56 protein-coding genes and 1 pseudogene (1 of these 57 running past the window's edge) are annotated in these 56,709 nt (G+C 47.5%); 43 read left to right on the plus strand and 14 right to left on the minus strand.

Annotated features, from left to right (window positions below):
* The first annotated feature begins 33 nt into the window (after window positions 1–33).
* From HMPREF9370_RS12445 to HMPREF9370_RS03580, 3 genes are all read left to right on the plus strand, one after another.
* Entirely contained in the window at window positions 34–156 is a 123-nt protein-coding gene (locus HMPREF9370_RS12445; RefSeq protein WP_009115952.1) for a hypothetical protein, read from the plus strand.
* A gap of 50 nt (window positions 157–206) precedes the next feature.
* Window positions 207–458: a hypothetical protein gene (locus HMPREF9370_RS03575; protein WP_218915446.1), complete on the plus strand. Its 252-nt coding sequence runs from the start codon at window positions 207–209 to the stop codon at window positions 456–458.
* A gap of 64 nt (window positions 459–522) precedes the next feature.
* Window positions 523–1,164 (plus strand): hypothetical protein, encoded by a 642-nt coding sequence (locus HMPREF9370_RS03580; protein ID WP_009115954.1) that lies wholly within the window; start codon window positions 523–525, stop codon window positions 1,162–1,164.
* 222 nt (window positions 1,165–1,386) lie between these two features.
* Here the strand turns inward: HMPREF9370_RS03580 and HMPREF9370_RS03585 are convergent, their stop codons facing one another.
* From HMPREF9370_RS03585 to yjgA, 3 genes are all read right to left on the minus strand, one after another.
* Complete coding sequence (locus HMPREF9370_RS03585) at window positions 1,387–1,590, minus strand: hypothetical protein (protein WP_009115955.1); 204 nt, start codon at window positions 1,588–1,590, stop codon at window positions 1,387–1,389.
* Window positions 1,591–1,749: 159 nt separating this feature from the next.
* A complete protein-coding gene (locus tag HMPREF9370_RS03590; protein ID WP_009115956.1) occupies window positions 1,750–2,217 on the minus strand; it encodes a DUF2750 domain-containing protein in 468 nt (155 codons plus the stop codon).
* A gap of 10 nt (window positions 2,218–2,227) precedes the next feature.
* Entirely contained in the window at window positions 2,228–2,758 is a 531-nt protein-coding gene (gene yjgA, locus HMPREF9370_RS03595) for a ribosome biogenesis factor YjgA (RefSeq protein ID WP_009115957.1), read from the minus strand.
* Window positions 2,759–2,870: 112 nt separating this feature from the next.
* On the opposite strand from yjgA, the gene pmbA reads away from it, so the two are divergent.
* On the plus strand, window positions 2,871–4,199 hold the full coding sequence (pmbA, locus tag HMPREF9370_RS03600; protein WP_009115958.1) for a metalloprotease PmbA: 1,329 nt from the start codon (window positions 2,871–2,873) through the stop codon (window positions 4,197–4,199).
* A gap of 241 nt (window positions 4,200–4,440) precedes the next feature.
* Here pmbA and HMPREF9370_RS03605 read toward each other — a convergent pair whose 3' ends face one another.
* From HMPREF9370_RS03605 to bioC, 3 genes are read right to left on the minus strand one after another with little or no spacing between them, the layout of a single operon-like run.
* Window positions 4,441–4,920, minus strand: a complete 480-nt coding sequence (locus tag HMPREF9370_RS03605) for a DUF2247 family protein (protein ID WP_009115959.1) — start codon at window positions 4,918–4,920, stop codon at window positions 4,441–4,443.
* Between the two features lie 49 nt (window positions 4,921–4,969).
* On the minus strand, window positions 4,970–5,620 hold the full coding sequence (gene bioD, locus HMPREF9370_RS03610; RefSeq protein WP_009115960.1) for a dethiobiotin synthase: 651 nt from the start codon (window positions 5,618–5,620) through the stop codon (window positions 4,970–4,972).
* Window positions 5,617–6,366 (minus strand): malonyl-ACP O-methyltransferase BioC, encoded by a 750-nt coding sequence (gene bioC, locus HMPREF9370_RS03615; protein WP_009115961.1) that lies wholly within the window; start codon window positions 6,364–6,366, stop codon window positions 5,617–5,619. The genes bioD and bioC overlap by 4 nt, the downstream gene beginning before the upstream one ends.
* Window positions 6,367–6,506: 140 nt before the next feature.
* Between bioC and HMPREF9370_RS03620 the strand changes: the two genes are divergently transcribed.
* From HMPREF9370_RS03620 to HMPREF9370_RS03650, 7 genes are all read left to right on the plus strand, one after another.
* Window positions 6,507–7,025, plus strand: coding sequence for a shikimate kinase (locus HMPREF9370_RS03620; protein ID WP_009115962.1), 519 nt, complete (start codon window positions 6,507–6,509; stop codon window positions 7,023–7,025).
* A 6-nt stretch (window positions 7,026–7,031) separates the two neighbouring features.
* Entirely contained in the window at window positions 7,032–8,102 is a 1,071-nt protein-coding gene (gene aroB, locus HMPREF9370_RS03625) for a 3-dehydroquinate synthase (RefSeq protein ID WP_009115963.1), read from the plus strand.
* Between the two features lie 153 nt (window positions 8,103–8,255).
* A complete protein-coding gene (gene rpsP / locus HMPREF9370_RS03630; RefSeq protein ID WP_009115964.1) occupies window positions 8,256–8,504 on the plus strand; it encodes a 30S ribosomal protein S16 in 249 nt (82 codons plus the stop codon).
* A gap of 22 nt (window positions 8,505–8,526) precedes the next feature.
* On the plus strand, window positions 8,527–9,036 hold the full coding sequence (rimM, locus tag HMPREF9370_RS03635; RefSeq protein WP_009115965.1) for a ribosome maturation factor RimM: 510 nt from the start codon (window positions 8,527–8,529) through the stop codon (window positions 9,034–9,036).
* Entirely contained in the window at window positions 9,036–9,788 is a 753-nt protein-coding gene (gene trmD, locus HMPREF9370_RS03640) for a tRNA (guanosine(37)-N1)-methyltransferase TrmD (protein ID WP_009115966.1), read from the plus strand. The genes rimM and trmD overlap by 1 nt, the downstream gene beginning before the upstream one ends.
* Before the next feature lie 13 nt (window positions 9,789–9,801).
* On the plus strand, window positions 9,802–10,167 hold the full coding sequence (gene rplS / locus HMPREF9370_RS03645; protein WP_009115967.1) for a 50S ribosomal protein L19: 366 nt from the start codon (window positions 9,802–9,804) through the stop codon (window positions 10,165–10,167).
* Window positions 10,168–10,501: 334 nt separating this feature from the next.
* Window positions 10,502–11,305 carry a carbon-nitrogen hydrolase family protein gene (locus tag HMPREF9370_RS03650; RefSeq protein ID WP_009115968.1) on the plus strand — a complete coding sequence of 268 codons (804 nt, stop codon included), beginning with the start codon at window positions 10,502–10,504 and terminating at the stop codon, window positions 11,303–11,305.
* A 55-nt stretch (window positions 11,306–11,360) separates the two neighbouring features.
* Here the strand turns inward: HMPREF9370_RS03650 and HMPREF9370_RS03655 are convergent, their stop codons facing one another.
* Window positions 11,361–12,761: a hypothetical protein gene (locus HMPREF9370_RS03655; protein WP_009115969.1), complete on the minus strand. Its 1,401-nt coding sequence runs from the start codon at window positions 12,759–12,761 to the stop codon at window positions 11,361–11,363.
* Between the two features lie 435 nt (window positions 12,762–13,196).
* Here HMPREF9370_RS03655 and HMPREF9370_RS03660 point away from each other — a divergent pair, with 435 nt between their 5' ends.
* From HMPREF9370_RS03660 to hisF, 13 genes are all read left to right on the plus strand, one after another.
* On the plus strand, window positions 13,197–14,795 hold the full coding sequence (locus HMPREF9370_RS03660) for a peptide chain release factor 3 (protein ID WP_009115970.1): 1,599 nt from the start codon (window positions 13,197–13,199) through the stop codon (window positions 14,793–14,795).
* Between the two features lie 376 nt (window positions 14,796–15,171).
* Window positions 15,172–15,837, plus strand: a complete 666-nt coding sequence (locus HMPREF9370_RS11590) for a cysteine hydrolase family protein (protein WP_009115972.1) — start codon at window positions 15,172–15,174, stop codon at window positions 15,835–15,837.
* A 266-nt stretch (window positions 15,838–16,103) separates the two neighbouring features.
* Window positions 16,104–17,567: a cytochrome c oxidase accessory protein CcoG gene (gene ccoG, locus HMPREF9370_RS03670; protein WP_009115973.1), complete on the plus strand. Its 1,464-nt coding sequence runs from the start codon at window positions 16,104–16,106 to the stop codon at window positions 17,565–17,567.
* A gap of 2 nt (window positions 17,568–17,569) precedes the next feature.
* Window positions 17,570–18,115 (plus strand): FixH family protein, encoded by a 546-nt coding sequence (locus tag HMPREF9370_RS03675; RefSeq protein ID WP_009115974.1) that lies wholly within the window; start codon window positions 17,570–17,572, stop codon window positions 18,113–18,115.
* Between the two features lie 241 nt (window positions 18,116–18,356).
* A complete protein-coding gene (locus tag HMPREF9370_RS03680) occupies window positions 18,357–20,636 on the plus strand; it encodes an NADP-dependent malic enzyme (RefSeq protein WP_009115975.1) in 2,280 nt (759 codons plus the stop codon).
* Window positions 20,637–20,759: 123 nt separating this feature from the next.
* On the plus strand, window positions 20,760–21,158 hold the full coding sequence (locus HMPREF9370_RS03685; protein ID WP_009115976.1) for an HIT family protein: 399 nt from the start codon (window positions 20,760–20,762) through the stop codon (window positions 21,156–21,158).
* Window positions 21,159–21,179: 21 nt separating this feature from the next.
* Window positions 21,180–22,370, plus strand: coding sequence for an LD-carboxypeptidase (locus HMPREF9370_RS03690; protein ID WP_009115977.1), 1,191 nt, complete (start codon window positions 21,180–21,182; stop codon window positions 22,368–22,370).
* A gap of 323 nt (window positions 22,371–22,693) precedes the next feature.
* Window positions 22,694–23,773, plus strand: coding sequence for a histidinol-phosphate transaminase (gene hisC, locus HMPREF9370_RS03695; RefSeq protein WP_040666853.1), 1,080 nt, complete (start codon window positions 22,694–22,696; stop codon window positions 23,771–23,773).
* Between the two features lie 19 nt (window positions 23,774–23,792).
* Complete coding sequence (gene hisB / locus HMPREF9370_RS03700; protein ID WP_009115980.1) at window positions 23,793–24,689, plus strand: imidazoleglycerol-phosphate dehydratase HisB; 897 nt, start codon at window positions 23,793–23,795, stop codon at window positions 24,687–24,689.
* A gap of 114 nt (window positions 24,690–24,803) precedes the next feature.
* Complete coding sequence (gene hisH / locus HMPREF9370_RS03705; protein WP_009115981.1) at window positions 24,804–25,448, plus strand: imidazole glycerol phosphate synthase subunit HisH; 645 nt, start codon at window positions 24,804–24,806, stop codon at window positions 25,446–25,448.
* Window positions 25,449–25,603: 155 nt separating this feature from the next.
* Window positions 25,604–26,344, plus strand: coding sequence for a 1-(5-phosphoribosyl)-5-[(5-phosphoribosylamino)methylideneamino]imidazole-4-carboxamide isomerase (gene hisA, locus HMPREF9370_RS03710; RefSeq protein WP_009115982.1), 741 nt, complete (start codon window positions 25,604–25,606; stop codon window positions 26,342–26,344).
* 122 nt (window positions 26,345–26,466) lie between these two features.
* Window positions 26,467–26,784 (plus strand): hypothetical protein, encoded by a 318-nt coding sequence (locus HMPREF9370_RS03715; protein WP_009115983.1) that lies wholly within the window; start codon window positions 26,467–26,469, stop codon window positions 26,782–26,784.
* A gap of 72 nt (window positions 26,785–26,856) precedes the next feature.
* Complete coding sequence (gene hisF / locus HMPREF9370_RS03720) at window positions 26,857–27,624, plus strand: imidazole glycerol phosphate synthase subunit HisF (protein ID WP_009115984.1); 768 nt, start codon at window positions 26,857–26,859, stop codon at window positions 27,622–27,624.
* Window positions 27,625–28,014: 390 nt separating this feature from the next.
* On the opposite strand, the gene HMPREF9370_RS03725 is transcribed toward hisF, so the two are convergent.
* Complete coding sequence (locus HMPREF9370_RS03725) at window positions 28,015–28,371, minus strand: energy transducer TonB (RefSeq protein ID WP_009115985.1); 357 nt, start codon at window positions 28,369–28,371, stop codon at window positions 28,015–28,017.
* A 777-nt stretch (window positions 28,372–29,148) separates the two neighbouring features.
* On the opposite strand from HMPREF9370_RS03725, the gene HMPREF9370_RS03730 reads away from it, so the two are divergent.
* The 3 genes from HMPREF9370_RS03730 to HMPREF9370_RS03740 all read left to right on the plus strand — a co-directional run bounded on the left by HMPREF9370_RS03730 (window position 29,149) and on the right by HMPREF9370_RS03740 (window position 33,373).
* Window positions 29,149–31,323, plus strand: a complete 2,175-nt coding sequence (locus HMPREF9370_RS03730; RefSeq protein ID WP_009115987.1) for a malate synthase G — start codon at window positions 29,149–29,151, stop codon at window positions 31,321–31,323.
* Between the two features lie 140 nt (window positions 31,324–31,463).
* Complete coding sequence (locus HMPREF9370_RS03735; RefSeq protein ID WP_009115988.1) at window positions 31,464–32,606, plus strand: THUMP domain-containing class I SAM-dependent RNA methyltransferase; 1,143 nt, start codon at window positions 31,464–31,466, stop codon at window positions 32,604–32,606.
* A gap of 23 nt (window positions 32,607–32,629) precedes the next feature.
* Window positions 32,630–33,373: a pseudouridine synthase gene (locus HMPREF9370_RS03740; protein WP_009115989.1), complete on the plus strand. Its 744-nt coding sequence runs from the start codon at window positions 32,630–32,632 to the stop codon at window positions 33,371–33,373.
* 146 nt (window positions 33,374–33,519) lie between these two features.
* Here the strand turns inward: HMPREF9370_RS03740 and grxB are convergent, their stop codons facing one another.
* On the minus strand, window positions 33,520–34,164 hold the full coding sequence (gene grxB, locus HMPREF9370_RS03745) for a glutaredoxin 2 (RefSeq protein ID WP_009115990.1): 645 nt from the start codon (window positions 34,162–34,164) through the stop codon (window positions 33,520–33,522).
* A gap of 485 nt (window positions 34,165–34,649) precedes the next feature.
* On the opposite strand from grxB, the gene HMPREF9370_RS03750 reads away from it, so the two are divergent.
* Window positions 34,650–35,006 carry a hypothetical protein gene (locus tag HMPREF9370_RS03750; RefSeq protein WP_009115991.1) on the plus strand — a complete coding sequence of 119 codons (357 nt, stop codon included), beginning with the start codon at window positions 34,650–34,652 and terminating at the stop codon, window positions 35,004–35,006.
* A 50-nt stretch (window positions 35,007–35,056) separates the two neighbouring features.
* Here HMPREF9370_RS03750 and HMPREF9370_RS12450 read toward each other — a convergent pair whose 3' ends face one another.
* Entirely contained in the window at window positions 35,057–35,182 is a 126-nt protein-coding gene (locus HMPREF9370_RS12450; protein WP_009115992.1) for a hypothetical protein, read from the minus strand.
* Between the two features lie 90 nt (window positions 35,183–35,272).
* Between HMPREF9370_RS12450 and HMPREF9370_RS03755 the strand changes: the two genes are divergently transcribed.
* Window positions 35,273–37,483 carry a RelA/SpoT family protein gene (locus tag HMPREF9370_RS03755; RefSeq protein ID WP_009115993.1) on the plus strand — a complete coding sequence of 737 codons (2,211 nt, stop codon included), beginning with the start codon at window positions 35,273–35,275 and terminating at the stop codon, window positions 37,481–37,483.
* Between the two features lie 97 nt (window positions 37,484–37,580).
* On the opposite strand, the gene trxB is transcribed toward HMPREF9370_RS03755, so the two are convergent.
* The 3 genes from trxB to typA form a co-directional block, all read right to left on the minus strand.
* Window positions 37,581–38,534, minus strand: a complete 954-nt coding sequence (gene trxB, locus HMPREF9370_RS03760) for a thioredoxin-disulfide reductase (RefSeq protein WP_009115994.1) — start codon at window positions 38,532–38,534, stop codon at window positions 37,581–37,583.
* 80 nt (window positions 38,535–38,614) lie between these two features.
* Window positions 38,615–39,184, minus strand: coding sequence for a membrane protein (locus HMPREF9370_RS03765; RefSeq protein WP_009115995.1), 570 nt, complete (start codon window positions 39,182–39,184; stop codon window positions 38,615–38,617).
* A 165-nt stretch (window positions 39,185–39,349) separates the two neighbouring features.
* Window positions 39,350–41,161, minus strand: coding sequence for a translational GTPase TypA (typA, locus tag HMPREF9370_RS03770; protein ID WP_009115997.1), 1,812 nt, complete (start codon window positions 41,159–41,161; stop codon window positions 39,350–39,352).
* A gap of 345 nt (window positions 41,162–41,506) precedes the next feature.
* On the opposite strand from typA, the gene bfr (HMPREF9370_RS03775) reads away from it, so the two are divergent.
* The 10 genes and pseudogenes from bfr (HMPREF9370_RS03775) (at window position 41,507) to HMPREF9370_RS03815 (ending at window position 53,138) form a co-directional block, all read left to right on the plus strand.
* Complete coding sequence (gene bfr, locus HMPREF9370_RS03775; RefSeq protein ID WP_040666854.1) at window positions 41,507–41,971, plus strand: bacterioferritin; 465 nt, start codon at window positions 41,507–41,509, stop codon at window positions 41,969–41,971.
* 27 nt (window positions 41,972–41,998) lie between these two features.
* Entirely contained in the window at window positions 41,999–42,472 is a 474-nt protein-coding gene (gene bfr, locus HMPREF9370_RS03780) for a bacterioferritin (protein WP_040666856.1), read from the plus strand.
* Window positions 42,473–42,694: 222 nt separating this feature from the next.
* The gene (locus HMPREF9370_RS03785; protein WP_009116000.1) at window positions 42,695–43,252 is read left to right on the plus strand and encodes a nitroreductase family protein; all 558 of its coding nucleotides are present in this window, start codon (window positions 42,695–42,697) and stop codon (window positions 43,250–43,252) included.
* 144 nt (window positions 43,253–43,396) lie between these two features.
* On the plus strand, window positions 43,397–43,666 hold the full coding sequence (locus tag HMPREF9370_RS03790; RefSeq protein WP_009116001.1) for a type B 50S ribosomal protein L31: 270 nt from the start codon (window positions 43,397–43,399) through the stop codon (window positions 43,664–43,666).
* A gap of 4 nt (window positions 43,667–43,670) precedes the next feature.
* Entirely contained in the window at window positions 43,671–43,796 is a 126-nt protein-coding gene (gene ykgO, locus HMPREF9370_RS03795) for a type B 50S ribosomal protein L36 (RefSeq protein WP_009116002.1), read from the plus strand.
* Between the two features lie 220 nt (window positions 43,797–44,016).
* Window positions 44,017–46,590, plus strand: a complete 2,574-nt coding sequence (gene clpB, locus HMPREF9370_RS03800; RefSeq protein WP_009116003.1) for an ATP-dependent chaperone ClpB — start codon at window positions 44,017–44,019, stop codon at window positions 46,588–46,590.
* Between the two features lie 104 nt (window positions 46,591–46,694).
* A complete protein-coding gene (locus tag HMPREF9370_RS03805; RefSeq protein ID WP_009116004.1) occupies window positions 46,695–51,179 on the plus strand; it encodes a DEAD/DEAH box helicase in 4,485 nt (1,494 codons plus the stop codon).
* Window positions 51,098–51,316, plus strand: a pseudogene (locus tag HMPREF9370_RS12600) (type ISP restriction/modification enzyme); the annotation flags it as partial. The gene HMPREF9370_RS03805 and the pseudogene HMPREF9370_RS12600, both read left to right, overlap by 82 nt.
* Window positions 51,316–52,104 carry a type ISP restriction/modification enzyme gene (locus tag HMPREF9370_RS11975; RefSeq protein ID WP_009116005.1) on the plus strand — a complete coding sequence of 263 codons (789 nt, stop codon included), beginning with the start codon at window positions 51,316–51,318 and terminating at the stop codon, window positions 52,102–52,104. The pseudogene HMPREF9370_RS12600 and the gene HMPREF9370_RS11975, both read left to right, overlap by 1 nt.
* Window positions 52,086–53,138, plus strand: a complete 1,053-nt coding sequence (locus HMPREF9370_RS03815) for an NADP(H)-dependent aldo-keto reductase (protein ID WP_009116006.1) — start codon at window positions 52,086–52,088, stop codon at window positions 53,136–53,138. Before HMPREF9370_RS11975 ends, HMPREF9370_RS03815 begins: the two co-directional genes overlap by 19 nt.
* A gap of 175 nt (window positions 53,139–53,313) precedes the next feature.
* Here HMPREF9370_RS03815 and HMPREF9370_RS03820 read toward each other — a convergent pair whose 3' ends face one another.
* A complete protein-coding gene (locus HMPREF9370_RS03820; RefSeq protein ID WP_040666858.1) occupies window positions 53,314–53,997 on the minus strand; it encodes an SIR2 family NAD-dependent protein deacylase in 684 nt (227 codons plus the stop codon).
* Window positions 53,998–54,149: 152 nt separating this feature from the next.
* On the opposite strand from HMPREF9370_RS03820, the gene HMPREF9370_RS03825 reads away from it, so the two are divergent.
* The 4 genes from HMPREF9370_RS03825 to HMPREF9370_RS03840 form a co-directional block, all read left to right on the plus strand.
* Window positions 54,150–54,335: a hypothetical protein gene (locus HMPREF9370_RS03825; RefSeq protein ID WP_009116009.1), complete on the plus strand. Its 186-nt coding sequence runs from the start codon at window positions 54,150–54,152 to the stop codon at window positions 54,333–54,335.
* Window positions 54,332–54,901 carry a L,D-transpeptidase family protein gene (locus tag HMPREF9370_RS03830; RefSeq protein ID WP_009116010.1) on the plus strand — a complete coding sequence of 190 codons (570 nt, stop codon included), beginning with the start codon at window positions 54,332–54,334 and terminating at the stop codon, window positions 54,899–54,901. The genes HMPREF9370_RS03825 and HMPREF9370_RS03830 overlap by 4 nt, the downstream gene beginning before the upstream one ends.
* A 96-nt stretch (window positions 54,902–54,997) precedes the next feature.
* On the plus strand, window positions 54,998–55,807 hold the full coding sequence (locus HMPREF9370_RS03835) for a Cof-type HAD-IIB family hydrolase (RefSeq protein WP_009116011.1): 810 nt from the start codon (window positions 54,998–55,000) through the stop codon (window positions 55,805–55,807).
* A 300-nt stretch (window positions 55,808–56,107) separates the two neighbouring features.
* Window positions 56,108–56,709: the beginning of an aldehyde dehydrogenase family protein gene (locus HMPREF9370_RS03840; RefSeq protein ID WP_040666859.1), read on the plus strand. It continues 883 nt past the right edge of the window; only the first 602 of its 1,485 coding nucleotides appear in the window; it begins with the start codon at window positions 56,108–56,110; the stop codon falls past the right edge of the window.

Below are 56,709 nucleotides of genomic sequence, written 5' to 3' on the forward strand. Positions count from 1 at the left end.
CATGCAAATTAAGTGGATTAACTATATTCAACGATGCGCGGCCAGAATTCGGGGCGGGTGCGGCTGAAGAAGGCTTTGGCATGGATTAAGGCTGAGGCAGAGCGCTTGCAGGTAGAGGCGGACGCCGAAGAGGCCGAAATCGAAAAAAAGCCGTAGCTTGGTATGAATGGCAGACAGGTAGACATGACACGCAAAAATCTAAAAACGTGTATGCCTACCTGAATATGGCGCAGCCGGAAAAGCCCGAGTATTCGTATTTGGCCGACTGGCTGGTTTTTGCTTATTTCCAAATAGGCAGGAGCCGCAGATACGAACAGGGCATTCCTCTGCCCTTATCCTTGCGCGATGTGAACGATTTTGCGGAATGCGAAACCGTGCCGGTAAGCAGAAAGCTGTTTAACCGCGTGATATTTGCCATTGACGATGTTGCGCTTAACGCCGCCCGGAAGAAAAGTTGACCGAAATATGCAATAAGCCCTTTTTGTTGTATGATGTGTTTTTTTGTCAACAAATGGATTAAAAATGAAAAGAATTGTTGTTTTGTCGGCTGCGCTGCTTTTGGCAGGGTGTTCGGAATCTGATACAAAAGAGAGCTTTTCAGATGAGAAAAAGGCAAGTCAAGAAACGGCAATTTCCAAAGCAAAAATAAGTCCTGATGCTTTGAGTGAATACCCTAAAAAGGGATTTCCTAAATTATGGAAAAAATGGGGGAAAGATGGAATTGCTCGTATCATAGAAAATGACAAGTTGGCGATTGAACAAGCCGCCAAGTTCGGTAAGTGCGACGTAGTAGAGGCAGCAGCGTATTCTGACAGAAGCGTTTACCCTAATAAAATCGTGAGTTTCGTCGATTGCGCCAACGGAGAGCGGTTTTATTACGAGGGAGGCGCAGATGAAAATCGTGCTGTCCCTCAATCTGCAAAAATGATTAGGGAAGTCGATGCAATGATGAAATGCCGAGAAATGGTCAAACCATTGCTAAAAAATTCTTCTTCATTTGATATGAATCTCAGCGACGGTAGATTTTTTGCAGATAGAACAAGCGGAAATGCATCATATGTTATGTCATTTTCGTCAAAGAATGATTTCGGGGCTGAGGTTGACAATGAGGTTAAATGCTCTTTCCCAGCTGATAACGCCCCTGAAATTGAAGTTATTAGATAAAATATTTGATATTTTATGCCTTGAATGTCAATTTTAAATCCCACCAATCGGTGGGATTTAATTTTTTCGAGTTTTTCAAAATGAGAAAATCTCACTTTGCTTTATGGCAGTGGGCAATGCGGTGCAGAGGATCACGAACACGGCGCGGTTGGTACGGAGATTACGCAGTTCGTACCAGGCAATCAGTGCGGTAATTAATGTGGCGGCTGGCCATTTGCCTGTTCAGTGCAGGGCAATGGCAAGATAAGTGGGCAGGCTGTCTCGGGTGTGATGATGAACGGTCAGCATCAGTGGCTGTTCAAAGGCAAAACGCTCATGTGCTAAGAGATGCTCGCCGATTTCTCCGGCAATCAGTAAGGGAATGAACGTGCCGGGAAAAAGTATCAACGGGCGGCAAGGTGAGGGAATGTATTTTTTCAGGCTCATGGAAATGGATGGTGTGTTTGGATGAGTCCAGTGTTGCTGAGTGGTTTAGTTATCGTTTCTTATGCGGCCATTTTATCGAATCGGCCTGAAATTAAGCCTGTCTGAAAATATTGGTTGTTTTCAGACAGGCATTATTTTTTGGTATCTTGCCCAAGGCATTTAGTTTAACAAGGGCTGCCCGGCTGCCATGCGCTCCCATTCCAAGCGGTAGGTAACCAGCTCTTCATAGTCGGGAATGTCGAGCGTGATGCCACGCTTTTGGGCTGCGTCCATTAAGTCGCCCAGAAGTTCGATGGGTTCTATTTCAAGGCCGTATAAACCGGCATCGAATTCCACGCCGGCCAAGCATTCGTCTTCATCCATATTAATCAGCCAGGTGCGCATGAATTCTGCCAGCGGCACGGCTTCAATCTGGTAAACGCTCCATTCTTCGCTTTGGCAGGCCTGTGCGGCTTCGGCTGACGACCAATAACACAAAACCGCAATCGGTTCGCCGTCGGCACCGTTGTATTCGGTGGAAGGGCATTCGGCCACGCCGTTTTCGTCGGCAAGCGTGTAAACGGTTTGGGTGTCGAGCAAAGTGTCGATAAAACGCTGGTATTCGGAATCTTCAAATGCTGTATACATAGCGGAACCTTTATTCTTCAGCTTCTTCGGCTAAGTTGTTTACGCCGCTGCTACCCGACATCACGGCTTTAATTTCTTGATACAAGGCGCGGAAGTTTTTCGGCGGTTTGCCCAGCTCTTTTTCTTTGCGTGTGTTGCGGATTAAAGTGCGCAAAGCGGCAACATCGGCATGCGGGTATTCGGATACAAACACGGTGAGAGCGTTATCGTTTTCCAGCAATCGCTCACGCATTTGCTCAATGCGCTGTAAAAAGGCATTGTGTGCGGTGTTTTCACCTTTGAGCTTGGCGAGAAATTCGCGTATCGGTGCAGGATCGGTTTCGCGCATCAGGCGGCCGATGTATTGGGTTTGGCGTTTGAGTGCGCCGTTGGAAGTGATTTTTTTGTATTCGCGCACCGCTTCGTACAAATCTTCGGGCAGGTCGATTTTTTTCAGGGTTTCGGCGGAAAGGCGGGTTAATTCCATGCCCAAATCCTGCAATTCGTCCATACGCTTTTTCATTTGCGTTTTGCTGATGCGCTCTTCTTGTTGTTCACTCATGTTTCATACTCGATTTAAGGATTTCCGCATTCTAACATAGCCATAGACTATTTCTTCAACGGCAGCTGCTGAAAAGGGTTAAAATAACCTTAGTTTTCAAATAGGAAAAAATATGTTTCACCACTCTTCAGAAGAAATGGGCCGTTTGTGTGCGCAGGTGCTGGATTTAGCCAAGCAGAAAGGGGCTACGGCGGCAGAGGCGGATTTGAGCGAATCGCTGGGGCAGAGCGTGCAGGTGCGTTTGCAGCAGATCGAACAGATTGAATATCAACAAGATAAATCGCTTGATCTTACAGTGTATGTGGGGCAGCGCAAGGGCCGTGCCAGTACTGCGGATTTTTCTCCAACTGCCCTGGCAGAAACCGTGCAGTCAGCCATTGATATTGCTAAATACACGGCAGAAGACGATTGCGCGGGTTTGGCTGATGCGGAATTGATAGCAAACCAGTTCGGTGATTTGGATAAATACCATGAGTGGAACTTGAGCAGTGAAGATGCGGTGGCACTGGCGATGCGTTGCGAAGCGGCGGCTTTAGATGCCGATAAGCGCATTCAGAATTCCGAAGGTGCGGGCGTGCAGACTTACCATTATCAGTTTGTGTACGGCAATACGCACGGCTTTTTGCAGCACCAGCGAGGCACGCGCCACAGTATTTCGTGCAGTGTGGTTGCTGCGGACGAGTCGGGTATGCAGCGTGATTATTGGTATGACACGGCGCGTTCGGCGGCGGGTTTGGCCGGTGTCGAATCAATCGGCGGCACCGCCGCAGAGCGCACCGTGCGCCGCTTGGGTGCAAAGAGTGTGCCGACCGGCAATTACCCCGTGTTGTTTGACACAACGATTGCCTCAAGCTTGATCGGGCATCTGGTCGGCGGTTTGAGCGGCGGTTCGCTTTACCGCCAAAGCAGCTTTTTAACCGACAGCCTGGGTAAACAGATTTTTTCCGATTTTATCAATTTGCGCGAAGAACCGCATATTCCGCAAGGATGGAGCAGCACTTATTTCGATGCCGACGGTGTGGCGACCAAGCCGCGTTTTGTGGTTGAGCAAGGTATGGTGCAAGGCTATTTTCTGAATAGTTATAGCGCGCGTAAGCTGGGTTTGCAAACCACGGCCAATGCCGGCGGCGCACACAACTTGATTCTGGCACCAACACATGCCGATCAGGCGGCGCTGTTGAAAGAAATGGGCACGGGGCTGTTGGTTACCGAGCTGATGGGGCAGGGCGTGAATATGCTGACCGGCGATTATTCGCGCGGTGCGGCAGGTTTTTGGGTGGAAAACGGCGTGATTGCTTATCCGGTGGAAGAAATCACCATCGCTTCGCGCTTGCAGGATATGTTTATGAACATTGTCGGCGTGGCTGATGATGCTTTGCGCCGCTCCAGCCATAAAGTGGGTTCGCTGTTGGTGGAAGAGATGACGGTAGCCGGGGCTTGAGTTTTGAACATGCTTGAAAAGCTGACGATGCCTGTCTGAAACAGTTTTCAGACAGGCATTATTTAAGTAAGCGTAACGTGATATTCGGGCCGGCTCTAAGTATCTTGAGCTTCAGTAACGTTGGAAGGTACTCGGGGCAAGCATGAGTATGATGGGTATAGTATTTTTATTATGGATTCAAATAGTGCATATGTACATAGCAAACACATGCTACTTACCGGCAAAGGAATTTTCACACAGACTACACTTGTTTATCTTCTAAATATTTAGCCCAATTATTATAGATTCTTTGGATGTAGTCTTCTTTACTTTGTAATAAGAATTCGTCTCCTCCATTATCATGTATAGACATATATCTAACAAATGATTCAATTTCCTCTGGGTAATCAAAATCTGCATAAATTTTTTCTACTTCCTCTAAAGGATCATCGAAACTATCTTTGGATTCATATACTTTTTTTAAAATGATATATAACCACTTTCCCTTATCATAATCGTCATAGTTAAAGTTTGGAGATAATCTTTCTAAGATGATACCTACTTTAAAAGCATTACATTTGGTTAAAAAAGCTAATTCGTCAATAAGGTCATTTTCAGGAAAATTCTTTAAGTTGGCTTTAGCAAAATTTACTATATCATGCCATCCTAGGTATTGATTATGATATCCAAACTTAATGTCATCCCAAGACAACCCAATTAAGTCGTTAGTTAAATAGTCCATTATAAAATTACCTCTTAGGTTTTTTATGGGATGCCTGTCTGAACACTTTTCAGACAGGCATTGTCAGCTTTTCAAGCATCTGCCATTCGGTTTGCGGAAAATGCGTGCGGATATAGTTTTGTAAAAAGCGCTCGGTTTCGGTGTTGATGGCCGGGTCGTATTCGGGGTGGCGGTTGTAGATAATCCGATGCAGGGGCAGGTTGCGTTGGGCGACGGCGTGTATGCTGAGCAGGGTGTGGTTGATGCTGCCCAGCTTGCCCGATGTAACCAGAACGATGGGGTAGCGGTGTTGGGCGGCGTAGTCGAGGATGGTGGTATCGCGGGTAAGCGGCACCATCAGGCCGCCTGCGCCTTCAAGCAATACGGTGTCATAGTGTTGCAACAAGGTGGCGGTGGCTTGCAGGATGCGGTTGGGGTCGATTACCGTGTTTTCTCGTTCGGCGGCCATATGCGGTGAGCATGGGTAGGGGAACACGTAGGGCGCGGTGGTGCCGTTTAAATCGTGTTCGGTTAGGGGCACGCCCTGCAATTTCCGGTGGGTAAGAATGTCTTGAGCGATTCCGGTATTGCCTGTCTGAACCATTTTTTGCGTGATTACGGAAAGGCCTTGTGCGGCAAGCTCTTGGGCGTAGCGGGCGGTGGCAACGGTTTTTCCGACGTCGGTATCGATGCCGCTGATAAGGAAAATGCGTTGGGTCATGGTGTGTTAAGCGGTTTTTGCGCCACAATGTAAAGCGGCGTGTAGGTGAGCGGGTAGCGGCCGTCAGTTGCGTAGCGGTTGCGGTATGCTTCGGCAAAATGCTGCATGCGGGATTTTGTCCACATTTGTTTTTGCGTCGCGGTTACGCCGGTGTATTTCAAATGCTGCAACACGGCCAGAGGGCTGTCGAAATGTAAAGTAAGGCTTTCGGATTCGGTATGGCAAACGTGAAAACCGCAGTTCAGCAGCAGTCGGCGCCATTCCTGTTCGGTTGGGTAATCCAAGCCAGCTCCGGTAAGGGATTTGATTTGAAAAAGGTTTTCGGGTGTGAACGTGCTGAAGGCGAGTATGCCGCCGGTGTTCAGACAGGCATTGAGTTTGCGAAGCAAAGCAGCAGGTTCGGCAAGCCATTGGAAAGTGGAAGAAGAGGTAATTAAATCGTATTGCGTGTTTAAAGCCAGCGTTTCGATATCGCCGCCTAAAAAACGGTGGGCGCTCACCCACGCTTCGCACGCCGTAGATAGATCGTTGACATGCCATTCTCGCACGGGCAGGTTGCTTTGCAGCAAGTCGGAATAAATGCCCGAGCCGCAGCCGATTTCCAGCGCACACGCCGCTTCGCCGGAGAACTGCTGCTTCAGCAGAGTAAGCAGCTTTCCGGCGATTTGGGTTTGTGCCGGCGCATTTTGCGCGTAAGAGGGCAGCGCGCGGGTAAAGCGGCGGGCGATATCTGTTTTACAGAGCATGGCAAAGAGTACGCAAAAATCAGGGATTGTAGCAGATTTGTATTTGTCGCAAGCCCGGGGCTTGGTAGAATTAGGAAAGCCGGCTTCAGACAGGCATTTCCATCGCCGCTTCAGGCGGATTTTCAGTTACAATCAAGCCCATGAACACATCAAAAAAAAATCTATTTCTTATCGGCCTGATGGGTGCGGGCAAAACCACAATAGGCAGGCGGCTATCCCAAGAATTGGGGCAGCCTTTTTACGATAGCGACCATGTTATCTGTGAAAAAACCGGTGTGTCTATTCCCACTATTTTCGAGTTGGAAGGAGAAGAAGGGTTCCGCACAAGGGAAGCTTGCGTAATCAACGAATTAACCGGCAAAAAAGGTATTATTCTGGCCACAGGCGGCGGCGCGGTGCTGCGTGAGGAAAACCGCCGCTGCCTGCAAGAGCGCGGATTGGTTGTTTATCTGCATGCCAGCCCGGAAGTTTTGCTCAAGCGCACCCGTTGCGATAAAAACCGCCCGCTGCTGCAAGTGGACAATCCCCTGGAAAAGCTGCAGGAGCTTTACGAAGCCCGTGATCCCGTTTACCGCGAAGCCGCAGCGGCTGTGGTGGAGGCAGGCGAAGGAAGTTGCCGCAAAACCATTGAAACCATATTGAACCTGATTCAAGAGTAACCCTACATGCAAACGCTCACAGTCAACACCCCGTCGCACAGTTATCCTATCTTTATAGGCAAAGATCTATTAAGCCAAATAGAAATATTGCGCCCTTATATCAAGCAAAAAGCCGCAGTTATTACCAATGAAACCATTGCGCCGCTTTATTTGGAAGCCATGCAAAAAGGTCTGGATAGTTTGGGTGTGGATCACTTTTCCATCATCCTGCCGGACGGTGAAGAACATAAAAACTGGCAGACGCTCAACCTGATTTTCGACGGTTTGCTCCAAAACAGGGCAGAGCGGCAAACCACGTTAATCGCATTGGGCGGAGGAGTAATCGGCGATATGGTCGGTTTTGCCGCTGCGGTGTACCAACGCGGCGCACCTTTTATCCAAGTGCCCACCACTTTGCTGAGTCAAGTGGACTCTTCTGTGGGCGGAAAAACGGCGGTTAATCACCCGTTGGGCAAAAATATGATCGGCGCATTTTACCAGCCGCAAGCCGTATTGGCCGATTTATCTACTTTGGCCACGTTGCCGCCGCGCGAATTTTCTGCAGGCATCGCCGAAGTGATTAAATATGCTTTGCTGGGAGATGCCGATTTTCTCGTTTGGCTGGAAAACAATATCGACGATTTGATGCGGCAAAAAGAAGAGGCGTTAAGTTATGCCGTTTACCATTGCTGCAAGATGAAAGCCCAAATCGTGGCGGCTGACGAAAAAGAGCAAGGTATACGCGCATGGCTTAATCTCGGCCACACATTCGGCCATGCCATTGAAGCGGAAATGGGGTATGGCGTATGGCTGCACGGAGAAGCCGTTGCCGTAGGTACTGTGCTGGCATGCCGTTTGTCGCAGGAGCTGGGCAAATTGACTGAAGCAGATACTCAGCGTGTTATCCGTTTGCTTGCAAAAGCAGGGCTGCCCACCGAAGCGCCGGAATTTAGTTTCGAGCGCTGGATCGAACATATGCAGCACGATAAAAAAGTCAGCGGCGGAACCATGCGTTTTATCAGTTTGAACCGATTGGGCGAGGCCTGTATTACTCCGATCAACGATATGGAAATCTTGCGCCGTGTGCTGGGCGGTTGATGTTGCTTGAAATCAGTGTAAATCCGACACTTATACATCTTGGCAAGCTGGAAAAATGAAACTGATACAACAAACACTTGCATTAAAACGCCAAACTATCCTAAAATTAGCGGTTTCCCATATATTCTATTTTTCTCCAAGGAATTTTTAAACATGGTAGTTATCCGTTTAGCCCGTGGCGGCTCTAAAAAACGCCCTTTTTACAGCATTATCGTAGCAGACAGCCGCAGCCGTCGCGACGGCCGTTTCATTGAACGCGTTGGTTTCTATAACCCTGTTGCCAATGAAAAACAAGAGCGTGTTCGTTTGAATGCTGAGCGTTTGAATCACTGGGTAAGCCAAGGCGCGCAAGTGAGCGAAGCAGTAGCCAAATTGGTTAAAGAACAAAAAGCTGCCGCTTAAGTTTCAATAAAGCAAATACACCATGAACGATTCTCGGCAATGGGTAGCTATGGGCTACATTAAAGGTGCGTTCGGTATTAAAGGCTGGGTTAAAGTAGCTGCCAATACCGAATATCCTGATAGCCTGTTGGATTATGCCGAGTGGCGCTTGGTTAAAGACGGCCAAATCAATAATGTTGCCGTAGAAAGCGGAAAGCTGGTCGGCGGCGAGCTTCAAGTGAAATTTGAAGGAGTTGACGACCGCGACATCGCACATGCCCTTCGCGGCTATACGATTGAAATTCCCCGCGAAGAATTTGCTCCGGTTGAAGAAGATGAATACTACTGGGCTGATTTGGTGGGTATGGAAGTATTCAACCGTGACGGCGTTTCATTAGGCAAAGTTGAAAACCTGATGGAAACAGGTGCACATGATGTTTTGATGGTTAACGGCAGTCACGGAAAGAAGCTGATACCGTTTGTGTCGCACTATATCGACCGCGTTGATTTCGAAACACAATCCATTACGGTAGATTGGGGCTTGGATTATTAATGAAAATCCAAGCCATTACCCTGTTTCCGGAGATGTTTGAGAGCATCACGCAATACGGCGTAACTTCCCGCGCCCTTAAGCAGGGATTGTGGCAGTTTGATAGCATTAACCCGCGCCGGTTTGCCGATAACAAACTGGGTTATATCGATGACCGTCCTTTTGGCGGCGGGCCTGGAATGATTATGATGGCGCCGCCATTGCAGGCAGCTATTGATGCGGCAAAGGAAAATCTTGCCGGTAATCAGACTGTTGTGATTTATTTAAGCCCGCAAGGTATGCCGCTGACGCATCAAAAAGTGGCAGAATTCGCTCAGATGAGCGATTTGATTTTGCTTTGTGGGCGTTATGAAGGTGTGGATGAACGCATATTATCGACAAGCGTCGATCAAGAAATCAGCATAGGTGATTTTGTAGTGTCAGGCGGCGAGTTGCCGGCCATGATGCTGATGGACGCGGTGCTGCGCCTGATACCCGGCGTGTTGGGCGACAGTCAGTCGGCGGAGCAGGATTCTTTTGCAGATGGTCTGTTGGACTGCCCGCACTACACACGCCCTTTGGAATTTCGAGGTATGGCTATTCCTGAAGTGTTACGCTCGGGAAACCATGGTTTGATAGCGAAGTGGCGGTTAAAACAATCGCTGCAACGTACTTTACTGCGCCGACCGGATTTGCTGGAAAAGCGCAATTTAATCCCAGAGGAAATCCGACTCTTACAGGAAATTGAAGAAGAGCAACGGACAATCCAATCATAATTAAGGAAATGAAATGAACCTGATTGAACAATTAGAGCAAGAAGAAATTGCTCGTTTAAACAAAGATATCCCTGAGTTTGCTCCGGGTGACACCGTTGTGGTATGGGCGCGCGTGGTAGAGGGTAACCGTACCCGTTTGCAAGCTTATGAAGGTGTGGTGATTTCACGCCGCAACCGTGGTTTAAACAGCAACTTCATCGTGCGTAAAATTTCCAGCGGTGAAGGTGTGGAGCGTACTTTCCCACTGTATTCTCCGCGTCTTGAGAAAATCGAAGTGAAACGCCGTGGTGATGTGCGCCGTGCTAAGCTGTACTATCTGCGTGGCTTGACTGGTAAAGCGGCACGTATTAAAGAAAAATTACCTGCGCGTAAAGGCTAAAATCAAATATTGCCTTAGGATAAATATAAAACCTCTTAAGCGAAACCGGCTTTATCAAGCTGGTGGCTTGAGAGGTTTTTTTGTTTTAAGTTGGGTGTTTTGAGATTGTGTTTATATAATTAAAACGCTTACATAGTAATAGTTCCGTTATGATGGATGGGGTTTGAGCCTAGGTATGGCCGGATTATAGTAATGCCTGTTTGAAAAGTCTTGTGGACCTGTTTTCAGACAACCTTTGTGTATGGTTACGGTGATGACTCAACGATAAAACATTGCTGATATCTAATGGCTTCAGTTATTATCAAGTTACTTCGGTATTGAATAAGGATTAAATATGAATAATATCAAAGTGGCAGCCATTCAAATGGTTTCTTCTACACATCCGGATGAAAACCTTGAAACTATGAAAAATTTGGTGCGGAGCGCTGCCAAATTGCAAGCGGACTGGGTGTTGTTGCCGGAGTATTGGCCGCTTATGGGTAAACAGGATGCTGATAAGTTAACGGTGGCGGAGCCTTTAGGTTGCGGGCCGTTTCAGCAGGCTTTGAGTGAGTTGGCGCATGAGTGTGGTGTGGTTTTATTTGGTGGTACGGTGCCTTTGAAGAGCCGTGAGTTGGATAAGGTTTTAAATACCATGTTGGTGTTTGATGCGGATGGCGGGCGCTTGAGCTGCTACGACAAAATGCATTTGTTCGGTTATTCGGGGTTGGGCGAGCGTTATGCCGAAGCTGATACGATTTTGGCAGGCCAGTCGGTGCCCAGCTTGCGGGTTGACGGCTGGGGTGTAGCTCAGGGGGTATGTTATGACATTCGATTCCCTGAGTTTTTTCGTGCGCAATTGCCTTTTGATGTGTTGATGCTGCCGGCTGCGTTTACTTATACAACCGGTTTGGCTCATTGGGAATTGTTGCTGCGCGCACGAGCCGTGGAAAACCAGTGTTATGTTGTGGCGGCTGCTCAAGGTGGTTTTCATGAGAATGGGAGGAAAACGTTTGGTCATACGATGATTGTTGACCCTTGGGGTGAGGTGTTAAATGTCTTGGGCGAAGGTGAGGGCATTGTTACGGCAGAGTTGGATGTGGCGCGATTAAAGAGTGTCCGCGCGCGTTTGCCGGCTTTATCGCACAAGATGCTTTAAGCTGTTGTTGATCAAATGCCTGTCTGAAACATTTCATTTCAGACAGGCATTTGGTTTATGGGCTGGATAATGCAACCGGTATGCTCATGGGTGCTTGATGGCGGGTGTAATAGAGGGGGAAGGTAATGTGGTGTGTTTCCGTATCCCACCGTAGCTGTCGGGACGGGCTGCTATGGCGGGCTAAAATGGAATTGAATGCAGCTTGCCTTTGGTGCGCCGGCAACCGGTACAAATCCAAGCCGGCCTGGAAAGCACGCAATAGCATTTGGGTATCTTGCAGGCGGTTTTGATAGTCGGAAAAATCAACAAGGGCTGAGCCGAAGAAACGGCAGCCGAGTACATTGCTTTTGCATGACCAGCTATGATAGCTGATTGCTTCAGGCATTGAGACGGGGCCGGTGTCTTGCTTCAAAGACTGCAAAGCAGATGAGCGGCAGAAAGGTGCGTAGGATGTGGCAAGAATGGCTTCATTGTGTTCCGTGTTGAACACCGGCAACGTCATGGCTTGGAGAGCCAACGGCCAAAAGGGTTCGTTATCGTCAAGCAGCAGAAACCATGAGTTCTTTGGTTTGGTAATAAGCTCAAGGCGGATATTGAAAGAGGAATTTGCTCCTATTTGCCGATTCAGGTTGCGGATCGAACGGAATTCTTTTTTTATTGAACCGCAAATGTTATGTTCGTTTTGTGTGAACGGCATGAGCGCTTGAGTGCATGTTTCGGGCAGGTGCGTTGCCCATTCGGGCTTCTCCGAAAGCATGTGCGCAACCAAACGGGTGTTACCGGAAACTAAAACATCGCCCATCATGGCGTAGATGAGTTCTTGTTGCTTCTGGATCAAGGTTTTGCCTAATTTGATTTGGCGGCAGGCGCGTTGCAGAGCCTGTTTGGGTTGGTTGTCTGCCCATTCTACGGCAGCAGCGGCGCGTCCGTAGGAAAGTAGGTTGAGTTGGGGCAGGCGCTGTTTGAACGGGGATAAACCATCGCCGGGCGGATGGTCGAGATACAGATTTTCATAATCTGCAAGCGCGTCGATATTGCGGATAAGGTCGCGGTATCGATAAAGAGCTTGCTTGTATTCGGGAAGCTTGGCTTTGATTTCAGACAGGCATTCGGCTGCGTTAGGAGCGCAGCGCATTTCTTCATTTTGGGGCAGGAGCAGTGCCAATGCCTGTAATTCTTGCGGTATTTCAGCGTCGGTATTGTGCAGGGCTTCTTGGTATTTTTTCATTAAGCCGGTGCGTTCGGCTTCGGAGCCCGTTTGGTAGGGCAAGAGCCATAATGCGGCGTAGCCGTTATTCGGATGTTTGGATGGTTCCGTGTTTTCCGAAGCCAGAAGTTGCAGATCGGCTTGTGCGGCTTGGATCTCGCGGTGTTTGAGATAGGCGGGCAGTAGATAGAAAATGCCGGCAATAAGGGAAATAACGGTAAGGGTAATGAGTATGCGGATTCGTTTCATGATGTGGAAATACAGTCAATCAATTTAACTTTTACTGCGGTGTTGTTGCAGTTTGACTGACTGTGGATAAATATTATGGATATAAATGTTATGGGCGGATTTTATCCGAAAGCCGGCGGTTTGCACGAACTATAGACAAAGTGTGCGGTTTTTCGCCGCAGCGGATCAGCCGGTAAGCTTTATCTACTATCGCTGTATTGTGGCTTGGAACATGCCTGTCTGAAAATTTTCAGACAGGCATTGGTTTGGGTTCTACATTGAATGAAAACGTGTTTTTTAGTACAATCGCGCATCTTTAATGTGATGCAGGTGCGGTAAATCCGCTGCCTGATTAAGCTGTGAAACCTAATCATTCGACAGCCTTGCCGAATATCCCGGCCTTGTGCTCGTGCTGTGATTAGGTTTTTTCGCTAGACGCTGTTTTGAGAATAAAAAATGTCGAATATTCCTTCAGAAGTGCGCCGCCGCCGCACGTTTGCCATTATTTCCCACCCGGATGCGGGTAAAACCACCTTGACCGAAAAGCTGCTGCTGTTTTCAGGGGCCATTCAAAGCGCCGGTACGGTGAAAGGCAAGAAAACCGGTAAGTTTGCCACTTCCGACTGGATGGAAATCGAGAAGCAGCGCGGTATTTCGGTGGCGTCTTCAGTGATGCAGTTTGAATATAAAGACCATACCGTAAACCTGCTCGACACCCCCGGCCACCAAGATTTCTCGGAAGACACTTACCGCGTGCTCACCGCTGTTGACAGCGCGTTGATGGTGATTGATGCGGCCAAAGGTGTGGAAGCGCAAACCATCAAGCTTTTGAACGTCTGCCGCCTGCGCAATACGCCGATTGTTACCTTCATGAACAAATACGACCGTGAAGTGCGCGATTCGCTTGAGCTTTTGGATGAAGTGGAGAGCATCCTGAAAATCCGCTGCGCGCCGGTAACCTGGCCGATAGGTATGGGTAAAAATTTCAAGGGTGTGTACCACATTCTGAATGACGAAGTGTATTTGTTTGATGCGGGCGGGGAAAAGCTGCCGCATGAATTCGAGATTATCGAAGGCATTGATAACCCGCGCTTGGATGAGCTGTTTCCGTTGGAAATGGAAAACCTGCGTGCCGAGATCGAATTGGTTCAGGCTGCATCAAACGAATTTAACCTTGAAGAATTTTTGGCCGGCGAGTTGACCCCCGTGTTTTTCGGTTCGGCCATCAATAATTTCGGTATTCAGGAAATTCTCAATTCGCTGATTGATTGGGCACCTGCGCCGAAAGGCAGGGATGCTACTGTGCGTGTGGTTGAGCCGTCTGAAGAAAAGTTTTCCGGTTTCGTGTTTAAAATCCAAGCCAATATGGATCCGAAACACCGCGACCGTATTGCCTTTTTACGCGTGTGCTCCGGCAAATTCGAGCGCGGCATGAAAATGAAACATCTGCGTATCAACCGGGATATTGCCGCTTCCAGCGTGGTTACGTTTATGTCGCACGACCGTGAGTTGGTGGAAGAAGCCTATGCCGGCGACATCATCGGCATTCCCAACCACGGCAATATTCAAATCGGCGACAGCTTTTCCGAGGGCGAACAGTTGGCATTTACCGGTATTCCGTTTTTTGCGCCGGAGCTGTTTCGCAGTGTGCGTATTAAAAACCCGCTGAAAATCAAACAACTGCAAAAAGGCTTGCAGCAGCTTGGAGAAGAGGGCGCGGTGCAGGTGTTTAAACCGCATTCCGGCGGTGATTTGATTCTGGGTGCGGTGGGTGTGTTGCAGTTTGAAGTGGTTACATCACGTTTGGCTGCCGAATACGGTGTGGAAGCGGTGTTTGATAATGTCGGCATTTGGTCGGCGCGCTGGGTGTCTTGCGACGACAAGAAAAAGTTGGCCGAGTTTGAAAAAGTGAATGCTGTTAATTTGTCAATCGATGCCGGCGGTAATCTGGCCTACCTCGCACCTAATCGCGTAAATTTGAATTTAACGCAGGAGCGTTGGCCGGATATCGTGTTCCATGAAACCCGTGAACACGCGGTTAATTTAAACGGGTAAAAGCGGTTTAAGCAATAATATTTAATGCCTGTCTGAAGTTTATTCAGACAGGCATTTTATTGGTTAAAATCTTTTGAATGGCGCTTGTCAAGTTATGATAAGTTAAACCAATCAAGAGTGTTGTGAAAAAGTTGAAAAAATCAAATAATCGGGTGTTATTTTGGATAAGCGTTAATTTAAATGATAAATAGATAATTTTGTTATAAATCATGGCGATATGGTTTCGAATGTCTATAGTAAAGCAAGTTGTTTGATTTATTACAAGGAAAATGTTAAAAAAAAGATTGGAAAATACCGATTGTCTGATTAGAATGCCATTTATCTTTAGTTACATTATGTTTAAGCACTGGTAAATATTTTCAGGCAACTTTCAATCATGAAAACCATTTCTATCGATTTCCAACCGCAGCGCAGCTTTCTTGGGCATTCCAGAAGAGCTGCTGTTGCTCATATGGGAGAAATGGTTGCCGAATTGAATAAAAATGCCTTGTTTGCGGAGCAACGTATATTAGTGAGAAGCCAGCCTGATTTTTCTTTGAACCATGTTGAAGAACAGCGTAAATCACCTTTTGCCAGTGCAGGTTTCGTGGATGTGATTAATGCGATGGAAGGCAGTGAGCTGTTACAGGGCATGCCGTCTGAAAGCCGTTACCATAAGATTTTCTCAGTTAATTGCACGAATGATGCACATCAAAGCCTTTGCTTTCATGATAAGGAAGAGTTGAAAAGCACCGGTCTGATTGAGTGGTTGCTGGAACAAGAGGCCTCTACACTGATTATCGGCGGCACAGCAACAGACCGCAGCTTGAAAGAAACTGTGAAGCAGCTGCGCTTTTTTGGTAACTGGGATATTGTTGTAAATCTGGCTGCTTGTCGTGGGTTTGATGCGGAAGATACATTGTGTGCCATCAATGAAATGCGCAGGGTGGGTGTGCGCACCATCACCAACTCTATGGAGTTGCTCAGCAAGCTGATGCCTGAGGGATCAAAATCCGAGGAGTTTGCTAAAATCAATCATGCGTTGAAATTTGCCAGAATCTGATTACTTATCTATAGTAATTTGAATATGCCTGTCTGAAAAGTTTAAATGATTCAGACAGGCATATTTATTATGATGATGTTTTTGGAAAAAGTGTACTGCCAGCTTTCTTCGTTATAGATATAGTTCTATAATAACCAAGTCAGTGGTCGCATGATGGAAATTTATTAATAAAAAATTTCTTTTGTTGCTGATTTGAATTAAAAATTAATAATAAACATTAGATTATAATCATTTCATTATAAATTTAATATTTTAAGGAACACAGTATGTCTGAGCAAGCTAACCAACAGCCGGACAAGCCGAAACCAACTTCATCCAAACAAGCCGGAAAAGAGCAGGTCATTAATCTTTATCAGGGTAGCAAGCGAATCCATCCTAAATTAGCGAAAGGCCGTTTCGCTAATTGGCGCGTGGTTGCAATTTTTGCAACACAGTTTGTGTTTTATGTTTTGCCCTGGCTTAACTTCAATGGTCGGCAAGCGGTATTGTTTGATATTCCCGACAGGCATTTTTATATTTTCGGTTTGTCTTTAGGAACCGGCGATTTAATTTATCTTTCAGGCCTTTTGATCGTGTCGGCATTCGGTCTGTTTTGGTGGACAACCATTGCAGGACGGTTGTGGTGCGGCTATGCTTGCCCGCAAACGGTTTATACCGAAGTGATGTTGTGGATAGACCATTTGGTTGAGGGCGACCGTAATAAACGTTTGAAGCTGGAAAAATCGCCTTGGAATTTCACAAAAATCCGTATTAAAGCTACCAAATACCTGCTGATTTTCGCCGTGTGTGCATGGACGGGTATTTCATTTGCGGGTTGGTTTACGCCGATACGCGAATTTGTGCCGAATATTTTCAACGGCACGGCTAACGCCGCGCCCATGATTGCGGCCGCATTTTACGGCTTCATGACTTGGCTGATGGCGCATATGATGCGGGAACAAGTGTGTAAATATATGTGTCCGTATGCACGTTTCCAGAGCGCCATGTTCGACCCGGATACTTTGATTATTTCTTACGATGAAGAGCGCGGCGAACCGCGTGGCGCACGTAAGAAAAACATGAGCAAAGAAGAAAGCGGCTTGGGCGATTGCATCAATTGCACCATGTGTGTGCAGGTTTGCCCGGTTGGCATCGATATCCGGGATGGCTTGCAGTATGAATGTATCGGTTGTGCGGCGTGTATTGATGCGTGCGATGAGATTATGGATAAAATGAATTATCCGCGCGGCCTAATTCGATATACTACTGAAGCTGCACTCAAGCACCAATATCCTGAAGCGCAAATCAAAAAGCGCCTGCTCAGGCCTCGAGTGGTGGGGTATGGTTTGTTTTTATTGGCGGCAGTGTCGGCATTGCTGTTTGGTCTGTCTACACGTGACAGCCTGAAAGTCGACATCATTAAAGACCGGGGTGTGATGGTTCGTGAAAATAAACAAGGCCGTTTGGAAAATGCGTATAATCTGAGGGTTGTGAATTATGGCGAAGAAGAACAGATAGTCACGGCAACGGTAAAAGGCTTTGACGATATCGTGTTGACTGGTTTGCCGGAAGAAGGCTTGCGCGTACCGCCAAGTGAAACGCTGACTGTGCCGGTGCAGGTTGCTACTTACCCGGAATATGCCGATAAAGGTACGCACCCGATTGAATTCACTTTCAAATATAGAAAAGCGGCAGAAACACCTGAAGTAGCCGCGGAGTTGATAGAAAAATCCTCATTTGTCGGAGAATAAACGTGAATGAACCGAAGCAATCCAAGGTTTGGTACAAAGAACCGTGGCCTTGGATTCTGATGGCAGGTCCCGCCATTGTGGTGGTAGCGGCGATTACCACTTTCTTTATTGCCAAAACCAATAATTCGGATTTGGTGATTGATGATTATTATAAAGACGGTAAATACATTAACCTGCAAATCGAACGTGATCGGGAAGCGCAGAAGCGTAATATTCAGGCTCAAGTGTTGATCAGCCCTTCGAATGATGCGGCTAAAGTGTTTATCAGTGGTGATTTTAATCCGAAAGAACCGATTAATATTTTGTTCATGCATCCGGCACGGCAAGCAGATGACCAAACAGTTAAGCTTCAGGCGGGTTCTGGGGGATTATCCGGTGACAAGCACGAATATAATGCTGTATTTAAGCCGCTTCCTCCTGCCAAGCATTGGTATGTGCGCGTTGAGGATGTTGGAGGTAAATGGCGTGTGGAAAATAAATGGCAGGTGAATAAAGGCAATGCATTAACGCTTTCTCCTATGGAAAAGCTGCCGGAGGCAGGCGGTTGAAGATGTTAGCGTGCCACCATAAAGCTTTGCCATGCTGTTCAAGTTGCTAACAGAGATGCCTGTCTGAAAACTTTTCAGACAGGCATTTTTGAATGATGTAAAGATTATGCAAAAAAGCCATTAAAGCTAAATTTGGCGCACGCAGCAAAAGCCTTAGCTTTAAACAGCCTCCCGTGTTAACATTACGGTAACATCAAATTACATTCCGTTGGAAAAATACGATATTAGGATTGAAAGTACCATGGACGATTTAATCAAAGAAGCAGCCCTTCATTTCCACGAACACCCGTTTCCGGGCAAAATTCAAGTAGCGCCGACCAAGCCTTTGGCTACCCAGTATGATCTTTCGCTGGCGTATTCGCCAGGCGTAGCCGCGCCTTGTATGGAAATCTATAATGACCCGCTCGCCTCATATAAATACACGGCACGAGGCAATTTGGTTGCAGTTATTTCCAATGGTACGGCTGTTTTAGGCTTAGGCAATATCGGTGCGCTAGCCGGTAAACCCGTGATGGAAGGTAAGGGGGTATTGTTTAAGAAGTTTGCGGGTATTGACGTTTTTGATATTGAGGTAAATGAAACAGACCCTGATAAATTGGTTGAAATTATCGCTTCTTTAGAGCCGACATTCGGCGGCATTAATTTGGAAGATATTAAAGCACCAGAATGTTTCTATATCGAGAAAAAACTGCGTGAACGTTGTAATATCCCTGTATTCCACGATGATCAGCACGGCACGGCCATCATCACTGCGGCGGCAGTAATTAACGGCTTACGTGTGGTGGGCAAAGACATTGCTGATGTGAGCTTGGTGTGTTCCGGAGCCGGTGCGGCGGCGATTGCCTGCTTGGATTTGTTGGTTGCGCTGGGTATGAAAACCGAAAACATCACGGTTTGCGATTCAAAAGGTGTTATTTACCAAACCCGAGAAGACCGTGAACGCATGGATGAATCCAAAATCCGTTATGCCATCGCAGATAACGGCCAGCGAGTGTTGGCCGATGCAGTTGCGGGTAAAGATATCTTCTTAGGTCTCTCAGGCCCGAATCTCTTAAGTGTTGAGATGCTTAAGACTATGAATGACAAGCCGATCGTGCTGGCTTTGGCGAACCCGCAGCCTGAAATTTGGCCGCCTGAAGCCAAAGCTGCGCGCCCCGATGTGGTAATCGGTACGGGCCGTTCGGATTTCCCCAACCAAGTGAACAATGTATTGTGTTTCCCGTTCATTTTCCGCGGCGCGCTGGATGTGGGTGCAACCACCATCAACGAAGAAATGAAGCTGGCATGTGTACGCGCGATTGCCGATTTGGCGATGGCGGAGTCGAGTGCGGAAGTGGCCGGAGCGTATGAAGATGCTGACCTGACTTTCGGCCCGGAGTATCTGATTCCGAAACCGTTCGACCCGCGTCTGATTGCGAAAATCGCGCCGGCTGTGGCGCAGGCGGCAATGGATTCCGGCGTGGCAACCCGTCCGATTACCGACATGGATGCCTATGTTGAGAAGCTGAACCAGTTCGTTTATAAAACCAGCTTGTTTATGCGCCCGATATTTAATCAAGCGCGCAAACAGATTAAGCGCATTGTGCTGACCGAGGGCGAAGACGAGCGTATTTTGCACGCTGCGCAGCAAGTGGTTTCGCAAAAACTGGCTTTCCCGATTTTGGTGGGGCAGCGCAAAGTGATCGAAGAGCGTTTGCAGTCGCAAGGCTTGACCATTCAGCCGGGGCGTGATTTCGAGCTGATTGATATTGATGATAATCCACGCTTTGAAGCAAGCTGGAAAGAATATTACCGCTTGCGCCAGCGCAAGGGCGTTACCGAAGAAATGGCACGCCGCCGTGTTCGAGCCAACAGCACGTTGATCGGCGCATTGATGGTGCGCTTGGGTCATGCCGACGGTATGTTGTGCGGCACAATGGGGCGTTTTTACGATCATTTTGCTATTTTTGAGGAAGTGATTGGTTACAATAATCCTGAAAAACATGCGTTTGCCATGAATGCGTTGATTTCCAATAAAGGCAACTTCTTTATTGCGGACACTTATATCAACGAAGATCCGGATGCCGAGCAATTGGCTAAGGGTACTTTGATGTGCGCTAAAGAAATGAAGCGTTTCGGTATCAAGCCGAAAGTGGCGCTGGTGTCTAATTCGAACTATGGTTCGCGCCATGATAAAGATGCCGTGAAAATGCAAGGCGCGCTTGAAATGATACGCGAGCTGGATCCTGAATTGGAAATCGATGGCGAAATGCAGGCAGACGTGGCAATGGATGAAGAAATGCGTAAATCCATTTATCCGGAAACCACACTGACAGGTTCCGCCAATCTGCTGGTGATGCCCAACGTTGAAGCCGCCAATATCAGCTATAACCTGTTGCGCGTGAATGCAACCAACGGTATTACAGTCGGCCCGATTTTGATGGGTATGAATAAACCTGTGCATATTGTGACGCCGATATCTACCGTGCGCCGCATAGTCAATATGATTGCATTAACTGCCGTAGATGCGCAGCGTCAATAAGCTTGATTGAGCATGAATGCCTGTCTGAAAAAAATGTTCAGACAGGCATAGTTGTTATTACAGACTTTCGGCAGGCGCGCTTATCCTTTAAAATAAGCAGCGTTTTATTTCAGGAGCCGATTCGTGGAATGTCCGATATGCAATGCGCGAGACGAAGACGTTTTGTTGCAAACCGATAAATTACGTGTGATTGCTGTGCATAATGAGGCCCATGCTCCGGCTTTCTGCCGCGTTATCTGGCAGCAACATGTTGCGGAGATGACCGACCTGTCGGCAGTAGAGCGTAATGAATTAATGGATGTGGTGTATCGCGTGGAAAGCGCGATGCGCGAGGTGTTTAAGCCTGCCAAAATCAATTTGGCCAGTTTGGGCAACGTGGTTCCGCATTTGCATTGGCATGTGATTGCCCGTTTTACCGATGATGCACATTTCCCCGCACCTATCTGGGCAGTACCCAAGCGCACGTCTGCCGTTGCGCTGCCAAAAGATTGGCCGCAACAGATCAAAGCATTAATCAATTAAACTAAACGAAAAGGAAACAATATGGATTGGCAAACCTCACGCCGTAATTTGTTGCGCGCAGGAGCGGCGGTGGTCGGTGCCGGTGTGTTGCAGGCCTGTACGGGCGGGGCACAAAAAAAGCCGACTGTGAAATCTACCGGAAAAGCCGTGCCTGTTCAGCCGAAGCCGACCATTAAACGTTCAGGAAAAAATGTGTTAAGAGTTGTTGCACCTTCCGGTTTTGCGGAAGATAGAAACCGTATCGAAATCGGTTTGACCCGTCTTTACAATGCCGGGTTCACTGTAACTAACCAAGAAGCTGCTTATCGCCGTTATCAGCGTTTTGCCGGTGCAGATGCTCAGCGGATTGCTGACTTTCAGGATGTTGCCTCCGGCCGTGTGCCCGCGCCGAAAGTGTTAATGGGGCTGCGTGGCGGTTATGGTGCGGCACGATTGCTGCCTCATATCGATTTTGCTTCGCTTGGTGCAAGAATGCGGGAGCGCCAAACACTGTTTTTGGGTTTTAGCGACGTGTGCGCTATCCAACTCGCGCTTTTGGCTAAAGGCAATATGATGAGCTTTGCCGGGCCTATGGTGTATAGTGAATTCGGTAAAACCATGCCTAGCCCTTATACAATGGATTCATTTATCAACGGTACCACTAATACGCAAAACACTATTACCGTGTCATCTATTCAGCGAAAAGGTGTGAGTGCGGAAGGTACGCTTTGGGGAGGGAACCTAAGTGTGCTGGCATCTTTGGTGGGATCGCCTTATATGCCTGATATTCAGGGCGGTATTCTGTTTTTGGAGGATGTGGGTGAACAGCCCTACCGTATCGAGCGTATGCTGCAAACCTTGCTTTTGGCAGGTATATTGCAAAAGCAGCAAGCCATTATTTTGGGTGATTTCCGCATGGGTACTATCCGTGATATTTATGACAGTAGCTATGATTTTACTAATGTAATCAACATCATTAGCCGAGTAGCCAAAGTCCCTGTGTTAACCGGTTTCCCGTTTGGCCATATTACTAATAAATCTACTTTCCCATTGGGCGGACATGCGAAAGTAAAACCGAGTTCGGACGGAGGCTATTCTGTGACGTTCAGCGGTTATCCGGTTTTAGACAAAACCACTTTGGCTTTGGATACGCTGATTCCGCCGCCGGTATCGTTTGAAGACCCGTTAAGCGGATACAATCAGATTATCGAAGAAAAAGGTGATTTGGAATAATTTGGCACTGATATTGCCATTCATAGACCATAGTTAACCTGTTTTATAGAATTGAGCACAATGCCTGTCTGAATAACAAAACGTTTCAGACAGGCATTCTTTGTTGATTGGTTTTAAATATTTTATGCGGTGCTTGCAGCGCTGTTTGTGGAGGCGTATCTTCTTATATATTGATTTCGCTATAAACACAATTTAATAATTTATGTTATAGTCGCTTTTCAATTTTATTGCTAAATATTTATTTTATATGTTATGAAGTTTTGTTAATGCCACTATAGTTAAGTCAATAACAACTGGTAAATATATTGATGGATACACAAGTTATGCTACGCCAAATCATACGTTCCGATATTCAAGCAATGACTGCCTATGCTGTGGCAGATGTGCCTTTAAACTGTATTAAGCTCGATGCAATGGAGATGCCGTACCGTTATCCGGACGAACTGAAAACACAATTAGGAAAACTTCTGGCAGAAGCGCCGGAGAATCTTTATCCCAATCCGGCTACCAGCGGGCTTCAAGAAGCATTGCGTCAGACTTTTGGCATATCTGATGCTGCGAATATTGTTCTGGGTAACGGTTCCGATGAGTTAATCCAATTACTTACCATGCTGGTTGCCAAACCCGGCGCTAAAGTTTTAGCTTTGGAGCCGAGCTTTGTTATGTATCGACACAATGCCCGCCTGTTTGGCTTGGAATATGTCGGGGTTTCGCTGAATCAAGATTTCACGATGAATCTACCGGCCGTGTTGGCCGCGATTGAAAAACACCAACCTGCTTTGATATTTGTGGCTTACCCCAATAATCCTACAGGGGTTTGCTTTGAGCGGGATGAAGTGCAGATGATTATTGATTTGGCTCCGGGAATTGTGGTGGTTGATGAAGCTTATGGGGCGTTCAGCCGAGATAGTTTTTTGCCGCAAGCCGGCAGTTGTGAGCGTCTAGTGGTTATGCGCACACTGAGCAAAATCGGCTTTGCCGGTTTACGGATTGGCTATGCCGCCGGCCATCCGATGGTGATGCAGGAGCTGACGAAAATCGTGCCGCCTTATAATATGAACCAACTAAGCCTTGCTGCTGCTAAATTTGCTTTGCAAAATCAAAACTGGATTACACAGCATATTGATATTTTGAAGCAGGAACGAAGCCGTTTAAGTGAAGCACTCTTAGCATTAGGGATTGAAGTTTTTCCCAGTGAAGCTAATTTTATTACGGTAAAAGTGAATGATGCCGAAAAAGTATTTGAAACTTTATGGCAGAATAACATTCTTATTAAAAAACTACATGGAATGCATCCGTTGTTGGCGCAATGTCTGCGCATTACCGTAGGCACACCTGAACAGAATGATGCCGTTTTAAATATTTTAAAAAATATTACAACATCAATCTTGAAACCAAATTAATAAAGTAAGCGAACTTTTTATGAAAACCAAAAAAGAAATCCGTAATGAAAATTTCAACCGCTTGATTGAAGAAGCAGGTTCCATTTCCGAGCTGGCACGGCGTTGCGGTTATGAGAATCCCGCTTCACTCTATCAGCTGAGAGTGCGTTTGAATAAACAGGAAGAGGGTAGCCGTGGTATCACCAATACACTGTCGGCTAAGTTGGAATCCGGTATGGGTAAGCCGCGTGGTTGGATGGATATTCCCCAAGAGAGCACAGTGGGCAGTTCGGGTACGGTATCGGGCAGTAGTGTTAGTGCAATTGATATGAGCAATGCCTCAGGCCGTGTCGTAACGGTAACGCGCAATACCAATGAAACCCAAATTACCATTTCGCTTAACCTGGATGGAACTGGTCGAAGTCGTTTTGATACAGGTGTGCCGTTTTTGGAGCACATGCTTGACCAAATTGCACGCCACAGCCTGATTGACTTAGACATTTCCTGCAAAGGTGATCTGCATATCGATGACCACCATACAGTGGAAGATATCGGTATCACACTCGGCCAAGCTCTGAAGCAGGCTTTGGGTGATAAAGCAGGTATCCGACGTTATGGTCATGCCTATGTGCCTTTGGATGAAGCTTTGAGCCGTGTGGTGATTGATCTTTCCGGCCGTCCAGGTTTAGTGTATAACCTTAATTTCACTCGAGCATGGATCGGTAAATTCGACGTTGATCTATTCAGCGAGTTTTTCCACGGTTTAGTGAATCACAGTATGATGACATTGCACATTGATAATCTGAGTGGTTACAATGCACACCATCAAGCTGAAACTGTATTTAAAGCGTTTGGCCGTGCATTGCGTATGGCGGTAGAACATGATCCGAGAATGGCTGGCCAAATGCCGTCAACCAAGGGTACTTTAACTGCATAGGGCTCCATCGTGGTTGAGTCAGTTAGCCGCTTTCGCGTCGCACTTTCAGACAGGCATATGCCTGTCTGAAAATGTTTTAAAGTCTTCAAAATATATACGTAAGGTTTGTGTGTAATGAAAATAGCAATAGTCGATTACGGCATGGGTAATCTACATTCGGTTTTAAAATCTGTTCAAGCGGCAGACAAGTTGGCCAATACCGGCGCGCAAATTGTACTGACTGACAAACCGGAAGATGTGTTTTCTGCTGATAAAATTATTTTTCCGGGGCAGGGCGCCATGCCTGATTGTATGACCGCTTTGCAACAGAGTGGTTTGGGTGAAGCTGTGTCCGATGGTTTGAAAAACAAACCTTTTTTCGGCATTTGCGTAGGCGCGCAGCTCTTGTTTGATCACAGCGAAGAAGGTTCCACAGCTGGATTAGGTTGGTTTAAAGGTGAAGTGAAGCGCTTCCCGGCTGATAACACCGATGCAGATGGTAATAAACTGAAAGTGCCACATATGGGTTGGAACAGTGTGCACCAAGTTTGCTCCCATCCTTTGTTTAAAGATATTCCCGATGAAACGCGTTTTTATTTTGTACACAGTTATTACTTTGCGCCACAGGAAGAAAGCATAATATTGGGCACCAGTGAATATCCTGAACCATTTGCGTGTATTGTCGGACGCGACAATGTGTTTGCCACCCAGTTTCATACTGAAAAAAGCCATGATGCGGGATTACTGTTGTTGCGTAATTTTTTACACTGGAACGGATAAATTGTGTTAAAATCACTAAATTATATTTCAGACAGGCATTTCTGAATAATGAAACGCCTGTCTGAAACGATAATGTTTACCGCGTTTCGTTTGAGTTAGGTCAGCTAATCATATTTTGATTGCGATAAATATTTTATTTGAATAATGGATTTGCCATGTTACTGATTCCTGCCATTGATTTGAAAAACGGCCAATGCGTGCGCTTGAAGCAAGGCTTGATGGATGAAGCAACCGTATTTTCAGACAAACCAGTCGAGATGGGGCGGCATTGGGTGGAACAGGGCGCGCGTCGTTTGCATTTGGTGGATTTGGATGGTGCATTTGCCGGTGAGCCGAAAAATTTTGAGGCTATCAGGGAGATTGTGGCCGTAACTTCACGTGATGTGCCGGTCCAATTGGGTGGCGGCATTCGTGATTTAGGTACCATCGAAAAATATTTGGGTTTAGGTTTGAGCTACGTCATAATCGGTACGGCAGCAGTCAAAAATCCTGATTTTGTGCGAGAGGCATGCAAAGAGTTTGCCGGGCACATTATTGTTGGTCTGGATGCAAAAGACGGCATGGTTGCCATTGATGGCTGGGCTACGGTAACCGACCATCATGTGATTGATTTAAGCAAACGATTTGAAGATGATGGTGTAAACAGCATTATTTATACAGATATCGGTCGCGACGGGATGATGAGCGGGGTTAATGTAGAAGCAACCGTTAAACTTGCCGAGGCTGTCGATATTCCTGTGATTGCTTCTGGCGGTTTAACGAATTTAGAAGACATTAAAGCATTGTGTGCAGTTCAGGAAAGCGGCATTGAAGGTGCCATCACAGGCCGGGCAATTTATGAAGGCAGTATTGATTTTGCCGAGGCCCAAACATTGGCGGATGAATTATCAAAGTAAGCAAGCATTTTACATTTATCTGGATTAATTAGTTTTATTAATAGCAATCTCGCAGCCTGCTAACGGGTTGAAATTAAATATATTAAACGAGATTGCATGCATATTCGCAGGGAATAGAAAAAATGTTGGAAGTATTTGTTTTAGGTTTTTGGCTGATATGGTCGTCTGAACGCGACATTTCAGCACTGATGGAGGGCTTGGCATTTGTCGGGCTTACTGTTCTGATTCGCAGCATCATGGTCTTTTCTCCGCCTGAAATTAACCAATTATTTTTTATTACGATGGGCATTGAATGGGCATTTGTATCTTTGATAATGTGGGCGATAAACCGTTATTCGACCACTTTCATTACTACTTTGCTGTTTGCGCTAATCGGCTCGGCATCTTATTATTGGTTATCGCAGCATTCGCTCGAAATTGCCGAAAAAATTATTACATAATTGAACAGATTGAACAGGCTGCTTGGCAAATAAAGCAGCCTGTCGTTATTTTGGAGTAGTAAAGGAATCGTTATGGCATTGGCAAAACGTATTATTCCATGTCTGGATGTAGAAAATGGTCGTGTTGTGAAAGGTGTCAACTTTATCGGCTTACGCGATGCGGGCAATCCGGTTGACGTAGCCAAACGTTACAATGACGAAGGTGCGGATGAATTGACATTTCTCGATATCACAGCATCTTCTGATAACCGCGACACCATTTTGCATGTCATTGAAGAAGTTGCCTCACAAGTGTTTATTCCACTAACAGTTGGTGGCGGTGTACGTTCTGTAGCAGATGTGCGCCGATTGTTAAATGCCGGTGCAGATAAGGCCAGCATTAATACTGCTGCCGTTACCAATCCCGATTTAATTAATGAAGCCAGTGGTTTTTTTGGTTCACAGGCAATTGTGGTAGCGATTGATGCCAAAGCCGTCAATCCTGAAAACACACGTTGGGAAGTATTTACCCACGGTGGGCGCAAAGCCACAGGTATTGATGCTGTTGAGTGGGCAAAAAACATGCAGATGCGCGGTGCAGGTGAGATTCTTTTAACCAGCATGGATAGAGATGGCACGAAAATAGGTTTCAACCTGCCGCTTACACGAACGATTAGCGAAGCAGTGGACATTCCTGTGATTGCATCAGGCGGTGTGGGTAACGTGCAGCACTTGATAGATGGCGTGAAAGAAGGTAAGGCTGATGCTGTGTTAGCGGCCAGTATTTTTCACTTTGGAGAAGTAAGTATTCGTGAAGCTAAGCTGGCAATGCAGGCCGCAGGAATAGAGATACGGCTTTAAATTAAAATCCGTTAAACTAATTTTTTAAGTTGATTCACTATGGTCAATCAACTTGACTTTTATTACAGCCTTGCGTCTTGCTATATCTGTGCTGTTTTGTATAAGCGGCCAGTTTCATAGCTATATAAAAAAGCGTACTCATTTTGAGTACGCTTAAAATTTGGAGAGAGTGTACAAATAAAGAATTAAAGCAAATATAGCAAGCTTGTTTCTTAGGCTCCTCAGGTTTGGGAGGAGTGTCGATCAATAGCTTAGGAAGGAATTAACTATCTGTTGCTAAAGAAATAGTTAGAAGATATCTTGTTTGTTAAACATCTAAAAATCACATCATTGATGCATCGATGCATTTTATTTCTTTGCTACAGTTAGTTTCTTAAATAAGCATGTTGCTTATTTTTTCAGACCTAATTGGATTTCGCCACCTTTGCTGAATTTGATTTCTTTAACAACGCTGAACTCTTGTGCTTGGCCGTTTACGAAAGCAGGGCGTAGCGTTTGGTTGGTCATCCATGCAATAGCTTGATTGTCGACGGTTGCGTTGCCGCTGGTGCGGGTAACACGAACATCTTTTACGGAGCCGTCTGTATTAATGGTAAGGCGTACGGCCAATTTGCCGTCAATTTTTGCTTGGGCTGCGCTCACTTCTTGGTTTTTTTGGAAGAATTGCAGGCTTTGTGCAGAAGCAGCTTGAGCAGACAACAGAGCAGCTGAAATAGCGATAGAAGAGAAGATAGTGCGGATAGACATTGTAAAACTCCTTGCGTAATGTGTTGAGTATAATTATTAGCATAAAATGCTAAATTTCTATATAAGAAGCATTTTCGACCTGTGTTGGTTTTAGGTCTTTTTTGCTTTTCGATGGGCTCATTGTGCCAAACATTTTTTTTATTTGCAATAGAATTAAAATGTCAAAACAAATTTATTTATTGCATTAAAAAATGGATAAACGGTTATTCTGGTTTTGTGATAGAGCAAAAATTAGCGCTTAGTGTTTAATGATAGCTGGATATTTGGCTTTTTATTTTATTTTATTTCAATTAAATTAGTTAGTTACTTTTAATAAGTTTAGTTCTAAATTATTTATATATGCATAATTTTATGCTTTTATCATTTAAAAATATACCAAATATCACCTTTATGTACCGATTGTTTAAATTTTATTTGTGTTGTATTTGTGATAATTGTAGACAATTTTGTGGTGAGGTTTTATGTAGATTGCTAGTTTTTTAGGCAATTGCTATTTTTATGGTATAGATAGTTGATTTTTTGTGATATTTGCATAAAAAATTTTTTCTAAATATTCATTTTAATTATTTTTGAAATATAATTTCAATTCTGGGTTTTTGAATTAGTGGATGACGGCTGGATAGCATTTGCTTGTAATTAAACTAGATCCATTTTGTGGGTATGTAATTAAATATTTTCAGGCAGCCTATTTATTCTTGGCTTAATCGGTGCTATTTTCTTTAAGGTATGCATGTTCATCTGCGTGCACTATGAGAAAAACAATTCAGGAGAACAATAATGACCTATCAATACACTCAAGCTGCCGACTTGAAAGTTGACAATCATCTCTACCATTTCATCGTTGAGGAAATCCTTCCTAAGCAAACCAAACATACGCCGGAAACGTTTTGGCAAGCGCTTTCCCGTTTGGTGCACAAATATGCGCCGAAAAACCGCGAGTTATTGGCCAAGCGGGATGAATTACAGTTGAAGCTGGACGAATGGCACAAAGCTAACCCTGGCCCGGTTCGCGATGAGGTGGCTTATCAGGCGTTTTTGCGTGAAATCGGTTATCTGGTTGATGCGCCGGCTTCTTTTAAAATTGTCACTCAAAATGTTGACCGTGAAATTGCCGAGCAGGCCGGCCCGCAATTAGTGGTGCCGATAAATAATGCGCGCTATGCGTTGAATGCTGCCAATGCACGCTGGGGCAGCCTGTATGATGCGCTTTACGGTACCAATGCGATTGATCAAACCGGCGATTTGGCGCCGGGTAAAGGCTACAATCCGAAGCGCGGTGATGCGGTTATTGCATTTGCGCGCAAGGTATTGGATGAAAGTTTGCCTTTGGCCAAAGGCAGCCATAAAGATGTGCTGGCTTACAGCGTAGACGGAGGGCAACTGAAAGCGAAATTGAAAGACGGCAGCGAAAGCGGCTTGAAGCAGCCTGAATTGTTTAAAGGTTATAACGGCAACCCGCAGGCGCCTTCTTCTTTATTATTCCTGCACAACGGTCTACACATTGATATTCTGATTGATAAAGACAGCCCTATCGGCAGCCAAGACCCCGCCGGTATTAAAGATATTGTGATGGAAGCGGCTTTATCCACCATTATGGACTGCGAAGACTCGGTGGCAGCGGTTGACGGCGAAGACAAAACTTTGGTTTACCGTAACTGGCTGGGCTTGATGAACGGTACTTTGGCGGAAGAAGTTGAGAAAAACGGCAAAACCTTTACCCGTAAGCTCAACCCCGACCGCGAATATACTGCGCCTGATGGTTCTTCTTTCAAGCTGCCTGGTCGGTCTATGCTGTTTATCCGTAATGTAGGCCATTTGATGACGACGCCGGCAGTATTGGATAAAGACGGTAACGAGATTCCCGAAGGCATTCTTGACGGTGTGATGACGGCAATGATTGCGCCTTTCGATTTGAACCGCAGTGAAAACACCAACAGCCGTTCAGGTTCGGTATATATTGTTAAACCGAAAATGCACGGGCCGGAAGAAGTGGCTTTTGCCAACGAATTGTTCGGCGCATTTGAAGATTTGGCCGGTTTGCCGCGCAATACTCTGAAAATGGGCGTGATGGACGAAGAGCGCCGCACTTCTGCTAATCTGGCGGCTTGTATCGAAGCGGCGAAAGAACGCTTGGTATTCATCAACACTGGCTTCCTCGACCGTACCGGTGATGAAATGCACACCTCCATGCATGCTGGTGCGATGGTACGCAAAGGCGATATGAAGTCGACCGATTGGATTAGGGCTTATGAGCATAACAATGTTCAGCAAGGTTTGGCCTGCGGCCTGCCGGGCAAAGCGCAAATCGGTAAAGGCATGTGGGCGATGCCTGATTTGATGGCGGAAATGTTGGAGCAGAAAATCGGCCATCCGAAGTCCGGTGCAACGACTGCTTGGGTTCCGTCGCCAACAGCCGCTACGCTGCATGCATTGCACTATCATCAAGTGAACGTATTTGATGTGCAGCGGGCTTTCCAAGCGCAAGACGATAAAAAAGTCCTGTCTGAAATCCTCACGATTCCGGTGGCTGAAAATACCGGCTGGTCGGCTGAAGAGAAACAGCAGGAGCTGGATAACAACTGTCAGGGTATTTTAGGCTATGTGGTTCGTTGGGTAGAGCAGGGCGTAGGTTGCTCGAAAGTGCCCGATATCCATAACGTAGGCCTGATGGAAGACCGCGCGACTTTGCGCATTTCCAGCCAGCATATTGCCAACTGGTTGCTGCACGGCGTGGTAAGCAAAGAGCAAGTGCGCGAAACTTTGGAGCGCATGGCTGCCGTAGTGGATAAACAAAACGAAGGCGATGCGGCTTACACGCCGATGGTTGGCCGCTTCGACAGCTCGCCCGCTTTCTTGGCGGCTTGCGATTTGGTGTTTAAAGGCACGGAGCAGCCCAACGGCTATACCGAGCCGCTGCTCCATTACTGGCGCCGCGTTGCCAAAGGCAACTAGCCTTTAGGCCGCAAGCGTGAACCAATGCCTGTCTGAAAAAGTTTTAACTTGGTTAAAGCCTGCTTTCAGACAGGCATTTCAGTTATAATCTACCGTAAACGGGGCATGTGCCCCGTATTTCCATTATAGATTGAGAAGATATGGCCACTTATTCCCTATTCATTACCTGCCCGCGGGGCTTGGAACCTGTATTGCAAACCGAGCTGGAAACACAAGGCTGCTCCGATATTCGGGCAACGGACGGGGGCGTGGCATGTAAAGGCGGCTTGGAACAAGTTTACCGCGTGAACCTGCACTCGCGCACCGCCAGCCGTGTGCTGCTGAGGCTGACCAAAGGTAGCTTCCGTAGCGAGCAGGATATTTACACTTTGGCGCGCAACATCCAATGGGATAACTGGTTTGATGTGCACAATACGTTTAAGGTCAAAGTGGAAGGCAAACGCGCACGGGTAAAGAGCCTGGATTTTACGGGGCTGAAAATCAAAGATGCTTTGTGCGACAGCTTTCGAGGGCAAACAGGCAGCAGACCCAGCGTGGATAAACACCGTCCGGATGTGCGCGTTCACGCATTCATTAATGAAAACAATATTCAGATTTTTATCGATACCAGCGGCGAAGCGCTGTTTAAACGCGGATACAGGCAAGATGCGGGCGATGCGCCGCTGCGGGAAAATCTGGCGGCCGGATTGCTGATGCTGGCGGGTTACGACGGTACGCAGCCTTTCCAAGACCCGTTTTGCGGCAGCGGAACGATTGTCGTGGAGGCCGCTTGGATTGCGATACACCGTGCGCCTGGTTTGATGCGCCGTTTCGGGTTTGAACAGTTTAAAAATTTCGACCGTGCTTTGTGGATTCAAATCAAACAGGCGGCGCGCGATGCGGAAAAAGCGCACGCACCGGCACTTATCGGCGGTAGCGATAATGACCGCCACATGATACACACGGCTCAAGCCAACGCGCGGGCAGCAGAAGTGGATGCTTTCATACAGTTTTCAGTAAGCGATGCGCAGGATGTGCGCCCCAACGGCGCTGCCGGCATTATGCTTTCCAACCCGCCTTACGGCGTGCGCCTGGCCGAAGTGGAAGCCTTGCATGCGCTTTATCCGCAGCTCGGCGCATGGTTGAAGCTGCATTATGCGGGCTGGCTTATCGGCATGTTTACCGGCGACCGAGATATGCCCAAGCTGATGCGTTTGCAGCCCAAGCGTAAAATTCCGCTTTATAACGGCAACCTCGACTGCCGTCTGTTTCTTTTCGATATGGTTAAGGGCAGCAACCGCTGATGCCTGTCTGAAACGGATAATTTATGAATCATAATCATCAGGAAATGATGCGCTTATCCAAGCGCATGGCAGAGCTGGGCTTGTGTTCGCGTCGTGAAGCGGACGGCTATATCGAGCAGGGTTGGGTAAAAGTAAACGGCCAAACTGCGGTGCTAGGGCAGAAGGTGAGTTTGTCCGACCGCATCGACTTGGATAAAAAAGCGCATGAAAGTCAAGCGGGGCGGGTAACGATTTTGTTGAACAAGCCGGTAGGTTATGTGAGCGCCCAAGCTGAAAAAGGCTATGCGTCTGCCACTTCGTTGATTACGGAAGAAAACCGCTGGGAAGGCGATTCGAGCGGGATTGTGTTTAAAAAGAACCATTGCCGCAATCTGGCGCCGGCCGGCCGGTTGGATATTGATTCGGTCGGGCTGCTGGTGTTGACGCAAGACGGACGGATTGCCAAACAGCTGATTGGTGGGCAAAGCGGCATAGAAAAAGAATATCTGGTGCGGGTGAAAGGCACGCTTTCCGACGAAGGGTTGCGCTTGCTCAACCACGGCCTGAGCCTTGACGGCGAAAAATTGCGCCCCGCACAGGTTTCCTGGCAAAACCAAGACCAACTGCGTTTTATTTTGAAACAAGGTAAAAAGCGCCAAATCCGCCGCATGTGCGAATTGGTCGGCCTGCGGGTTGTGGGTTTGAAACGCATCCGCATGGGCAAAGTCAAACTGGGTGCGCTGCCGCCGGGTAAATGGCGCTATTTGGATAAAAAAGAAAAGTTTTAAGAATCAGCAGCAAATGCCTGTCTGAAAGCAAACAACTTGATAGCTGTTTGTTTTCAGACAGGCATTTGCTGTAACGGTACAGGTGCTACGATAGAAGGCGTAACCACGCCGAAGAAAAGTTAAGTTGCTTGATTATATCGCCCGCTTTATAAAGCACGGTCAAAATACAAGGGTACTTTCGCTGCCTTCGACATTGTGTTTACATAAGCCAGCAATTTCTCCGGTAGCTCCAAACCGCGGACCATGGTCAGATTACGCAGAATAGGGAAGATGAGAATGTCTTCCATACTTAATTTGCCGGCTAGGGTCTCGGTTGATACAACCAGCTTTTCCAGCTCTGCTAAATCAGTGTGCAATTGGGCCAAATATTGAGGAGTATTCGTTAGATGTTCTTCGAATTTGCCGATAGTTTCTTCTTTTTTCTTCACAAAATAATCGATTGCCGATTGGGTGGGATAGTCAGGTAACCCCAATTTGATATTACGCGGCCAAACCAGCTTGTTTTGATAGCTGCTTACTTTATCGAACCATGCCTGTATTTCGGGGCGGATAGCTTCGTCTAATTTGCCATCGGCATATTCTCTAACCCAGCGGACAATATCCAAGCTTTCTCCCATGTATGACCCATCGGGCTTTTGCAAAATAGGCACTTGCTTTGCGCCAATCATACTGATGGGTGTGTCTTCATCATCGTTAGCTAGGATAATCTGCTCAACATCAATATTGAAAAGGCCAAACGACATACGGGCACGAACACAAAAAGGGCAATGGTCATAAATATACAGCTTCATAATGCTTCTCCGTAGAGGGAATGGGTTTTAATAAAAAATATAACTTAGTTAAAAATTATTTTTAAAATATTTTAAATTGTAATTAAATGTATTAAAATTAAACTCAAAATAAATAAAGAAAACATTTTTTTACAATTGCAGTGTTGTATTATTTTTATGTATTCTTAGCATTTGTTTTTTCAGTAAATTTCAAAATTAAAAATAAACGGCATTTTTCTTAGATAAGCGGGATTATGCAAATTAATTGTTATTGTGTGAAAATTGCTTAAATTTTGAGCGGCGAAAATTTTACAACTTTCGTGTGCCGCCCTATACTTACAACATATTATCAGAGCTACAAGCTTAATGCGTATAGATTTTTTCAAACCCCTTGGCAATGCTGCATCAAAGCGTCAATGTTATGATGCAGTTGATTTGTAAATAAACTTGTTTCAGGCTTGCAGCATTATTAAATGTGTTTTTTATAATATTTAGTGGAGAGTACTATGAATTACGATAAAGCCGTATCAGAAATGTTGAACGTTGATGGTTCTATTGCTGCTGCTGTGGTTGATTATGCAAGCGGAATGCTTTTAGCCGGTGGCGGATCACCTTCCGTAGACTTGGAAATTGCGGCTGCCGGGCACACTGAAGTAGTTTCTTCAGAAATGAAAACCATGAAAATGCTGGGCATGAATGATGTTATCGAAGACATTCTGATTACATTGGGTAAACAATACCATTTGCTCCGCCCGTTAAAAAACCACGACGGTTTGTTCCTGTATTCTGTATTGGACAAATCTAAATCCAATTTGGCTTTGGCTCGTCGCTCTTTGGTTGAGGTAGAGCGTAATTTGGGCTGATTCTAAAGAGAGTTGGTAACGAATCCAGCCATCTTAACGGGCTGGATTTTTTATGGTTGGAATACAAGAATGCCTGTCTGAAAACCAGTTTCCAGACAGGCATTCTTGTATTCCAACGGCTTATTGTTACATGCGAGTGCGTTGACACGGTAGATTTTCTCTCTTTCGTTTGTCATGGCGGTTTAAGAATGCTTGGTTCGCGGCTGGATTTAGCCTATGCTTAACGCTACAATAATCCTTCAGGGAAACACTAGCGGGTAGAAACTATGACGATCACGTCCACCGTAAGCAGCCTTGCTCTGGATTTGGATAAATATCGCGATTGGTTTGATATTTATCTTAAAGGCCTGTCTGAAAAACATCAAAAGCTGCTGAAATCGGCACTGGATTTGGCCGAAGAATGCTATCCCGCAAATGCTGTAACGCATACCGGCGAATTACTGATCAGCAATTTATTGGGTGCGGCTCAAATGGTTTCTGAGATGGACTTGCTGCCGGATGCCGTGGCAGCCACCATCCTCACGGATATTTCCTCTTTTTGCGAAAATTGGCAGGAGAAAGTTACCGAAACGTGCGGTAAGCAAATATGCGATTTGGTGAAGGGTATCGATGAAATCCAAAAGCTGACTCATTTTGCCAAGGTTGATAATCTGGCTACGCCTGAAGAGCGGGCGGAGCAGGCCGAAACCATGCGGAAAATGTTACTGGCCATGGTGTCGGATATTCGGGTGGTGTTGATTAAACTGGCGCTCCGCACCCGTACGATGCAGTATCTCTGCCGTTTGCCGGATAGTGAGAAAAAGCGGGCGATTGCTAAAGAAACCTTGGATATTTTTGCTCCTTTGGCCAACCGCTTGGGAGTTTGGCAGCTCAAGTGGCAGCTGGAAGATTTGGGTTTCAGACATCAAGACCCTGAAAAATACAAAGAAATTGCCAATCTGCTGGATGAAAAGCGCACCGAGCGTTTGGAATATATTGAAAATTTTCTAAACATTTTGAGAAAAGAGTTAGATAAATACAATATCCACTATGATGTAGCCGGCCGACCCAAACATATTTATTCCATTTATAAAAAAATGGTTAAGAAAAAGCTTGGTTTTGAAGGTTTGTATGATATCCGTGCCGTGCGGATTTTGGTTGATACTGTGCCCGAGTGTTATACCACGCTCGGTATCGTACACAGTTTGTGGCAGCCCATCCCGGGTGAATTTGATGATTACATCGCTTATCCTAAAGCCAATGGCTACAAGAGCTTGCATACGGTTATCGTGGGGCCGGAAGATAAAGGTGTGGAGGTGCAAATCCGCACTTTTGAAATGCACCAATTCAACGAATTCGGCGTGGCGGCACACTGGCGCTACAAGGAAGGGGGTAAGGGCAATAGTGCTTACGAACAGAAAATCGCGTGGCTGCGCCAGCTTTTGGATTGGCGTGAAAATATGGCGGAAAGCGATCAAGAAGATCTTGCTTCAGCCTTTCAAACAGAATTATTTAACGACACGATTTACGTGTTGACGCCGCACGGCAAAGTGTTCTCACTACCGGCGGGCGCCACCCCGATAGATTTTGCTTACGCTTTGCATTCTGATTTGGGCAATCGCTGCAGAGGTGCAAAAGTAGATGGGCAGATTGTGCCGCTTTCCACGCCGCTGGAAAACGGCCAGCGGGTGGAGATTATTGCTGCCAAAGAGGGCGCGCCATCGGTAAACTGGCTGTATGAGGGCTGGGTAAAAAGCCCGCGCGCCATCAGCAAAATCCGCGCCTATATCCGTCAGCAGAACGCGGAGGCTGTGCGCGAAAACGGCAAGGCGCAGTTTGAAAAAGTGCTGGCCAAAACTTCCCCCAAACCTAATCAGCAAGAATTAAGCGAGAAGCTCGGGTTCAAAAAAATCGAAGATCTTTATACCGCCATAGGGCAGGGCGAAATCACGCCTCGAGCCATACAAAAGGCTTGCGGTATGTTGAATGAGCCGCCGCCTGCGCAGGTTAACGAAACCAGTATTGTCAAACGGTCGAAAATCAAATCCGATAATAAAAACGGGATTTTAATTGATGGCGAAGAGGGTTTGCTTACCACATTGGCCAAATGCTGCAAACCTGCGCCGCCCGACGATATTATCGGTTTTGTAACCCGGGAGCGGGGTATTTCGGTGCATCGAACCAACTGCCCGTCGTTTCAAAATCTTGCTAAGCAATCACCGGATAAAGTATTGCCTGCTTCTTGGGCGCAAATACAAGAAGGTCAGGTATTTGCGGTGGATATCGAAGTGCGCGCGCAAGACCGTAGCGGGCTGTTGCGTGATGTATCCGAAACATTGGCGCGCCATAAAATCAATGTGACAGCGGTTCAAACACATTCCCGTGATTTAGAAGCCAGTATGAGGTTTACTTTGGAAGTGAAACAAGTGAGCGAACTGCCCCGTGTTTTAACCAGCTTGAGCGAAGTTAAAGGTGTACTGAGCGTTACGCGGCTCTGATGTGCTATATACACTGAAAAAACGGAATGCCTGTCTGAAAACTTGTTAGAACTTGAGTTTTCAGACAGGCATTCCGTTTACCGAATTATGATTGGATTTATTTCAGCTGATCCAGCCAACGTTCTGCATCGAGCGCGGCCTGGCAGCCGGAAGCGGCGCTGGTAATGGCTTGGCGGTAGGTGTGGTCTTTCACGTCGCCGGCAGCCCAAACGCCTTCGATGTTGGTTAGGCCTACGTTATCGGCCGAGCCGCCTTTGGTTTTCAGATAGCCTGTTGCGTCCATATCGAGCTGGCCTTTGAAAATGGCGGTGTTGGGTTGGTGGCCGATGGCGATGAACACGCCTTTTACGGTGATGTCTTCGGTGTTGCCGTCGGTGTATTTCAGGCGGGCACCGGTTACGCCGCTGTCGTCGCCCAATACCTCGTCGAGGTTGGCGTTGAGTTTGAGGATGACTTTGCCTTCTTCGACGCGCTTCATCAATTTATCAACCATGATTTTTTCTGCACGGAAGGTGTCGCGGCGGTGGATGAGGGTAACAGTTTTGGCAATATTGGCCAGATACAGCGCCTCTTCCACGGCGGTGTTGCCGCCGCCGACCACGGCCACGTCTTCGCCTTTATAGAAGAACCCGTCGCAGGTGGCGCAGGCGGAAACGCCGCGGCCTGCAAAGGCTTCTTCGCTCGGCAGGCCGAGGTATTTGGCTGAAGCACCGGTAGCGATAATCAGAGCGTCGCATGTGTAGCTGCCCATATCGCCTTGCAGGGTAAACGGGCGGTTTTGCAGATCGACTGTGTGGATTTGGTCGAAAATCATTTCCGTACCGAAACGTTCGGCATGGGCTTGGAAACGGGCCATCAGTTCGGGGCCTTGCACGCCTTGGGCGTCTGCCGGCCAGTTGTCGACATCGGTGGTGGTCATCAATTGGCCGCCTTGTTCGATGCCGGTGATGATAACGGGCTGCAGGTTGGCGCGGGCGGCATAGATGGCGGCGGTGTAGCCTGCGGGGCCTGAGCCTAAGATGATGAGTTTGTGGTGTTTGGTTTCGCTCATGATAAATCCTGTGGTTATGCAGATAAGTTCAGATAGGCATTATGAATGACTTCATGCCTGTCTGAGAAAAGTGTAGCGTATTAACGGCGGCGGCCGAAACCGCGTTTGCCGCCCATGCTGCGCTGTTGGCGCGGTTGTTGGTAGTTGTTTTGCGCGTTATTGCTTTGACGGTAGGCGGATTGGTTGGCCTGTTGTGCGGCTTTTTGGCGCGGGGTCAGTTTGTTGGGTGCTTGGGCGGTTTTGCCGCGGTATTGTTGGGCGTATTGGGTGCGCACTTGTTGGGCGGCCGGGCTGTTGGCGGGGGCTTTGGTGAATTTGTTTGCCAAAGCGCTGCCGATAAAGGCACCTGCCGCGGCACCGATCAGGCTTTGCAGCAGCCAGCTGCCGGTTGACGGGTCATACATATATTGCTGGCCGTCGGTACCGGTAACCACTTCGCCGTTTTTGCCTTTTTCCTGCTCGGCGGGAGGAATGGTTTCGTTAACTGCGCTTGCAGCCAGCTGGTAAACAGTGGTGTCTTGTTGAGCCTGCAGTTGGGCAATCTGTTCTTGCTGGGCTTTCACTTGAGCTTCCAGCTCGGCTTGTTTGTTGTCGCCGCAGGCGGTAAGCGCAAGGGCGGAAAGGCTGATAAGGGCGAGGTATTTCTTCATAGGTATTCCGATTGTATCTTGTGGGTTTCAAACAGTTTTTAATATATAGCCAGATAATCGAATATTCAATAAACGGATTTGGCTGCGGCTGTTTAATGGTACAAGGGGGGGATGACAAAAACAGCAATGCCTGTCTGAAAGCTTTTCAGACAGGCATTGTTTGCTTTACTCGGGTTTTTTGAAGTGTTTTCGGCGTTCGTGTTCTTGCAGGTAACGCTTACGCAGGCGGATGGATTGCGGTGTGATTTCCACCAATTCGTCGTCGTCGATAAACTCAACCGCGCTTTCCAACGTCAGTTTGACCGGCGTGGTCAGGCGCACGGCTTCGTCGGTGCCGCTGGCGCGCACGTTGGTGAGTTTTTTGCCTTTCAGTGGGTTAACCACCAAATCGTTGTCGCGGCTGTGGATACCGATAATCATGCCTTCGTAAAGTTTGTCGCCGGGCGATACGAACATGCGGCCGCGGTCTTCCAAGTTCCACAATGCGTAAGCCACCGCTTCGCCTTGCTCTTGGGAAATCAACACGCCGTTGTGGCGGCCGGGCATATCGGGTTTCACCGGTGCGTAATCGTCGAAAACGTGGCTCATCAAGCCGACACCGCGGGTTAAGGTCATGAATTCGCCTTGGAAACCGATCAGGCCGCGGGCGGGGATGTGGTATTCCAAACGGGTGCGGCCGTTGCCGTCACTTTCCATATTGGTGAGTTCACCGCGGCGGCGGCCAAGCTCTTCCATTACCGCGCCTTGGTTGTCGTCGGGTACGTCAACGGTCAGGTTTTCATAAGGCTCACATTTTTGACCGTCGATTTCGCGGTAAACCACACGAGGTTTGCCGACGGCCAATTCGTAGCCTTCGCGGCGCATGTTTTCCAACAGAATGGTCAAGTGCAGTTCGCCGCGGCCGGATACGCGGAATACGTCGGCATCTTCGGTGTCTTCCACGCGTAGGGCAACGTTGGTGAGCAATTCTTTTTGCAAGCGGTCGCGGATTTGGCGGGAAGTAACGAATTTGCCTTCGGTGCCGGCCAGCGGAGAAGTGTTTACCATGAAGTCCATGGTTAAAGTCGGCTCGTCCACACTCAACATGGGCAGACCTTTGGGGTTGTCTTTATCGGTGATGGTGACGCCGATGCCGATGTCTTCAATACCGGAAATAATCACGATATCGCCGGCTTCCGCTTCTTCCAACGGCACGCGTTCCAAGCCTTTGAAGCCTAAAAGTTGGTTGATGCGGCCTTGTGCAACTTGTTTTTCGTGGTTCATCACGGCAACCACTTGGCCGGGTTTGATGCGTCCGTTCAAGATGCGGCCGATACCCAAGCGGCCGGTATAGTTGTCGTAGTCGAGTTGGGAAATTTGCAGTTGTAGGGTTTCGTCTGCGCTGCCGCTGGGGGGCGGGGTGTGTTTGAGAATGGTGTCGAACAATGGGCGCATGTCTTTGCTTTCGTCGCTTTCTTCCAACTTGGCGAAACCGCTCAAGCCTGAAGCGTAAATGATGGGGAAGTCTAATTGTTCGTCGGTTGCGCCGAGGCTGTCGAACAGCTCGAAAGTTTGGTCGATGACCCAGCTCGGACGCGCGCTCGGTTTGTCGATTTTGTTGATCACTACAATCGGGCGCAAACCTAAAGCCAAGGCTTTTTTGGTTACGAAACGGGTTTGCGGCATCGGGCCTTCTTGGGCGTCCACCAGCAAGACCACGCAATCCACCATGCCCAATACGCGCTCGACTTCGCCGCCGAAGTCGGCGTGTCCGGGGGTGTCGACGATGTTGATGTGGTAGCCTTCGTATTCGATGGCGGTATTTTTGGCAAGAATCGTGATGCCGCGTTCTTTTTCGATGTCGTTGCTGTCCATCACGCGTTCGTCAACCTGTTGGTTGGCGCGGAAGGTGCCGGATTGGCGCAGGAGTTGGTCAACCAGCGTGGTTTTGCCGTGGTCGACGTGGGCGATAATCGCAATATTGCGGATTTGTTTCATGTTTGTGCTTTAGCTAGAATTTGAAAAACTGTGAATTATAACATGCTTTTACCGGCTGAATGTCGGCAATAAAAAACAGGCGGTAAAGTTAATTAATGTAAAATCTAAATCTAATTGATAGAGCTTATCAAAATCGTATCAAATAAAACATTATTAAAAACAATATGCTGATATTTTCTTTGGGTAAAAAAGGTGCTATTTATTGTTGATAATTGTTTGTATTTTAAATAGAAAATTTGAAATATCCGGAATAGTTGATAAAATTTGAATCATAGAGAGCTGTACAAAAGAAACACATACTGTATCAAGACAGTAAACAATCATGGAATCATGAAAGGAATAACCATGCAAGGCAATCAAGCTGTAATTGATTATATGAACGAGTTGTTGGCGGGCGAATTGGCTGCGCGCGACCAATATTTTATCCATTCTCGTATGTATGCGGAATGGGGTTACAACAAATTATTTGAACGTATCGGCCATGAGATGGAAGATGAAACCGAGCATGCAGAAGCGTTTATCCGCCGTATCTTGATGCTGGGCGGCACGCCGAAAATGGTGCCTGCAGCTATTAATGTAGGTACTGATGTGGTTTCCATGCTTAAAGCCGATTTGAACACAGAGTTGGAAGTGCGCGCCGCTTTGAAAAAAGGTGTGAAGCTTTGCGAAGAGCAACAAGATTATGTTACCCGCGAATTGCTGGTTAATCAGTTGAAAGATACTGAAGAAGACCATGCACACTGGCTTGAGCAGCAGTTGCGCCTGATTGATATGGTCGGCATGCAAAACTATCTGCAAAGCCAAGTTTAATATTTCGAACCTTGAAAGGAGTCGATGATGCAAGGCGAACGTTCGGTAATCCGTGAGCTGAATATAAATCTAGGCTTGCTGCTGGTAACCATCAATCAATATTTCCTGCATGCCCGCATTTTGAAAAACTGGGGCTTTGAAGAATTAGGCGAGCATTTCTACAAACAATCTATTGTGGAAATGAAGGCTGCCGATGATCTTATTGAGCGCATTTTACTGCTGGAAGGTCTGCCTAACCTGCAAGACTTGGGCAAATTGCTGATTGGTGAAACCCCGGAAGAAATTATCCGTTGCGATTTGACTAAAGAGCAGGAAAAACATGATGCGTTGGTGGCTGCGATTGCCGAGTGCGAGGTTCAAGAGGATTATGTAAGCCGTGCACTGTTAACCGGTTTGAAAGACACCAATGAAGAACACATCGATTGGTTGGAAACCCAGCAAGAATTGATTGGCAATATGGGTTTGCACAACTATCTGCAATCTGCTGCGCAAGAGGACTAAGCAGGGTAACCCGCTTAGTAACAAACACTACCAAACTGACAACAGCTTTTGCGCAAGCTGTGGCAACAGCCCGTCATACTTGATGGGCTGTTTTATTATGTATGCCTGTCTGAAAAGTGTTTAATTAGTTTTCAGACAGGCATTGCCGAAGATATATAGTGGAAGCAGTAAACTTGTGCTATAAATAAAAACGTTTTTTATTTAAACAGAAAGCGAACAGCAATGGATGCATTGGCGCTATTAACGACACGCCGTTCAAGCAAGAAATTGACTGTGCCCCGGCCAAACAGGGCGCAGATTGAAACGATGCTGCAAGCGGCAACACAGGTGCCTGATCATGGCAATATGCGGCCGGTTAAGTTTACCGTTATCGAGAGTGAAGAAGGTTTGAACCGTTTCCGCGAGCTGCTCAAGCAAACCGTGGTTGAATTAAACTTTGGTGAAGAGAGTTTGCAAAAAGCCGAGAGAGTAGGGCGTATGGCGCCTTTGGTGGTGGGGGTGACATTCAGCCCAAATCGTGAAGTGTCGAAACCCAAACCCGAATGGGAGCAAATGTTGAGCGCAGCTTGCTCTGCATATGCTTTTCAGCTGGCTGCCAAAGCGCAAGGTTTTGATAATGTTTGGATTACCGGGCTTTGGGTAAACAGCCCTTTATTGCGCGAAGCTTTCGGTTGCGCTGAAAAAGATAAAATCATTGCTTTGTTGATGGTGGGCACAGGCGAGGAAAACAGCGACGGTGCAAAAAACACGGATTTATCGGAATCGGTAACTTATTGGTAAACGATTAAAACCCGGTTGCTCTTCATGGCAGCCGGATTTTTTCAGACAGGCATCGGATAAGTGAACTTTAACTACTGATTAGCTATTGATAAGCAATCTCAAATAGAGTTATAATGTTACGTTATAACACTAGGAGGAAGTTATATGAAACCCAATATTCATCCGGAAAACTACCGCACTGTTTTGTTTTATGACAGCAGCGCAGATGAAGGCTGGCTGATTCGCTCTTGCGCGCCCACTTCTAAAACCATGCAGTGGCGCGACGGCCAAGAGTATCCTGTATTTATGCTGGATACATCATCCGCAAGCCATCCAGTATACACAGGCAAGCAGCGCGAGCATAACCGTGAAGGCCGTGCCAGCCTATTTAACCAACGCTATGCGGGCATGATGAACGCACTTAAGAAAGGATAAGCACATGCAAGTTTTATCATCTTTAAAAGCCGCCAAACAACGCCACAGAGATTGCCAAGTGGTGCGCCGTCGCGGAAAAGTTTATGTGATTTGCAAAAGCAATCCGCGTTTTAAAGCGCGCCAGCGTTAAAAATATATTCCCTTTATCTATCGAAATTGAGCTGCCTTTGGGCAGCTTTTTTTATGTTTTTGAAAGTAGATTTTCAGACAGGCATTGAGATAAATCAAAATCATATTAATCATCTGCTGTCAAATAGAATTAATAAAATTTAACTATTGAAATACATCTTCATAACCCAATATCGCATTTATCCAACAAATTAAGCTATTAAACAAGGAGCTCTAGAAACATGAGATTCGATAAATTAACCGCAAAATTCCAACAAGCTCTGGCCGATGCCCAGAGCTTGGCTTTGGCTGCCGACAACAGTTATCTCGAAGCAGGCCATGTATTGAAAGCCTTGCTCGACGATGCCGAAGGCGGCACCACAGCCCTGCTTTCACACGCTGGTGTAAACGTACCCCAAGTAAAACAACAACTTACCCAAACCCTAAACAGCCTACCCAAAGTATCGGGCACCGGCGGCGAAATCCTGCCCAGCCGCGAATTGCAGGCCGTCTTAAACCTGATGGATAAAGCCGCCGTGAAGCGCGGCGATGCCTATATCGCCAGCGAACTGTTCCCGCTTGCCTTGGTACAGCAAAACGACAACACCGGCCGTATCCTGAAAAACGCCGGAGCCACCGAACAAAACATCAACGCCGCCATTGACGCGGTACGAGGAGGAGCCTCTGTGGATAACCCCAACGCCGAAGACCAACGCGAAGCCCTGAAAAAATACACCACCGACTTAACCCAGCGCGCCCGCGAAGGCAAACTCGACCCCGTGATCGGCCGCGACGACGAAATCCGCCGCGCCATCCAAGTCTTGCAACGCCGCACCAAAAACAACCCCGTGTTAATCGGCGAACCCGGCGTGGGTAAAACCGCCATTGTGGAAGGCTTGGCGCAACGTATCGTGGACGGTGAAGTGCCCGATTCCCTGCGCAACAAACGCCTGCTGGTGCTCGATTTGGCCGCATTGATTGCCGGTGCCAAATACCGTGGCGAATTTGAAGAACGCCTGAAGGCCGTCTTAAACGATTTGGCTAAAGACGACGGCAACACCTTGATTTTCATTGATGAAATCCACACGCTTGTCGGCGCGGGCAAAACAGACGGCGCAATGGACGCAGGCAATATGCTCAAACCCGCTTTGGCACGCGGCGAGCTGCACTGTATCGGTGCCACCACTTTGGACGAATACCGCCAATACATTGAAAAAGATGCCGCGCTGGAGCGCCGCTTCCAAAAAGTATTGGTGGGCGAACCGAGCGTGGAAGACACCATCGCCATTCTGCGCGGTTTGCAGGAGCGTTACGAAATCCACCACGGCATCGACATCACCGACCCGGCCATCGTTGCCGCCGCAGAGTTGAGCAACCGCTACATTACCGACCGCTTCCTGCCCGATAAAGCCATTGATTTGATTGATGAAGCTGCCAGCCGCATCAAAATGGAGCTGGATTCCAAACCCGAGCAGATGGACAAACTCGATCGCCGCATCATCCAGCTCAAAATGGAAAGAATGCACGTTGAGAAAGAAAGCGACGATGCCAGCAAAAAACGCCTCGATTTAATCGACGAAGAAATCGCCGGACTGCAAAAAGAATACGCCGATTTGGACGAAATCTGGAAAGCCGAAAAAGCCGCTTCCGCCGGCACCGCCGACATCAAAAAACAAATCGACGACATCAAAGTCAAAATCGAGCAGGCCAAACGCCAAGGCGACTTCGCCCGCGCATCCGAGCTGGAATACGGCGAACTGCCCAAACTCAGCCAACAGCTGCAAGCGCTGGAAAACAATCCGCAAGAGCAGCAGGCCAACAAACTTTTCCGCACCAAAGTGGGCGCGGACGAAGTGGCCGAAATCGTATCGCGCATGACCGGCATTCCGGTGAGCAAAATGATGGAAGGCGAACGCGACAAGCTCCTGAAAATGGAAGAAGTATTGCACAACCGCGTGGTGGGGCAAGACGAAGCCGTGCGCGCCGTTTCCAACGCCATCCGCCGCTCGCGCTCCGGCTTGGCCGACCCCAACAAACCATACGGCAGCTTCCTCTTCTTAGGCCCGACCGGTGTCGGTAAAACCGAACTGTGCAAAGCCTTGGCGAGCTTCCTGTTTGACAGCGAAGACCATTTAATCCGCATCGATATGTCGGAATACATGGAAAAACACGCCGTTGCCCGCTTAATCGGCGCGCCTCCCGGCTACGTCGGCTACGAAGAAGGCGGCTACCTAACCGAACAAGTCCGCCGCAAACCTTACAGCGTGATCCTGCTCGACGAGGTGGAAAAAGCCCACCCCGACGTGTTCAACATCCTGCTGCAAGTGTTGGACGACGGCCGCTTGACCGACGGTCAAGGCCGCACGGTAGACTTTAAAAACACCGTGATCGTGATGACTTCCAACATCGGCAGCCACCACATCCAGCAAATGGGCACATCAGATTACGAGGCCGTGAAAGAAGTGGTCATGGAAGACGTGAAAGAACACTTCCGCCCCGAAATGATTAACCGTATCGACGAAGTGGTCGTGTTCCACGGCTTGGATCAGGCCAATATCCGCAGCATCGCCAAAATCCAGCTCAAAGGCTTGGAAAAACGCCTTGCCGCCCAAAACCTGCACCTCAAAGTCGACGATGCCGCGCTGGACATCATCGCCAAAGCAGGCTTCGACCCCGTGTACGGCGCACGCCCGCTCAAACGCGCCATCCAAGCGGAAATCGAAAACCCGCTGGCTCTTGCCCTGCTCGAAGGCAAATATCAGCCTGAAAGCGTGATTCATGTGAAAGCGGATGGGGATAATTTAATATTTGATTAACTATTTTATAGCTAACTATAACCAAAGGCCGTCTGAAAATTTTCAGACGGCCTTTTCATGAGTTAAAATACGTTTCTTTGTGATAACTTCAGCCATTATTCACTATGTCTGCACTGCAAACTCTTCTTTCAAAATTTCGCGAGCTGACTCAAACCGAACGTGATAAAGGCACGGCTTTTGAGAACCTAATTATTCGTTATTTTGAAAACGAACCTTACTACCGTAGCCAATATGCCAAAGTGCAGACCTATGCCGAGTGGGCGCAAGAGCATTTTGAATCACTAGGACTAAGCAGCAAAACCGATGCGGGTATTGATTTAGTTGCTACTACTCAAGTTGGTGAGTTCCATGCGATTCAATGCAAAAACTATGCTCCGGAAAAAACCATTCAAAAAGCAGACATCGATAGTTTCTTTACCGCTTCCGGAAAACACTATTTCAACCACCGTTATATTGTGACCACTACCAACAAATGGTCATCGAATGCCCGTGCTGCGCTAATTGACCAACATATTCCGGTAGCGGTTATCAATCTGGAAGATTTGGAAAACAGCCGGATTGACTGGACACAATATCAAATTGATGCTTCTCCCGTATTAAAAGCGCGTAAAGATCTGCGGCCACACCAACAACAAGCACTTAAAAGTGTGCAAACCCGTTTTGACGGAGGGGAAACCCGAGGCAAACTGATTATGGCTTGCGGTACAGGCAAAACCTTCACCGGCTTAAAAATTGCCGAAAACATTGCAGGTGTAGGGAAGCGGGTATTGTTTTTAGTACCCGGTTTATCCTTATTAAGCCAAACCTTGCGGGAATGGACGCAAGACAGCGAAATCGCTTTAAACAGCTTTGCCGTGTGTTCCGATAGTGACGTTGGCAAGAAAGGTAAAAAAGACGAAGATGACCGTGTGCTGGTCACTACCAGTGATTTGCAATTTCCGGCGACAACCCATGCGAAAAGTTTGGCTCAAGCCATAAGTGTTGCCGAAGCCAAAAACAATCGGCAGGCTATGACTGTTGTCTATGCCACTTATCACTCTATTGATGTGATTCATCAGGCGCAAAAACAATTCGGACTACCTGAATTCGATCTGATTATCTGTGACGAAGCCCACCGCACTACCGGAGCAACCTTCGACGGTGATGATGAATCTGCCTTTGTCCGTATCCATGATGCCGATTACATCAAAGGTGCAAAACGTCTGTATATGACTGCCACGCCGCGCATTTACGGTGAGACCGCCAAAGCTGCTGAAGGAGTGGTGTTGTATTCGATGGATGACGAAACCCATTACGGCAAAGAATTTTTTGTTCTTACTTTCTCTCAAGCCGTTTCAGACGGCCTCTTAGTCGATTACAAAGTGATTGTGCTGGCGATTGAAGAATCACATGTCAACCGTCGTTTACAAAACTTGCTTACCGATAGCAATAACGAGCTCAAAGTCGACGATGCCGCAAAAATCGTCGGCTGCTGGAAAGCCTTATCAAAATATGGGTTGAGCGGCGAGGATGGGGCTTTATATAACCCCATGCGTCGAGCTGTTGCTTTTTGCCAAGTGATTGAAAAAGAATATAAAGGCAGCAAACACAAAGTCAGTTCGAAACTCATTGCCGAAATGTTCCAAGCCGTAATTGAAGAATACCAACAAGCCGAAAGCAAAGCTTTATTAGAACACAATCCCGATTTAAAACTGCCTCCGCAATTGGCCATGAAGTGCGAAGCCGAACACGTTGACGGCAGCATGAATGCAGGCGAAAAAGAAAGCAAATTACAATGGCTCAAAGCAGAGCTGCCCGATAATACCTGCCGCATTCTTTCCAATGTACGTTGCCTGTCTGAAGGCGTGGATGTACCTGCACTTGATGCAGTACTGTTTCTTACACCGCGAAATTCACAAGTGGATGTTGTGCAGTCTGTCGGGCGCGTAATGCGCCGTGCAGAGGGCAAAAAACAAGGTTATGTCATTCTGCCGGTTGTGATTCCTGCCGGTATCGAAGCCGAAGATGCTTTGGATAAAAATGAAAACTACAAAGTCGTTTGGCAGGTGCTCAATGCCTTACGTGCGCATGACGACCGCTTTGATGCCATGATCAACAAACTAGAATTCAACGGCCAAGATACTCAAAAAATGGAAGTGATTGCCGTTGCAGACAAAGTACAGGCAAAGCAAAAACGCCAAAACAAGAGTGCAAAAGCAGTAGGTAACGCACGCGGTGGCAACGCTATCGGCACAAAACCCGAACACAATCCCGATAATCAAGGAACCATTGAATTCGAAATCGGCGAAATTGAACGCGCCTTGTACGCTAAAATCGTCAAAAAATGCGGCAACCGCCATCACTGGGAAGACTGGGCAGGCGATATCGCTAAAATCGCCCGCACCCACATCGACAGCATCACCGCCATTTTAGAAAACCCGGCTAACACCGCCGAACAAAACGCCTTTGAAGCCTTCGCCGCCGAATTACGCGACGACCTCAACAATGCCATTACCGATGCCGAAATCATCGAAATGCTGGCACAGCACATGATTACCAAACCCGTGTTCGATGCTCTGTTTGAACAATACAGCTTTGCCGAGCACAATCCCATGAGCCGCGCCATGCAAAACGTGCTGGATTTATTACAGGCCAAAAACCTTCATAAAGAACGAAACACCCTTCAATCGTTCTACGAATCCGTACAAATGCGTGCATCCGGTATCGAAACCGCCGAAGGCAAACAGAAAATCATCGTCGAGCTATACGACAAATTTTTCCGCAACGCCTTCCCCCGCATGACCGAGCGGCTCGGCATTGTTTATACCCCGGTTGAAGTCGTCGATTTCATCATCAAAAGCGTGGAAGACGTATTGCAAAACGAATTCGGCAGCAGCCTAAAAGATAAAGGCGTACACATTATCGACCCCTTCACAGGCACCGGCACCTTTATTACCCGACTGCTGCAAAGCGGCATTATTCCTGCCGACAGGCTACCTGAAAAATATCAAAACGAAATCCACGCCAACGAAATCGTTTTACTCGCCTACTACATCGCCGCCATCAACATTGAAGCCACCTATCACGGCATCTTGCACGGCAATATCGACGGCAAAATTTCAGACGGCCTCGCTTACCAACCCTTTAACGGTATCTGCCTGACCGATACTTTCCAAATGTACGAAAAAGGCGACATGCTCGATGAAATGCTGGTAGACAACAGCGCACGCCGCAAACGGCAGAAAGAATTGGATATCCGAGTGATTATCGGCAATCCGCCATATTCAGCGGGGCAAGAAAGTGCCAACGACAACAATGCCAATATCGAATACCCGCATTTGGACGACCGTATCCGTGCAACTTATGCCGAGCATTCCAAAGCCACGAATAAAAACGCTCTATACGACAGCTACATCCGCGCCATCCGTTGGGCTTCCGACCGCATTGGAACGCAAGGCGTGATCGGATTTGTGACCAACGCGGGTTGGGTGGAAGCCAACACCGCCGACGGCTTAAGAAAATGCCTGTCTGAAGAATTCAGCAGTTTGTATATCTTTCATTTGCGCGGAAATCAACGTACATCAGGTGAACGTTCGCGCAAAGAAGGAGGCAAAATTTTTGGTTCGGGAAGCCGGGCTCCCATTGCAATTTCCATTTTGGTAAAAAATCCGCAAGCCCAAAAACAAGGGCAGATTTATTTTCACGATATCGGTGACTATCTAACCCGCGAGCAAAAACTGGAAACAGTTTCCGAATTCGGCAGTATTAACGGCATTAGCGCGCAAAACGCTTGGCAGCAGATCGTACCGGATGAATTCAACGATTGGCTCAATCAGCGTGATCCGAATTTTGATGACTACATCAGCCTGGGAGATAAAAAAGATAAAGACGCGCTGGTGGTGTTTGAGAATTATTCGATGGGTATTAAAACCAACAGAGACGCATGGGTTTACAATTTTTCAGGTAGCCTTTTGCAACAGAACATGCAAAACATGATTGGTTTTTATAACTCTGAAGTCAGTCGTTTTCAGACTGCCTGTATCGGAATAGAAAAAGACAAACAGCCCGCAGTAGAAAGTTTTATTGATCCCGATACAACCAAAATCAGTTGGTCACGTGCATTGCGTTACGATATTGGAAAAGGAAGAGAACATCAGTTTAAACCGCGAGCAATGACTTTGGGTTTATACCGCCCGTTTACGAAACAACACCTTTACTTCGACAGGAACTTTGTGAACGATATTGCACAAATTCCACGAATGTTTGCAAGTGGTGATTTAACCGTAAGTCGGGCATTTATGTCTGACACCAACGCCGTTATTTCCGTAACAGGCCGCGGAGCAACCAAAGAATTCTCCGCATTGATAACCAACGAAATTCCAGACTTGGAAATGATTTCCAAAGGGCAATGTTTCCCGATGGATTTGTATGACGTTTCAGACGGCATAGAAACAGCCGAACGAACGAACGAACGAACGAACGAACGAACGAACGAACGAACGAACGAACGAACGAACGAACGAACGAACGAACGAACGAACGAACGAACGAACGAACGAACGAACGAACGAACGAACGAACGAACGAAATTATACCGCACCGCAGCATAGAGAATTTAACCATCTGCTTGACAGTAACGGGCAGCAAGGGCTTCTCGGTGCTGATGACCGATACCTTGCCCGACCTACATCTGATTGGCGATGCACAATGCTTCCCAATGTTCCTCTACGAAACGGAGGAAGCATAATGGCAACGCAAAAAGATTTATTTGCCGCAGATGCTGCACAGGGACCGTCTGAAACAGAAAAAGCACCGAAGCAGAAAAAGCTGGTACGTCGTTCTGCCATCACCGATGAAGCGTTAACGCATTTCCGCGAACCTTATTCAGCCGAAGATGCTGAAAAAATCGGCAAAGAAGACATTTTCTACTATATCTACGGATTGCTGCACAGCGAGGAATACCGTGAACGCTATGCCGACAATTTAAGCAAACAGTTGCCGCGCATTCCGCGTATGAAAAACTATGATGATTTTGCCGCCTTCAGCCAAGCCGGACGTGATTTGGCCGCATTGCATCTGAATTATGAAAGTGTGCCGATGTATCAGGGCATCAAACTTTCAGGCAGTCTGAAAGGACTCAAACTTACCCCGCAGCAAATTGTCGGTGGAGAAGACGAAGATTTCCGTGTGATAAAAATGAAATTCGCCAAAAAAGACGATAAAACCAAAGTTATCTATAACGGCAAAATCACGGTAGAAAACATTCCCGAAACTGCTTACGATTACATCGTGAACGGCAAGTCGGCAATCGAATGGGTAATGGAGCGACAAGCCGTTACCACCGATAAAAAATCGGGCATTACCAACGATGCCAACGATTGGGCACTCGAAACGATGGGTAATGCGCGTTATCCGTTAGAATTGTTGCTGAGGGTGGTTACCGTAAGCTTGGAAACTCAGAAAATTGTAAACAATTTACCTAAGCTGGAGATTTTGAAAAGTATGGAGGAAGTTGCATGCAACAACGACCATTAGGCCGCAGCGGTATCCGGGTGAGTAAAATCTGTTTGGGTACGATGACTTGGGGCGAGCAGAATACGGAGGCCGAGGCGCATGAGCAGCTGGATTATGCGCTGGCGAACGGTGTGAATTTTATCGATACGGCGGAGATGTATCCGGTGCCGCCGCGTAAGGAAACGTATACGCGCACGGAGCAGTTTATCGGTAATTGGATTAAGGCGCGCTGCCGGCGTGATGATTTTGTGTTGGCGAGTAAGATTGCGGGACCGACGGGGGCGAACGGTTTGGAGCGCTATATCCGCGGCGGCAATGATTTTTCGCGTGCGCAGATTTTCGAGGCGTGTGATGCCAGTCTGAAGAGGTTGAACAGGGATTATCTGGATGTGTATCAGCTGCATTGGCCGGAGCGGAAGACGAATTTTTTCGGCCGTTTGGGTGTGCAGGCAATCGGTGAGGACGAGCGGTTTACGCCGTTTGACGAGATTGTGGATGCGCTGGGCGAGCTGGTGAAGCAGGGCAAAATCAGGGCTTACGGTGTGTCGAACGAAACGCCGTGGGGGACGATGCGGTTTTTAAACGAACATGATCGCAATCCAGCTTTGCCGCGCGTGGCTTCGGTGCAGAATCCTTATAATTTGTTGAACCGCAGCTATGAAGTGGGCATGAGCGAGGTTTCGTTGCGCGAGGATGTGCCGCTGTTGGCTTATTCGCCAATGGCGTTTGGTGTGTTGAGCGGCAAATACCGCCACGGTGCGGTGCCGGAAAACAGCCGGCTGGCTTTGTTTCAGCGTTTTCAGCGCTATACGAAGCCGCAGGGTTTTGCGGCGGTGGAGCGTTATGCCAAGATTGCGGACGATGCGGGCATGAGCCTGGCGGTGATGTCGCTGGCGTTTGTGACGCAGCAGGCTTTTGTAGCGAGCAATATTATCGGTGCGACGACGATGGCGCAGTTGCGCGAGAATATCGGCAGCGCAGATGTGGTGCTTTCGGGCGATGTGTTGGATGCGATTAATGCGGTGCACGCGGAAATCAGTAATCCTTGCCCTTAGCGGGATGCCTGTCTGAAAGCGGGCAATAACAAATATTTATGGGTTTCGTCATACTCGGGCTTGACTCGAGTATCTTGAGTTCCAGTAACTTTAGGAGATAATCGGGTCAAGCCCGAGTATGACGGGCGTACTATTGTTTAAGCTTATTTGTCATAAGCGTTTCAGACAGGCATATTTATTTTGCTTTTCCAATCAGATAATCCACCAGCGGCGGCACGCCTTCGGCGGCTTTTTTCGGCACGATTTCTATATGCGCGCCGGATGCTTGGGGATTCGGGTCTACGAGATAAACATCGGCATGCGGCGGGGCGTAGTGCAGCAGCGAGGCGGCGGGGTAAACTTGCAGCGAAGTGCCGATAATCAATACAACGTCTGCTTCGTGCATCATGGCCACGGCTTTGGGAAACAGCGGCACGTCTTCGCCGAACCAAACGATATGCGGGCGCAGCGGGTGGCCTTTGCTGTTGGTGTCGGAAAGGGCTTGGTCGCCTGTCCATTCGATAATGTCGGTTTCGTCTAGGGTGCTACGCAGTTTGCTGAGTTCGCCGTGCAGATGCAGAACATGGCTGCTGCCTGCGCGCTCGTGCAGGTTGTCGACATTTTGTGTGATGATCTGCATTTGATAATGCTGCTCCAGCTTGGCCAGCGCCAAATGGGCGGCGTTGGGAGAGGCTTGTTCGGCCTGTTTGCGCCGCTGATTGTAGAAATCCAGCACGAGCTGCGGATTGCGTGCAAATGCTTCGGGTGTGCACACTTCTTCCACGCGGTAGCCTTCCCATAAGCCGCCGGCGTCGCGGAAGGTTTTTAAGCCGCTGTCGGCGCTGATGCCGGCGCCGGTTAGGACAATGCATTTTTTCATGATGGTTTGCCGTTCGGAATAAACAGGGTTCACTATATCAAACAATGCCTGTCTGAAAAACCTTCCAGCGGGCGGGAAAAAGGGGCGCGGAGTGCGGATTCTGCTATATTTGTTGCGGGCAAACTGATTGTTTTGCAACAAGGGGTTAAGTGATGAATGTCAATAAAGTTTGGTTTTATATTGCGCTGCTCAGCATTATTGTGGCCGGCGTGTGGCTCTCGGCGCCTGATGAGGCGGCGCAGCAGCGGATGAAAGAAGCGGTGGCCCAAAAGAAAGCGGCGCAAAAGCAGAAGCAGCAGGAGGCGGCATCGGCAGCGCAGGGTGAGAGCGGTAAATGAAGTGGTTGAAATGGATTGCGGCGATTTTGGCGGCAGCGGCTTTGGCATTGGCCGCCCTATGGTTTTGGCTGCCGCAGGATGTAGGTTTGACACCGCGCCAGAAAATGCTGCTTGGGCAGAAGCCTTTGTCTGAACGCGCGGTGGTGGCGCGTTTGGTGTTGCGCAAGGGCGCGCGTGAAATGGATGCTTATGATGAGGCGGGAAGGCTTTTGAAAACCTATCCCGTATCGCTCGGTTTTAACCCGAAAGGGCACAAGCAGTTTGAAGGCGACGGCAAAACGCCTGAAGGCAGCTACACGATTAATGACAGAAACCCAAACAGCGGCTACCACAAAAATCTCGGCGTGTCTTATCCGAACGGTCAGGACAAAGCGTTTGCTGAATCGCAAGGCAAAAGCCCGGGCGGCGACATCAAGATTCACGGCCTGCCCAACGGCTCGGGCGGCATCGGCGCACGGCATTTGCTGCGCGACTGGACAAACGGCTGCATCGCCGTTACCGATGCCGAAGTGGATGAGCTTTACCGGCATGTAAAATACAAGGCTCAAATAGATATTCTGCCTTGATTAGATTTTCGCTGTATAAACAATAAAATGCCTGTCTGAAAAAAGCTTTCAGACAGGCATCATGTTACAATCCAGCATCTTAATTCAGAGAACCTCATGCATACCCCCAACCCTAAAATCATCTTTTTCGATATAGACGACACGCTCTACAGCACAAAAGAACACCGCATTGCCGAGAGCACGCGTGCAGCTTTAAAAGCGCTCAACCGCAAAGGCTTCATCACCGCTATCGCCACCGGCCGCGCGCCCTGCCTGTTACCCGAAGTGATACGCGAACTGATTGAAGAAACCGGCATCGACATGCTGGTGAGCATCAACGGGCAATACGTGCGGCACAAAGGAAAAACATTGGCCGAATTTCCTTTGCCGCAGGCAAGTGTGCAGGAAATCATCACTTTTCTGAAGCAGGCAGATGTTGCTTACGGGCTGGTGTCTGTCGAGCACTTCAGCGTTTCGCGCGAAACAGAAGCCTTACTCGATGCCGCCGGCGCGCTTAAACTACCTTACCGAATTGCCCCGGATGCCTATCTACATGATCCGGTTTACCAGATTATCGGTTTTTACGATGAAGCCACCGAGCAATCACTCAACGGTAATTTGCCGGCAGGCATCAAAACCGTTCGTTGGCATCCTTACGGCGTTGACCTGCTGGATGAAGGAGGCTCCAAAGCTCGAGGTATCCAGGTTGCGTTGGATAAACTGGGCTTGACTATGGCGGATGCGATGGCTTTCGGCGACGGCCCGAATGATATCGAAATGATGAAAGCCGTCGGCTTCGGTGTGGTTATGGGCAACGGCCACCCAGATACCAAAGCCGTGGCGGACTTTGTTTGCCCGCCCGTAACGGAAGACGGCGTATACCGCGGTTTGCTCAGTTTGGGTTTGATTGAAGAAATGCCTGTCTGAAAATGATTCAGACAGACATTTTTATCAATATGATTTAAGGAAACAAAATTTTACATATTGATAAAAATAAAGATGAGATGCAGGTAAAAGCCGCGTAAAACCTGATTTTTACGGGCAATATTCACAGAAACGCATTGTCTTGCTGGTAATGAAAAAGGCATATTATTCATTATGTAATGTAGTTGTGCTTGAAACCGCTTTTAAAAAAGACTAAGCTGTTTTCAAGCCCCTTGGATTGATTGAAACAAGAGTGGCTGCATGTTTGATAAATCCGAATTACAAAATAGAAGGAGAATCATGATGGCAAAAAACTTGAATGTATTTGACAAAGAATACGGCCTGTTCATTAACGGTGAGTGGACTAAAGGCAGCAAAGGTGAGTTACTCACTTCTTATAACCCTTCCAACGGCGAAGAGTTGGCTAAATTTGTTGATGCCAGCAACGAAGATGTTGATGCCGCGGTGAAAGCGGCACAGGAAGCTTTTAAAACGTGGAAGAAAACTACTGCGACCGAGCGTGCTTTGATTTTGAACCAAATCGCTGATGTGATTGATGAAAATGCAGAGCTGTTTGCTTTGCAGGAAACACTGGATAACGGCAAACCCATCCGCGAAACGCGTGCAGCCGATATTCCTTTGGCGTCCGACCACTTCCGCTACTTTGCAAGTGTGATCCGAGGTGAAGAAGGCACTTGTAACCAACTGGACGAAGAAGATTTGTCTATCGTATTGCGCGAGCCTATCGGCGTGGTAGGTCAAATTATTCCGTGGAACTTCCCATTTCTGATGGCTGCGTGGAAAATCGCCCCCGCTTTGGCTGCCGGTTGCACCATCGTGATCCATCCTTCAAGCAGCACTTCTTTGAGCCTGCTTTCGTTTGCACAGAAAGTGAGCCATTTATT

Origin of the sequence: Neisseria wadsworthii 9715, from assembly GCF_000227765.1 — a bacterium.
Taxonomy (GTDB): domain Bacteria; phylum Pseudomonadota; class Gammaproteobacteria; order Burkholderiales; family Neisseriaceae; genus Neisseria; species Neisseria wadsworthii.

Bases quoted from the DNA above. Each gene is read 5' to 3' on its own strand.
- clpB (WP_009116003.1), top strand. From the start codon at position 44,017: ATGAGATTCGATAAATTAACCGCAAAATTCCAACAAGCTCTGGCCGAT.
- HMPREF9370_RS03660 (WP_009115970.1), top strand. From the start codon at position 13,197: ATGTCGAATATTCCTTCAGAAGTGCGCCGCCGCCGCACGTTTGCCATT.
- HMPREF9370_RS12450 (WP_009115992.1), bottom strand. From the start codon at position 35,182: ATGACAAACGAAAGAGAGAAAATCTACCGTGTCAACGCACTCGCATGT.
- HMPREF9370_RS03755 (WP_009115993.1), top strand. From the start codon at position 35,273: ATGACGATCACGTCCACCGTAAGCAGCCTTGCTCTGGATTTGGATAAA.
- HMPREF9370_RS03820 (WP_040666858.1), bottom strand. From the start codon at position 53,997: ATGAAAAAATGCATTGTCCTAACCGGCGCCGGCATCAGCGCCGACAGC.
- HMPREF9370_RS03690 (WP_009115977.1), top strand. From the start codon at position 21,180: ATGGATTGGCAAACCTCACGCCGTAATTTGTTGCGCGCAGGAGCGGCG.
- HMPREF9370_RS03825 (WP_009116009.1), top strand. From the start codon at position 54,150: ATGAATGTCAATAAAGTTTGGTTTTATATTGCGCTGCTCAGCATTATT.
- HMPREF9370_RS03725 (WP_009115985.1), bottom strand. From the start codon at position 28,371: ATGTCTATCCGCACTATCTTCTCTTCTATCGCTATTTCAGCTGCTCTG.
- trxB (WP_009115994.1), bottom strand. From the start codon at position 38,534: ATGAGCGAAACCAAACACCACAAACTCATCATCTTAGGCTCAGGCCCC.
- HMPREF9370_RS11590 (WP_009115972.1), top strand. From the start codon at position 15,172: ATGAAAACCATTTCTATCGATTTCCAACCGCAGCGCAGCTTTCTTGGG.
- HMPREF9370_RS03730 (WP_009115987.1), top strand. From the start codon at position 29,149: ATGACCTATCAATACACTCAAGCTGCCGACTTGAAAGTTGACAATCAT.
- rpsP (WP_009115964.1), top strand. From the start codon at position 8,256: ATGGTAGTTATCCGTTTAGCCCGTGGCGGCTCTAAAAAACGCCCTTTT.
- HMPREF9370_RS03765 (WP_009115995.1), bottom strand. From the start codon at position 39,184: ATGAAGAAATACCTCGCCCTTATCAGCCTTTCCGCCCTTGCGCTTACC.
- hisH (WP_009115981.1), top strand. From the start codon at position 24,804: ATGAAAATAGCAATAGTCGATTACGGCATGGGTAATCTACATTCGGTT.
- bioD (WP_009115960.1), bottom strand. From the start codon at position 5,620: ATGACCCAACGCATTTTCCTTATCAGCGGCATCGATACCGACGTCGGA.
- rimM (WP_009115965.1), top strand. From the start codon at position 8,527: ATGAACGATTCTCGGCAATGGGTAGCTATGGGCTACATTAAAGGTGCG.
- HMPREF9370_RS03740 (WP_009115989.1), top strand. From the start codon at position 32,630: ATGAATCATAATCATCAGGAAATGATGCGCTTATCCAAGCGCATGGCA.
- HMPREF9370_RS03620 (WP_009115962.1), top strand. From the start codon at position 6,507: ATGAACACATCAAAAAAAAATCTATTTCTTATCGGCCTGATGGGTGCG.
- HMPREF9370_RS03585 (WP_009115955.1), bottom strand. From the start codon at position 1,590: ATGAGCCTGAAAAAATACATTCCCTCACCTTGCCGCCCGTTGATACTT.
- ykgO (WP_009116002.1), top strand. From the start codon at position 43,671: ATGCAAGTTTTATCATCTTTAAAAGCCGCCAAACAACGCCACAGAGAT.
- hisF (WP_009115984.1), top strand. From the start codon at position 26,857: ATGGCATTGGCAAAACGTATTATTCCATGTCTGGATGTAGAAAATGGT.
- HMPREF9370_RS12445 (WP_009115952.1), top strand. From the start codon at position 34: ATGCGCGGCCAGAATTCGGGGCGGGTGCGGCTGAAGAAGGCTTTGGCA.
- rplS (WP_009115967.1), top strand. From the start codon at position 9,802: ATGAACCTGATTGAACAATTAGAGCAAGAAGAAATTGCTCGTTTAAAC.
- HMPREF9370_RS03590 (WP_009115956.1), bottom strand. From the start codon at position 2,217: ATGTATACAGCATTTGAAGATTCCGAATACCAGCGTTTTATCGACACT.
- bioC (WP_009115961.1), bottom strand. From the start codon at position 6,366: ATGCTCTGTAAAACAGATATCGCCCGCCGCTTTACCCGCGCGCTGCCC.
- hisA (WP_009115982.1), top strand. From the start codon at position 25,604: ATGTTACTGATTCCTGCCATTGATTTGAAAAACGGCCAATGCGTGCGC.
- hisC (WP_040666853.1), top strand. From the start codon at position 22,694: ATGCTACGCCAAATCATACGTTCCGATATTCAAGCAATGACTGCCTAT.
- ccoG (WP_009115973.1), top strand. From the start codon at position 16,104: ATGTCTGAGCAAGCTAACCAACAGCCGGACAAGCCGAAACCAACTTCA.
- HMPREF9370_RS03605 (WP_009115959.1), bottom strand. From the start codon at position 4,920: ATGGACTATTTAACTAACGACTTAATTGGGTTGTCTTGGGATGACATT.
- HMPREF9370_RS03750 (WP_009115991.1), top strand. From the start codon at position 34,650: ATGAATTACGATAAAGCCGTATCAGAAATGTTGAACGTTGATGGTTCT.
- HMPREF9370_RS03815 (WP_009116006.1), top strand. From the start codon at position 52,086: ATGCAACAACGACCATTAGGCCGCAGCGGTATCCGGGTGAGTAAAATC.
- HMPREF9370_RS03735 (WP_009115988.1), top strand. From the start codon at position 31,464: ATGGCCACTTATTCCCTATTCATTACCTGCCCGCGGGGCTTGGAACCT.
- typA (WP_009115997.1), bottom strand. From the start codon at position 41,161: ATGAAACAAATCCGCAATATTGCGATTATCGCCCACGTCGACCACGGC.
- trmD (WP_009115966.1), top strand. From the start codon at position 9,036: ATGAAAATCCAAGCCATTACCCTGTTTCCGGAGATGTTTGAGAGCATC.
- HMPREF9370_RS03835 (WP_009116011.1), top strand. From the start codon at position 54,998: ATGCATACCCCCAACCCTAAAATCATCTTTTTCGATATAGACGACACG.
- HMPREF9370_RS03655 (WP_009115969.1), bottom strand. From the start codon at position 12,761: ATGAAACGAATCCGCATACTCATTACCCTTACCGTTATTTCCCTTATT.
- HMPREF9370_RS11975 (WP_009116005.1), top strand. From the start codon at position 51,316: ATGGCAACGCAAAAAGATTTATTTGCCGCAGATGCTGCACAGGGACCG.
- HMPREF9370_RS03805 (WP_009116004.1), top strand. From the start codon at position 46,695: ATGTCTGCACTGCAAACTCTTCTTTCAAAATTTCGCGAGCTGACTCAA.
- bfr (WP_040666854.1), top strand. From the start codon at position 41,507: ATGCAAGGCAATCAAGCTGTAATTGATTATATGAACGAGTTGTTGGCG.
- HMPREF9370_RS03650 (WP_009115968.1), top strand. From the start codon at position 10,502: ATGAATAATATCAAAGTGGCAGCCATTCAAATGGTTTCTTCTACACAT.
- HMPREF9370_RS03830 (WP_009116010.1), top strand. From the start codon at position 54,332: ATGAAGTGGTTGAAATGGATTGCGGCGATTTTGGCGGCAGCGGCTTTG.
- HMPREF9370_RS03580 (WP_009115954.1), top strand. From the start codon at position 523: ATGAAAAGAATTGTTGTTTTGTCGGCTGCGCTGCTTTTGGCAGGGTGT.
- HMPREF9370_RS03785 (WP_009116000.1), top strand. From the start codon at position 42,695: ATGGATGCATTGGCGCTATTAACGACACGCCGTTCAAGCAAGAAATTG.
- bfr (WP_040666856.1), top strand. From the start codon at position 41,999: ATGCAAGGCGAACGTTCGGTAATCCGTGAGCTGAATATAAATCTAGGC.
- HMPREF9370_RS03680 (WP_009115975.1), top strand. From the start codon at position 18,357: ATGGACGATTTAATCAAAGAAGCAGCCCTTCATTTCCACGAACACCCG.
- grxB (WP_009115990.1), bottom strand. From the start codon at position 34,164: ATGAAGCTGTATATTTATGACCATTGCCCTTTTTGTGTTCGTGCCCGT.
- HMPREF9370_RS03790 (WP_009116001.1), top strand. From the start codon at position 43,397: ATGAAACCCAATATTCATCCGGAAAACTACCGCACTGTTTTGTTTTAT.
- pmbA (WP_009115958.1), top strand. From the start codon at position 2,871: ATGTTTCACCACTCTTCAGAAGAAATGGGCCGTTTGTGTGCGCAGGTG.
- yjgA (WP_009115957.1), bottom strand. From the start codon at position 2,758: ATGAGTGAACAACAAGAAGAGCGCATCAGCAAAACGCAAATGAAAAAG.
- HMPREF9370_RS03715 (WP_009115983.1), top strand. From the start codon at position 26,467: ATGTTGGAAGTATTTGTTTTAGGTTTTTGGCTGATATGGTCGTCTGAA.
- aroB (WP_009115963.1), top strand. From the start codon at position 7,032: ATGCAAACGCTCACAGTCAACACCCCGTCGCACAGTTATCCTATCTTT.
- hisB (WP_009115980.1), top strand. From the start codon at position 23,793: ATGAAAACCAAAAAAGAAATCCGTAATGAAAATTTCAACCGCTTGATT.